We start from the raw sequence: 57,671 nt of genomic DNA on the forward strand, positions 1-57,671 counted from the left end.
TTTATAGTAAAGCGTTTGCATTCAAATAGAATGCCTGCGTTAGAACAATATAGTTAGCTCTCATGAAATCGGATGCTAGCAACTCTTCTTACTTTTATTCGTTACCCCGACTTATTGAGCCGATACAATCACTGTATTGTTCTTGAAAGCCAAACAGACGCTGAACTTCTTCTAAAGATAAATTACGAGCGTTGAGAATTGTCATATATTTTTGCTTGATTAAGGTGAAACTCAATCCAAGTTTCCTATATAAAACCTATCTTAATCTCTAGTTGACTGACCAACTTTAACGAAAAAAACTTGTCAGTTAATCAAATTTAACTTCTTGACTCTGTATTCTCTGTGCCTCTGTGGTTAAATAAAAAGCTTTTGAACCGCAGAGACGCGGAGGGCGCACAGAGAAAAAGAGATTTTAAAGTCACCTTGAAAGTATATTAGCCAAGTCTTCTTTTAACTTCGTCAGCCAAATCTACTAATAGCACCTCTACTTGCTCACCTGTTTTCAAATCTTTGAGCGAAGATTTTTGCGCTGCTGCTTCTTCAGAACCAATAATTACACAAAATTGAATTCCTTGTTTGTCAGCTAGCTGAAATTGTTTACCCAAGGGGCGCTTATCAAAGTTAGTGATGACATTAATTCCAGCCTGACGCAGACGTTGCGAAACTTTTAAATAAGTTGGCATTAAATCTTCTTGCATATTCACTACCATCACCTGGGCTGGTGTAGCAGCTAAAGTACTAAGAATCCCAGCTTTTAACAACCGACTAATTAAGCGAGTTAAGCCGATAGAAATGCCTACACCAGGCATTTTTTCACCCAAAAATACTCCGACTAATTCTTCATATCTACCGCCAGAACAGATACTACCTAAAGCTTCATGTCCTAATAAGGTTGTTTCGTAAACTGTACCAGTATAGTAATCAAGTCCACGGGCAATGGATAAATCAATACAGAAACGATTTTCGCCAACTCCGAGATTACGTACACCTGCAATTACCGTTTCTAATTCGCTAATTCCCAGGCTTAATTGTTCGGTTTCTGGCAGGTTTTGGGCAAGATGCTTAAGCTTATCTAATACTTCATCAATGGAACCATAAATTTTAATAAAATCAATAATTTTTTGAGTCTGTTCTCCTGAAACCCCCTCTTTTTCTAATTCTTGTTTTACTTTAGTTTCACCAATTTTTTCTAGATTATCAACAATACCAATACACGATTTAATTTTATCTTCAGTAATTCCTACTGACTTAAAAAAACCTGTAAGAACTTTACGATTATTGATGCGAATCAGGAAATCACCAATATTTATTGCTTCAAATATCTCAGTAATAATTGCAGGCATCTGAGCATCATAGAGCAAGCTGAGTTCACGACGAGCAACTACATCAATATCACATTGACGAAACTGCCGAAAACGCCCATCTTTTGCTCGTTCACCACGAAAAACTACATCCATTTGGTAGCGGGCAAAAGGAAAGGTTAATTCATTCAGGTGACGGGCAATATACGCTGCTAAAGGAACTGTTTGGTCAAATTTTAAAGCCCTGGCTTCTGAACCAGTTTCGCCTGATTTATCTCTCTCGGCTTGGCGATTTGGTGGCAAAATGGGATCAATACCATAGATGATATTGTCGCCTTGATTTCCTTTAGCTTGCAAGACTTCTAAACGTTCTACAGCAGGTGTTTCGATGGGCGTAAATCCATAGCTTTCAAAAACTCTACGGATGATATCTAACAAATATAATTCTAGACGCTTTTCACTAGGCAGAAATTCTGGGAAACCACTAGGAGTAGAAAAGTTTATTTTGTCACCTTTTGCCATGCGTGTACCTTACTAAGTTGAAATTTGAGATGAAAGCCTAACGACTGGAAGTCGTGGCTACATAAACAAAGTCCGCGCAGGCGGACTGGAGAATGATGATTGATGATCTTTGAGAACAGAAATTACTATCTTACCCGTTCTTCTTGAATTAGGGTGCGTTGAAAAATTTTGTTGTTCTTAAACCAATGCCAAGTGCGGGCACGATTGTTATTGTCAGGACTAATGTAAATCATTTCGTATAAACTCATTTCTGGGTTTGTTTTATAACTAAACCACAAAATCACAATTGAATCATCGGCTTCCCAAGCTTTACCTTGGATGCGATCAGTGTCAAACCAGAGTTTATTATCTTTATAGCTTCCTGGAAATTCATGCTCTTCTTGTTTACCATTAGACCATTTGTAGCGATTGATTTGATAGTAGGGATGAGGGCCATTTTCTGGAAATTGACAAGTTAAATGAGACTCATGAATATCGAGGATTTTTCCTGTTGTATCAATTAATGTATAAGTTCCTACCCAATCTCCTTCATGACGGACAAGGACGGGCATTTCTTCTCGAATATTTGACATTGCAATTCACCTTTTATTGTTCTAACATTTGAAAAAATCTAGTATAGTAATCGGGAAAGGTTTTCGCTGTACAATTAGAGTCTTTTATTACAATGCCTGGAACCTTTAAGTTAGTGACAGCAAATGCCAGTCTTCACTAAATAAGGCATTTTCTAAAATCGAGTCACTTGGGGGCTGAGGCGGCGACGAGTAATGCCCGATTGGTAATACTTTTAGAAACAGGAATCTCTACCGTGGCATCTACTGGGCGATTCAGAGCAGGGATTGCAATGGTATCCACTTTTAACCTCTGTGCAGGTAGTCAGCTACAACTTAATTATGTTCGCATATTATGAGTAGGGAGTGGGGAAGTTGTTAAAGATGGCTTTAATCATTGCTGGCATAACTTAACGCGATGCATAACGAATTCCGTTTTTCTTCCAGGCGATCGCATTTATCGTTGGCTTCTAATGTTCCTGCTGAACAGCTGCCAGAGCCTTTGCAACACCGCTTCACCACGGGATATACTGGACTTGACCTTCTAGCTGTCCCTCCTGGCTGCACTCCGTAAGCAGAAGAATATCTTCAATGACCCGACTGATTAGCACATCTAGGCTAACTTCAATAACTCCTGGCATTGTTTGCCCTTGCCTAACTCGATCGTACGCATAGCGAGTGATTGTATGAAACATCATGAGTAAGCAGAATACGCCCTTCTTGAGCTGCCCAGTCTAGGATAGTTGGATCATCTTTGTTTGATAGCCCAATATCTTGCACTCGAACGATGTCGATTTCCGGGCTACGGCGGAATAATCCTCTAACAACTGTATTATCGAAGTTTTCATCAGCAAGTAGTTTTAATATGCTTCCTGCGTTGTTTTACGGGCAAGCAGACGATCGCGTAAGCCTTGTGGGTCAAACCTCGCTTGATTCATTGCCCGAATCTCTTGTGATTGCAGCCGTCGCTGTTGCAAATAAGCTTCTACTTCCGGCTGATGCTTGAGGTAGAAGGCGATTGTGGCATAAACATCAGCCAGATTTAGCGATGGATAGCGATAAACAATTTCCTCTGCTGTAGCACCTTGCATAAAAACAGTAACCACTGTATCCAATGGGACGCGGGCTTTACCAACAAGAACCACGCCATCTTCATTCGTTTTTAGAGGAGCAGATTCAGCTACAATTACTAGTTTCATAAGCGCTTCCAGTTCATTGCCTTGATGGCAGCAAACCTTCGTTAGGCTCAGAATATATAGATCGCTGTATCTCCCTTAGCTACTTGTTTAACTCACAGCACTTTCTAAATTTTATCTGCCCCTCATCCTACAGCATTGAAACTTTATTTGGAGGGTTTGCGGGGGATCGATGATCGCACTTAAGGTTGAAAGCGAAGGTGTTGGAGCGGTCTTATTTGGGCAATGGTTTCAAAGTCGCGATCGTTGTGAATCAAAAGCAAATTAGGTTAAGGGTAATTTGCATAAAATGGGTATTAAGTTAAAGTAGACACGATTATTAATTATTGTCTTTACATTTTAACCCGATAGACGACCAACTCACCTTGAATGAAAGGCTGTTAAGTCATTTTCAAGCCCTTCCCAAAGTTGAGCCACCGAGATAGTTTGCCCAGTCATGGCTTCGTGCCAAGCTAGCCGGAAATCTGCTAACACTTCTGCTTGAGATTTAGCGTCCAGAACTTCCTCTTCTGGAATTAGAATGATAACTTCTATGCGGCTGTTTTTATCTGTTATGAGAGGATGATCTAAAGTTAGTTGTCCTTGCTTATTAATCGTTGCCACGACTTTAATGCTACTCCAAGATATTAAGTAGTAATGGTTAGGTTAATGTCCAAGGCTTTTCCTAAACTCGACTTTCACGCTTTCGGCTCCAAAAGCACCGGAAACCCAGATGACCCCGCGGCCGTATCGATCATATACTCATCTTCTTGCGGATTGAGCATTTTCACGCACATATCAATCGCATAGCGCGGCGTGAAATATTGCCCTTTATCTCCCTTACTGCTCTGGTTAATCAAATACTCAAAGGCTTCATTGATTACATCCAGATTGGAGTTAATCTTAATAGTTTGAAGGCAACTTCCTAATTCTAAAAACATGGGAAGTGCCAAATTGAAGCATTAATGCGATCGCATCTTCTCAAGAATGCGATCCTGCGGCGGGCTACGCCTACGCAAAGCAATGAGCAGAATTCACTGTAGTATAGCAACGAAACTCACTGGAGGCAGATAACTCTATCCACTGCATTTAATTTGTTATGCTGCGCTCATTCATGCACTGGCGCTACTTCGCGTGATGCTAAGAAACCAAGGACAATTGCTACCAAGATCAATGCTGGAACATCGCCGAACAGGTGTCCACGTTCCGCAGGGTTAATCACTGCGTGTACCGCCATGATCAGCCCGTGGACAAAACTCGACCAGACGGTGAACCAGATTAAACTGAGATGCACTTCTGGTTTTCGAGAAGCCCATAGTAAAAAGACACCGAGCGTCGCATAAACACCCACGATCATCTGTTCGTATTCATATTGACCTGGTTGCCATGCCCAGCCCGATGGCCAGAGCTTCATCAACGGATAGACCAGGAGAAAAGCAATTCCAACAACAACAAGGGCGATTCGCAAGTACCGATGCTGCTCATCCATTACTCCAACCTCATACTATTTTTCCAGAGTAGTTTTTACTAATGGAATGCCTATTTGTAATACCTATTTGTAATACTATTCTCACTAGTGACACTTCAACTTAGGAGTGTTAGAAATCTTGATGTTCCTCTTGGTTTTAAAGTTGATCCAACACTGAATCGTCTGCCAAGCAATGGGCATCATTTACAGTAAATGATAGCTACTTATTGCTCTTTACGCGTCTGTGTAGAAGCCACTTTTAAGTCTGCGGTCGATTTTAACCGGGTGATGGTGGCTTTACAAATACGTAGGCGTAGCCCAACCCAGGCATCGCTTTTGCGTACCCTGCCTGTCATCTCATATTCCCATCTGTCTTTGCCATACTTTAACACCACACCACTGACCAAGTGAACCAACAGACTTGTGTTCTGAACGAATGACCTTGTGTTCTGAACGAATGGACTTGTGTTCTGAACGAATGGACTTGTGTTCTGAACAAATGGACTTGTGTTCTGAACGAATGGACTTGTGTTCTGAACGAATGGACTTGTGTTCTGAACGAATGGACTTGTGTTCTGAACGAAAACTATGAAAGTTCTTCCAAGTGCTTTGGTTATGGTAGACGAAACTGTGGCAGAAGCGATCGCCCCTGGTAAAACAGATATTTTGAACAGATGAGAATGCGTAGGCGTAGCCCGCCGCAGGCATCGCTTTTTGATCGCCGCAATGTAGAGACGCGATGAATCGCGTCTTCTTTAATTAATAATAAATGCCACAATAATAGAAGCGACACAGAAGTATTATGACTACAGCCCAACGATTGACGTTTGAGCAATACCTACAGATAGATGATGGGACGGAAAACCGTTATGAACTTGTTGATGGGAGGCTCATAGAATTGCCGCCAGAGTCAGAACCAAATACGTCCCTTGCAAATTACCTGTTTCTGCTATTAGTTAGTGCTGGAATGCCTTTTCGACGGGTACAGCCTCATGCTTGCGAACTTCAAGTACCAGTCCTTGAGGCTGGCGATCCTGCGAATCGCTACCCTGATTTGGTGATCCTCCGGGAGGAACACTTAGAGCTGACCCGGACGCGGTTGACTATTACTTTTGACGTTCTTCCACCGCACTTGGTGGTTGAAGTGGTGTCTCCAGGTCAGAGCAATCGGGATAGAGACTATGTGCGGAAGCGGAAACAATACGCAGCACGCGGTGTTCTTGAATACTGGCTGATTGATCCAGAAGAACAGGCAATCACCATTCTACAATTGTCAGAAGGCAGTTATTGTCAAGCTGGCAGGTTTACCGGGAGTACGCAGATTAAATCTCTGGAACTGGAGCGCTTGGGTATTCAGCTACAACTAACATCTGAACAAATTTTTGATGTCGTTAAATAGTTTGGTGCGATTCATGCTTCTCGAAAATGCCACAATAATGGCAACCGATAGAAGTCCGACTCAGCCAACTCATCACTAATATCTCGTGCTTCCTGCTCTAAGCGTGACTGAGAATTCGATGCCTTAACGCTACGCGAACGGCGGCAAGCTACGCCATTGGTTAAGCTAATAAGTTGCATAGTGATGATGGCATTGGTCACTCCCCATTCCCAAACCACCAAGGGTCATTAGTATCGTTAGTTTTAATTAAAATAGCTTTTTTTCGCATGAACCGTTTCAGCGCTGCTGCACCCATGCGTGAGCCTCCCATACCGGAGAATTTAAAGGCGTTTTTCTCTCCCTCGTGCATGATAGCAGTAAGTGCAGCATCGTTGATACTAATACCACCCGCATCTATCTGCTGGGCAACTTCTAAGGCTTCGGGTTCTGAGGCAAAGACAGCAGCACTCAATCCATAAATTGAGTCATTCGCTAAAGATACTGCTTCCTCAACTTTGGAAAAAGGCATTATTGGCATTATGGGGCCAAAAGTCTCTTCCGTCATCACTTTCATGGAATGATTAACTTGGGTGAGAACTGTTGGACGACACCACCAACCCCCGCCTAAGTCTTCAATTACACCGCCGCAGTGAATTACTGCTCCCTTTTCAACTGCATCTACGAGATGGTCGCTAATAATTGCTGCTTGTCTTTGGGCAATGATGGGGCCAATTTCTCCACTTTCAACTGTGGGGTAGGCTAGTTGAAGGCGATGGGCTTTAGCTACTAGTTGATGGTAAAACTTGTCAAATATCGATTCAGCAACGTAAATCCGCTCAATTGATAAGCACGACTGTCCACTGTTGACGACGGAACCCCACAAGATTGCTGAGGTTGCTAATTCTAAATTGGCTGATTCTAAAACGATCGCAGGGTCTTTTCCTCCTAATTCCAAAAAAGCCGGAATAAACCGTTTAGCAGCCGCTTCTGCCACTTTTCGCCCCGTTGCTACACTGCCTGTAAAGCATACCAAATCTACATTTTCAATCAAAATAGAACCGGTTTCGCCTGCTCCTTCAACAAAAGTTAAGACATCGCGCAATTCGGGAACGGCGCTGAGTGCTGTTTTCAGTGGTGCTACGAAGCGGGGAGCAATTTCACTGGGTTTGACAATGACACCACAACCCGCCAATAATGCCGGAATGGTATCAATGGTTGACAGCAACAGTGGAAAATTCCACGGGCTAATTACCCCAACTAGAGGGTAAGGAACGGATGTTTGTTGCAATGCAATAAATGGAATTGCTGTATTTTTTGCAGAGTCTTGCAGCAAGTCCGGTGCTAACTTACACCAGCGATCAATGCTAGAGAGGAAGGAGTCTATTTCTAATACTGAGGTCGATAATCTACCTGTATCATTTACCAAAGCCTCCGTCAAGCGATCGCGTCCTGATAATATCGCTTTTTTCCACTGCTGTAAGGCTTCAATTCTCCCCTCTAAACCCAATTGCTGCCAGCGAACTTGCGCCCTGCGCGTGCGCTTACATTGCTGTGCCAGCAGCCTTGGGGGCGGCGGGATAATTACGTAGTCAAATTTGCCAGTTCGAGGATTGCGGACTTCTATTGGTTTTGTCATTTGTCATTGGTCATTGTCATTAGTCATTGATCATTAGTAATTGGGCATTGGGCATAGAGAAAGAGGAGGCAGAAGTTGTTTAATATTGAATTTTGAATTGATTTGCTCCCTATTCCCCAATTCAAATTATCCTCAATTGGATTAAGCGCTCAATGGTGGCTTGCTGCGTTTGGAGGAAGTGTTTGCGGTCTACTTCTTTTTCCAGCATAGTATTAGGGGGGTAAAAGTGTGATTGGCGATAACTTTCGGCGTATAGCTCAAATCGTTGGCGTGCAAGTAAATTATTTAACCCCGGTCGGCGGCGATCGCGGCGTAATGCTCCTAAATCAATCTCGGCAAATGCTGCCATGCTTTCACCTGCACCTGTTTCTGCTAATATGATTCCGCGATGGTCAATGATTTTAGAACCACCATCAGCCGAAGCAATAGGGATAGCAATATTAGCGATGCCTGCGGTATTAGCTGAAACCACGTATGCCATATTTTCGACAGCGCGAGTAATTTTTGCCGCGTCCTTGGGGGTAAGGTTTTTGTTATACACTTCTGAGGTGGAATGGACAAAAATTTCTGCTCCTCGCATCGCCAGACACCGCGCCACTTCTGGATACAAAATTTCTTCTGATGCTAAGGCTGCCAAATTACCGATCGCAGTTTTGGCTACGGGGAAAACTCCTTCTAAACCATAGCAGTCAAGATATTTATCCCAAACATCATGGGGAGTGGGGGCAAATAAGGAATTCAGCCGCCGATATCGCAAAACAATTGAACCAGAGGGGTCAAGAATAAAGCAGGTTTGAAAGTACAATCCGGGAAAGTTGGGGTCAACTTCGTAGGCGTTACCAGCTAAAAATATTTTATGGTTTTGGGCAATTTTACCAAGTGCCTCATACTCAGCACCAGCCATTTCTATACAAGCTTTTTCTGCCCATCCTGGTAAAGAATCTCCCATCGGGAAACCAGTAAGGAAATATTCTGGCAGTACAATTAAACGACAATCGAAGCCAATGAAAGCGATACTGGCAGCGATTTGTTGAGCTAGGCGGTTGATGGAGTTTTGCATGAGCGATCGCACTTGTTGGCGATCGCTTGCTTGGTTGATTGCATGACAGGTAACTTGCAGTGCCAAAGCGCGGAATGAGTCTAGATTATCAGTGTTATTGTCCAAAATTGCTTACCAAATTTTATAGAATGCTATGCCTAGGTTGGGCTACGCCTACACTACCCTAGAGCGATCGTACAAGTTTATACGTCAATTCAGATAGCAGAAAACGATGATAATTTACGAGTTCAAAGTTAAACAATATGTGCAATAGATGATGCTATTGTTTGCTTCTCCTGTCTTTGGATAAACTTAATTTAATATAGAGAACTCCAGGGAGAAGAGAGAATGTCAAATTTCCCCGATCGCACAGAATCAAACACCGATAAAGTCTTACTCATCGGAGTTACTGGCGGCACAGGTGGAAATGTCGTCAAGGGATTTCTTGAACAGAAAGTTACGAACCTGCGAGTCATCACTAGAGAAATTGACCTTAATCGTCCAACTCTTGCAAAACTCAACGATGCCGGAGTTGAACTGGTAAAAGCCAACCTTGACGATGAAACCTCTCTCATAGCAGCCTTTACAGGAATTTCGGCTGTTTACTGCCACGCTACTTCTGCGGACTCCGCTAAAATTGACCCGCTAGAGGTGGAGAGAGCAAGGCGAGTTGCACAAGTAGCTAAACAGGCTGATATTAAGCACTTTGTCTACAATTCCGCAGGTGGGGCAGACAGAAATTCAGAAATCCCCCGCATAGAGCAAAAGTATCAAGTAGAGAAAATTCTCAAAGCAGCTGGCTTACCGACTACCATGTTGCGAGCTTGCTTGTTTATGGAGGAGTTTTGGAAGAAGTACACGCGACCTTCCATCCTCAAAGGTAGTTTCCCATTTTCCATTCAACCAAACAAGCCCCTTCATCTAATTACAACCAAGGACATGGGCCGCGTTGCTGCCTACGTCATTAAACATCCCACCAAGTATATTGGCCAAGAAATTGAGCTAGCTGGAGATGTGCTGACTCCTCTTGGGATGGCAGAGGCATTCTCCCAAGCGCAGGGGATGAAAGTTGTCTACAAAGAGACACCCGCCTGGATTTTCTTACTCTTGCTGCAAAAGGAACTTTTCGATTTGATTCAGTGGTATCGCAAGCAAGGTTATCAAGCCGATGTTCAGCATTTACGAGAAGAGGAGTTTCCTGGACTTCTGACCACATTTAGAGAGTTTCTGGCAGAAACCAACTGGGTAAATCCGGAACTTACCTATGAGAGTCTGTGATCAGATTAGTACACTGTGGCAAAAGTAGGCGGTTATGGAGTTTTGCATGGCAGGTAACTTGCAGTGCTACCCGGTACGATTCTGGATTAATGGGCATGGGACTAAGGACAAATGACAAATGACCAATGACTAATGACTAATTCGATCGCCACCCCAGAGCGATCGTACAAGTTTATCTGCCAACTCAGAACCAAACATCTGTGTGACAAATTTATTACCTGGATCACGTTCAGCACTGGTACGGCGTAGCGCCAAATCACGAGATGCTAAAGTGGTGCGTACATCTTCTGGCACAAGTTCAGCTGCATCTACCCAAGTTAGCCAGCGATCAAGGGTTTCATGTGCAAGTGTACGAGTTAGTTCAAGAGTATCAAAAGTAGGTGCGCCCGTGTAACACAAGCTAACAGGCGATTGAAATAGGCGAAGATACAGACTTGTGCTGGTAAATACCTTGAGGCGCGAATCGTCTTGTAACTTTAAGAATGTTTGGTTAACTGGTTCATAGTAGCGATCGAGATATGCTAAATCGGTTAAAAGCTCAGTCCGGGGAATGTAATCTATATAAAAGAAAATATTCGGAAGTGTGCTAAACCCAAAAGCCAAATGAGGAACCTGAATATGCGATTTCAACCATGTAGTGAGACGCACGCTGCTAAAGTTTGATTTTTCAGGGTTTCCTAGCCACGAATGAACTAGCCAGTCAACTTCTTCTCCGGAAAAAGCGGTAAGCGAACCCTTTATATTACCATCGAGACTGCTGTATTGCTGCAAATTTTCTACAGAAGGGTCTGGATGTAATTGAAAACGAGCTTCTAGTTTTTGGTAGAGTTCCTTTGTAATTCCCCACAACTGATCAAATACAGCTTTATTGTTTAAATCTGTTGGTTGCTTAGTCATAGTTTGAGTTTGCGGCTTTCTATAAACTTTATATTTAGTTTGACATTTTCTGGTGTCTAGCTCGTTGCCTGTATCACGCAACGCATTCATCCAATTCAAAACTGTGGGAAACAGCCCATCAACTAAACCATGATAAAGCTATTGCAGCAACATCCTTAAGTAGATGGGCATATTGAACAAGAAGTCAGAAGTCATAATCAAGACGCTCTCTAAGATATGCTGCGCCCTTGGCGTACCCCTACAGTCTCGTAGAGAAAAGAAGGCTTTACGCTGCGCTATCAGTGGGGGATTCAGACCCGCCACTGTCTTCTTGCCTTTACTCTAATTTCAGTAATAATACTGGAACTTTATGCAAAATAGGTTGAATTATACTTAATTATAAAAATAAAAATAATTTTGTCGGTAAATATAGACAAATTAAAAGAAAAACAAATATTAATAAGTTAGTTATTTTATTAAAAATAAAATATAGATATGGCTTTTGATTTGAATGAAGCTTTTCAACTAGACATAGCTCAAATGAATTTAAAGGAAGTACATTCAGTAGTATTTAGTTTACATAAACCAAAAATTCCTTTTGTAATTTGGGTGCTAGAGAACCCTAATAGTCTATTAGCATTACCTGGAAAAATTAGTTTGCGCCATCATGATTATATTCATATACTTTTAGGTAGAGGTATTTCTTCTAAAGATGAAGCTTTTGTGATTGGATTTACAATGGGTAATGACTTAAAGACTAATAAACTACATTTATTCATTTACAAAGTTTTTGCTAAATTTTTATATCCACATCCTTATAAGTTTTCCGCAATAGATTTAATAAATTTCAATCTAGGTTTTATGTATGGTAGAAGAATTAAAGTAAAACAAATAAATGAGATCAACTTTGAAATCTACCAAAATGAAACTACAGGCTTTTTAAGAAATCTTTTCGGTATTAATACTGATGAAATAAAACTTATTTAATAGTATTAATTTTTGTTATTAGTTAATTACCGTATATCGAAAAAATACTATCAAAATGCACCTACCTAATAAACTAAGATTCGTTCCCTCTCAAATAGTAACTGTAACAGTACTTCTGACATTATTCCTATTTATTCCTCAAATTTGGCTCAATTGGGAAGCCTATTATAACTTTAATAGTATTACTAAACATGAATTTAAACTCCAAATGCTGAGTGATGAAATTACTTATCTTGATGAAGTATTAACAATGTCAGCACGTATGAATGCTGCTACAGGAAACTTTCTTTGGGAAGAACGATATCGACAATTTGAACCTAAACTCGATATTGCTATTAAAGAATCTATTAAACTTGCTCCTCAAGTATATGAAAATGAGGATACCAAAAAAGTTGATGCCGCTAACCAGCGCTTAGTTGCAATGGAATATAAATCTTTTGAATTAGTTAAAAACAATCAACAAGAGACAGCACAGCTACTACTTTTCAACCAAGAGTATGAAAACCAAAAACAAATTTATGCTGATGGTGTTGCTAAAAGAAAGCGTAATATATCACTTCAGTTACAGCAGAGAGTTGATGATTATTACAAAAGAATATTTTGGACATTTTTAGAATCTATTATAAGTTTAGCAATGCTGATTCCGGCATGGCTTTTCGTGTTGCGTTTATTACAGCAATACTTAAAAGCTAAAAAAATTGCTCAAGCCGCCTTAGAAGAAACAAATTGTAAGTTGGAAATGCAAGTTGCTGAGAGAACTGCAAAATTACAATACAAAAATTTCCAATTAAAACAGACACTGCAAGAACTGCAACACGCTCAAGTACAACTTATTCAAACTGAAAAAATGTCCTCATTAGGTCAGCTAGTTGCTGGTGTTGCTCATGAAATCAATAATCCAGTTAATTTTATTTATGGTAATGTGATGCATCTTAGAGAATATAGTCAGCAATTACTAAATTTAATTAACCTGTATCAGCAACATAATTTTAATTACAACCCAGAAATAATTAATCTGATTGATGAAATAGATTTAGAGTTTATTGTTGATGATATGCCAAAAGTATTATCCTCAATGGCACTTGGCACTGACCGCATTCGCGAAATTGTGCTAACTTTGCGTAATTTTTCGCGTCTTGATGAAGCAGAAATGAAACCTGTTGATATTCATGAAGGAATTAATAGCACACTATTAATTTTACAGTATCGTCTTAAAGAAAAGCATAATAAGCAGGAAATCGCAATAATCAAAGATTATGGTAATTTACCTCTCGTTGAATGTTATGCAGGAGGATTAAATCAGGTAGTTATGAATATTTTTAGTAATGCTATTGATGCTTTAAGTGAATGGGAAACAGAGTGTTTAGAAGGAGAAGATAAAAAACACCTTAGCTCTATTATTGTCCATACTCAGGTTAAGAATGAAGAGTGTGTGATTATTAGTATTAAAGATAATGGGCCAGGAATAACAGAAAAAGTTAAGGATAAATTGTTTGACCCTTTCTTTACTACTAAACCTATAGGTAAAGGTACTGGCTTAGGATTATCTATTAGTTACCAAATTATAGTAGAGAAGCACAAGGGACAGATAAACTGTATTTCTGCGCCTGGTAAGGGTACAGAGTTTGTGATTGAAATTCCTATTAAGCAGGCACGGTAAGCAAATATATTAATTAACAAAGCCAAATAGTATGTCTAAATAATATAATGCCGACAACTATGGGTTCTATGCTATCTCTTTAAAAATTACTAATAGAAAAACCTCGACGCGTGGGTTTAAGATTTGCTAACTCCACCTGAAAACTTACCTTGTCGCTCATTTCACCACTTCTCGCTTCCAAAGTCCATTTACCAGGACGCAAATTCCAAAATAAAGAATTAGCTGAGTTTGTATCTAGTTTTTCACCATTCAGCCACCACTCTACAGGCGCAGATTTATTTCCCGCTAATTTGAATTCAAGTTTTTGCTTCGCTTCTTCACCTGGATACAGTAAGAATAAGTCGCCATGATGCGGAGATAAAATTCTCAAATTAGTTGAAACAAAACTTGATTGCTGTTGTTTTGCCAACCATTCATCATATTCTGGTGGCAAATTGAATTGATTTTCACGTTCGTAGGCAATTTTATCTTCTGGATAGAAATATTCCTGCACTACTGAGGTACAATCTGGTGTTGGTCGTAAACCCGAAATTGCACATATAGGTAGTTGCACTAAACCTTCTGGAGGTGGAAAATCTCCTGGTTCTTGGTGTTCATGCAGGTGTAACATAATCCGATTCCACAAGGGTGCAGCCCCGGCAACGCCTGAAACTTGGCGCATCGGTTCGCCATTGAAATTGCCTACCCAAGTAGCGACAGTGTAATCTGTGGTGAAGCCAATCGTCCAAGTATCGCGAAAATTGGAAGAAGTGCCAGTTTTAACAGCAGCAGGAAAAGGTAAATTTAATACTGAGTCTACACCAAATGCTGTTGCACGAGCATGGTTGTCACTAAGTATGTTGGTTATTAATTGCCATATTGTGTGGTTGGGGAGTTGGGAGTGGGGAGTAGGGAGTAGGGAATTGGAAAATGTGCTTACTAAAGGGGTAGCATCTCCTTGTCGTGCTATGGTCAAGTAGGCACGGGCTAATTCCCATAAACTGACTTCGCCACTACCTAGAGTCAAACCCAAACCATAATGTTCTGGGGTTTGGTTAAGGTGTTCAAACCCCAATTGATGCAGACGTTCGAGGAAAGTCTGCACACCTACCTTTTCTAACACCCGTACTGCTGGTACATTTAGGGAATTTGCTAAAGCGATTCGCACGCGCACAGGGCCAAGGAAGCTTTCGGTGTAATCTGTGGGGCTATAAAGTTTTGCGCCAGGAATTGCATAATGGGCAGGTACATCTGCCAAAATGGTATTTGGGCGAATTAAACCTTTTTCTAAAGCTAATTCATACACAAAAGGCTTGAGGGTAGATCCTGGTTGACGTAGCGCTTGCACTCCATCATTGCGTCCTAGTTTTGCCTCATTAAAATAATCAGGCGAACCGACATAAGCCAATACTTCACCAGTGTGGTTGTCAATCACCAACGCGGATGCATCATGCACGTTGTTGGCAGCCAGAGAAGAAATTACCTGTTGCACCTGTGCTTCGACAAACTGCTGTAAAGGGCGATTTATAGTTGTGCGAATAACGGATTTATCCTCTGCCTTTAAAAGAGGGGCTTGATTCCTCTCTTTGTTAGGGGGGATTTGATTAGCTAACCAAAACAAAAAGTGTGGTGCGGCGATAATTCCTTGTGGGCGAGACTGAAACACAACTTTTTCGCTTTGTGTTCGGGCTGCGTAGCTTGCCGCCGTAGGCATCGCACGACTAATATACTTTTCCTGTACCATCCGATTAAGGACGTATTTTTGCCGTTGCTTCAGCCGTTCCCAATGCTGGTAAGGGTTAAAGTATGTGGGATTATTAGGGATAGCAGCTAACAAACTAGCTTGGGCAAGATTCAAGTCACTAGCTGGGATGGAAAAATAAGTCTGCGCGGCTGCTTCCACACCATATATATTCCCTCCCATTGGCAACCGATTGATATATGCAGAGAGAATTTCATCTTTGTTCATCCCTGCGACTAACCGCCAAGATAGCCAAATTTCTTGCATTTTACCCCACAGAGTGCGCGGGACAGGATCTAACATCCGTGCTAACTGCATAGTAATAGTGGAAGCGCCAGAAACAATTCGTTTCGCGTGGATGGCTTCTTTGCTGGCGCGGATAACAGCTTTCATATCCAACGCCCCATGATGGTAAAAGCTACCATCTTCGGCGGCCAAAATAGCATGGATAAACTGGGGCGAAACCTGATTTAGCGGTACTACTGACGTATGCTCTTGGTCACGGGTGAGTAATGTTCCTAATGGTAAACCATTGCGATCGCTAAATTGCATTGCCAGTTGATTTTGGGCAATGTCTGCGGCTCGAATGGGTGCAAAATAAGGTAGTAAGCGGATAACCAGACAGATTACCAGCACAGCCAGGATAACTTTGCCTGTATGCTTAATTTTGAGTAGCGATCGTAAAATTGCCTTCATCAGGGAATCCCCTGCCCAAAAAAACCTACTTTAATTTTGACGCGGCGATTACATCTACATCAGTAAATATGTCAAATCCTTAATAATTCATTTGTCTTAACTTAGCAGATGTAAATCAATTTTTACGAAATTTAAATATTTATAGTTAAGAATTGTAGTCATTTTTGGAACAATAACACTCGATTAGTTATCTATGTAAATAAACATCCGTTATATCCACAGCTTAAGTAAAATAACTAGTTATCTTGCGTCCTTTATCAGTCTGGGCATTGCTCAATCTATGAAGTAATGGAAATTTTTATTTGCTATAATTTTGTGATTTTTTTATTTTAAATTACTAAAAAGATGATGATCAGAGTTTTATTACGTTTTTACCATAAAATAACCTATCGCATTCTTAACATCTTTAGAGGTTCATTTAAAAAAAATGGGCATTATTCAAGCCGTAAGGGACCAATACAGTTTCTTCTTATCTTTACATTTATACTAGGAATGGCAGGGTGTAATTTTTTTAGTATTAACTCAAGCAAAGAACCACTCCCAGCCGTTTCCCCATTAACACCGCCAAAACTACCAGACTGGATTGAACAAATTAGTCCCATTGGAGATGCCAAACCTCTTAACCAAATCCGCATACGCTTTAAAGAAGCTTTAATACCAGTTGAAAGCCTCGACAGCCCAGAACAACAGAAAATATTAGAAAAATTTACAATTTGGCCACCTTTTCCTGGTCAATTTCGCTTTTTGACACCGCGTATGGTGGGTTTTCAAGCCGAGAAAGCATTGCCGATAGCGACAAGATTTAAAGTCACTCTTAAAGCAGGTTTAGCTGATTTAAAAAACCATCGCTTAGACAAAGATTTACCTTGGACTTTCAATACCGAGTCTATCAAACTCACTAATTTACCCGGTGTCAATCCCATTGAGAAAGCTGATATCGAACCAATTGATTTAAAACAAAAGCTACAGTTCACTTCTAATGTAGAATTAGATTTAGCTTCCGTACAAAAACATTCACAGTTAATTCCTGAAGGTAAAAATAAAGGTACAGATTTTAAAGTTGAATTAAATAAAGAAGAAAAACCATTAGAAAATGAAGATCCTTTAGAAAAAATTGACCCTTCAGCACGCAATTGGATTTATAATCTCATCCCACAGCAAAATCTTGAAAAAGCAACCCCTTATCGGCTAGTATTTTCTCCCGGAATACGTCCTGCTTATGGCAATCTCCCTACAGAAAAAGAATTTGCCAGTAAGTTAGTAACTTATTCGCCTTTGGCATTTCAGAAAATTAACTATTACGGACAGCCAGATGCAGGTGGAACTTTTGGAAGATTTATCAAAGGAAGTCCCCAGCTAGAATTTAATAATGTCTTAATGGCAGATTCAGCTAAAGAAAATATTAACATTAATCCGGCACCAAAAGATATTTCGAGAATTTTGCAAGTCAACGATGAAGATAAAATTGTCGGCATCAATCCTTACGCGCTAGAACCAGCCAAAACTTATACAATTACTATCAGCGAAAATCTCAAAGATAAGTTTGGACAGACTTTAGGTAAACCTGTCACACTTAAATATGATACTGGAGATTTAGCTGGGGATATCTGGGTACCATCAGATTTGAATATTTTCCCCACAGGTAAAGATTTACAGCTCAATATTAGTACAGTAAATCTGCCAGAATCAAAATACAAAGCAGCTTATCGAGTAGTTAAACCGACAGATTTAGTTTATTTTAATTATGGTAATGATTTATTACCAAAACCTTCTGATTGGCAAAATTTTAAGGTATCGGGTAATAAAAATCAATCAGTTGACGTTGCTGTTCCTCTCCGGGAAAAAATAAGTGCAGCTACGGGAATGTTAGCTTATGGAGTGCAAGCCCGCACTAATAAATATCAGGAGAATGGTAAAGAACTGTGGCGAGAACCTACCACTTATGGCTTGGTTGAATTGACGAATTTGGGCGTATTTACTCAGTGGTTCCCTGAGTCAGGTTTAATTCGCGTTAATCATCTTACAGATGGTTCACCAGTTCAAGCGGCTGCTGTTGAAATTTATCAATCAAAGTTACAGGCTAAATCTCGCCCCGAACCTATACCTTGTGCAACAGGTAAAACTGATGAAAATGGAACTTTTAGAATTAATCGGGAAGAATTACAGCAATGTTATTCTGGGAATGAAAGTTCTAGTAAATCACCACAATTATTAGTAATTGCCCGTGAGAATCAAGATTGGGCATTTGCTAGAACCGAAGAATATAGCGGCGTTTATGGCTACGGTATTGATGCAAGTTGGCAAGATGGTAAACCAGAATCACGCGGGGTAATTTTTTCAGATAGACAGTTATATCAACCAGGCGAAAAAGCTTGGTTAACTGGGTTTGCTGACTTCTTGCAAAATGGTACAATCCAGCAAGATAAAAATGCTGTTTACCAATTAACTTTGGTAAATCCTGATGGACAAAAGACCAATTTAGGTACACAAACTACAAATGAATTTGGTACATTTTCTCTAGAACTGCCAATCAAGACAACTCAGCGTTTAGGCTACCATACAATCCAGGCTAAGGGGAAGAATGGGCAACAAATATCTGGAGAATTTCGGGTAGCTGAATTTAAGCCACCTAATTTTAAAGTCGAACTCAACTTAGATAAAGAATTTGCTCTCATTGACGACAAAGTTAATATTAATGCTACAAGTAATTATTTATTTGGTGCGCCTGTAGAAGGTGGCGAAGCAAAATACTTTATTACTCGTCAACAGGCTAATTTTGTTCCTAAAGGTTGGGATGAATTTACTTTTGGTAGGCAATGGCTATGGCCGGAGGAAACGCCTACTATATCTAGTGATGTATTGCAAACTAATACCCAGCTAGATGCTAATGGTAAAAGTAGTCAAACTGTGAATGTGGCTAATGATTTACCATATCCGATGACTTACCGGGTGGATGTGCAAGTTGCAGATGTTTCTAATCTATCTGTAGCGAATTCTAAAACTTTTACAGCCTTACCGAGTAATCGCCTTATCGGGTTAAAAAGTAATTTCATCGCTGATGCTGGTAAGGCTTTTCCCATTGAAGTCATTGTTACTGACCCTACAGGAAAACCGATAACAGGTCAACGGGTGCGGCTGGAATTACAACAAATTAAATACAGCAGCGTCACGCAATTGGTAGAAGGTAGCCGAACTCCAAAAAATCAAGTTGAATATAAAACAGTCGGACAAGTAGAAATTACATCTGCTAGCAATCCACAATCAGTAAATTTGACAACACCGGAATCTGGTTCATACCGGATTAGAGTTAATTTTAGTGATGCCAAAGACGAATTAAGCGCCACAGATTTACAAATTTGGGCAACTGGGGAGAATCCAGTATTTTGGGGTTCTAAAGAAAAAGATGTCTTAGAAATTCAGCTAGATAAAAAAGAGTTTAAACCTGGTGAAACCGCTACTGTACTAATTCAATCTCCCTATCCAGACGCAGAATTGTACTTTGCTGTAATTAAAGACAAACCTCTTTATCAGCAAATTACCAAAACTCAGGGAAGCGCACCACAAATTCAGTTTAAAGTCACGCCAGAAATGCTGCCAAATGCGGCTATTGAAGCTGTCTTAGTCAGACAAGGTAAACCGATAAACCAAGCGGAAGCGGGAAGTTTAGATAATTTGGTGAAGATTGGTTTTACACCTTTTAAAGTTAACTTGGGGGATAAGTATTTAAAACTGCAAGTTAAACCCGTGCAAGCATCATTGGAACCTGGTGCAGAAGAAACGGTACAACTGGAACTAAAAGATAATCAAGGAAACCCCACCCAAGGACAGTTTACAGTTATGGTGGTAAATGAGGCGGTGTTACAACTTTCTGGTTATCGTCCGCCAGATTTGGTAGATACAGTTTATGCAGAACAGCCAATATCTACCCGCTTTAGCGATAACCGACCAGATGTCATATTACAAACACAAAATATAGCTAAACCCAAAGGTTGGGGTTACGGCGGTGGTTTCTCAACTAGTGCAGCAAATACTCGCACTCGCACAAACTTTCAAGCCTTAGCTTACTACAACGGTTCTGTTCTCACCAATGCTAATGGCAATGCACAGATAACTTTTAAACTCCCGGATGACTTAACTACATGGCGGGTGATGGCTGTGGCCACCGATGGAAATCTGCGTTTCGGGAATGGGGACGCGACGTTTATCGCCACAAAGCCACTGCTAACTAATGCCATGTTGCCACAGTTTGCCCGTCCAGGCGATCGCATCCTTGCTGGTTTATCCGTCACCAACAACACCGGAAATACAGGAAATCTCTCAATTAATGGCGAACTTAGCGGTAAGGTGAAGTTTGCTGACAAAAACCCCACAGTTACTGCATTACAAACCAAAGCTGAATCTACAACTCATGCTTATCGCTTTCCAATGGTGGCGGATAGTGTGGGAGTTGGTAAAGTCCGCTTTACCACTCAACTAAATAATACAGCCGCAGATGCTTTTGAAGTTCCTTTGGAAATTAAACCAATTGAAATTACAGAACAAGTCGTTGAAGGTGGTGTAACTGAAAAACAGGTGAAGATTCCTCTGAATGTTGATAAAAACACCTTCCCTGATGCAGGAGGTTTAAACATTCAGTTGGCGAGTACTTTGGTACCAGAGATTCAAGCACCAGCAAAGCAGGTTTTAGAAGATAATGATTTGCCTTTTACAGAACCGGCTGCAAGTCAGTTAATGATTGCTGCTAATCTGCAAAATCTTACACAAAAATATGGTCAGACATTTTCAGAATTTAATCCTAGCCAACAGGCAAAACAAGCCATTGAACAATTACAAAAACTCCAAATAGCTGATGGTGGTTTTGTTGCTTTCCCCGGACAAGAAAAATCTGACCCTTGGGTTTCTTCTTATGCAGGTGAATCTTTGGCTAAAGCCAGTCAGGTATTCCCTAATTTAGTCGATTTAGGAATCCTGTCTCGCGTGAAACCTTATCTACAAAAAGTTCTAGCGAATCCTGGAGAATATGATTTTTGCAAACAACTATTATGTAAAAGGCAACTGCAACTTAATGCTTTAATAGCCTTAGCAGAAATAGGAGATAAACGCAATACTTTTCTTACAGATATTTATGGGCAGCGCAATAACTTTGATTTAGTAACTCAAATTAAATTGGCGCGATACTTATCTCAATTCCCAGAATGGCAAAATGAATCTCAAGAGTTGGCGAACAAACTGCAACAGAATATCTATGAAACTGGTCGCACGGCGGTTGTAAGTTTACCACGTAGTTGGGAATGGATGAGTTCATCTACCACGACGCAAGCCCAAGCTTTACGCTTGTTTGTTGCCAAGCAGAGTAAACCCGAAGTTATAGATAAATTATTCCAAAGTCTTTTGGCACTGCGACGAGATGGCACTTGGCAGACTAACTATAATAATGCCCAAGCATTAACAGCTTTGGTAGAATATAGCCAACTGCAACCTACGCCACCTAATTTTGTTGCCACAGTGCAATTAGCTGGTAATAAGTTAGGAGAAAACCGCTTTGATGGCTACAAAAATCTTAGCTTACAAGTAAATGTGCCAATGAATCAATTACCTCATGGTCGTCATGATTTAACACTGCAAAAATCAGGTAATGGAACTTTGCACTATCTAGTTGCTTATAATTATCGCTTGCAGGGAAATCAACCAGGTAGGTTTAACGGTTTACGCATAACGCGAGAAATTAGTCAAGTAAATCAAGAGAAAGTTTTACAAAAAACAGGTCTTTACGCTTTCGATAAACCCTTGACTTTAGCCTCTGGACAGGTGTTTGATATTGGTTTAGAAATCATTGCCGATCATCCTGTGGATCATCTGGTGATTAAAGACCCTTTACCATCAGGTTTTGAGGCTGTGGATGCAAGTTTCCAAACTACCACAGCTGCATTACAAGCAAAAGCCGATAGCTGGGAACTTGGCTTTAGAAATATCTACCGCGATCGCATTATCGCCTACTCCGACCACCTGGAACCAGGAGTTTATAGTCTGCACTATTTAGTTCGTTCTGTTACTCCTGGTACATTTTCTTGGCCTGGTGCAGAAGTTCACCTGCAATATGCACCAGAAGAATTTGGGCGTACAGCTGAGTCTACATTAATACTGGAGGATAGGAAGTAATTATTTATGCCATCCTTAGCTGCACTAATTTGTCAGATAATACATGACGAACTAGAAAAAGTTATAGCCAGCTACGTAGAAAAGCAAGATATCAATTTACTGATTATGGTAATCTACGGACAATTGGCAGTACTACAGCCCAAATGCCACCCAGCAGCCACATCCCTGTCTTGCTATTCAAGTAGATTTTTGTCCAACATCCATAAAAAGGTGATTGTCAATACTTAATGTCATGAATGAGTAGTAAAATTTACAGTCTCATAAAGCACCAAAAATACAATAATGGTTGTTTTTATATCTGTGTTTACTCTGATTTATAGTAGTTATCTATTTAATTAATAGAGACTTATGGCTAGTATGATTAATCCCCTAAATCAGGAAAATACTGATTCTATAATTATGTCTATTTTGAAATCTTTATGTTTTTTGTTTAAACTTTACTGTTTCTTTATAAGAATTTTGTAACTCTCTTTTAGGATAGTGAAAGCACACTACTTGTGTCACTATAAAGGCCCTCTAGTGAATATGTAAATTCTCTGTGTACGTAATGATGACAACAGCAGCAGACTCTAAAAACTGGCTGCAAGTAAGCCGTTATAGTAATCGGGGAAGTGTTTATTTATTTGCTCCGATGGTTAACTTCAATGTGATGGCTGAAGTTGGAGATACTCCCCCCTAATTTAATGCGCTTGTACTTGTTTGGAAATTTTATGAGGAATTCAACAATTACATCTTGATACCAGCGAGTAAATTTGATTCCAATTTTGGAACAGCATAAACAGATGTAATTGAATTGAAATAACTACTTTGATATTTGATGACTGAATACCTGAATGATAGTAGCTTGTCAAATTGCTAACTAATACACATCGAGAGTTAGGTGTTTGATGTTGTGGTAAAGCATTAAGCTTCAGTATTCATCATGTCCGAATATAAAAAAGTATTTTCTCTAATTTTCAACTTGTACAACTACTAAATAGTACAGCAGAACTCAGATCGGTTAAAACTGCTGTAATTACAGAATTTGCTTGTAAACAGATACAGCATTTCTTATATAGCTATATCTAAAAATTAAATAACACCTGTATTTAGTAGCTTCTAATCTTAGAGCTTGTCTTGGTTTGTTAAATAAACCATCTGATTTTTGCATTAATCTGTAATTTAAAAATGCAGATATAGAAATATAGATGGTACATATTAAGACTCAAATACAGGATTCCCAAACCAAAAAATCTCCAAACTCACAACTTAGCTGAAAATAATAGTAGTATGAATAATTTGAAAGTTTTTTCAAAACTAAAGCGGCTCCAAGAAATTTTGTTAACTACTTTTTTAGGTGACATTCCAACAATATTTGGGGGCGTAAAGTTACGTACTTTACTATATCGGACTATTTTTGCCCAGCTAGGTAGCTCAGTTTATATTCAAGATGGCGTTGAATTCCTTAGTACTGATTCTATTGAAATTGAGAATGGAGTTTATATCTTTAAAGGTGTTCGTATGGATGGAAAAGGACACGAAAACAATAGAATTCATCTAAAAAATGGAGTTGTCATTGAGCGTAACGTAGTGATAGGGGCATTAAACAACACTTGTATAGAGATTGGTCAAGATACTTTTATTGGTCCTAACGTTTGTATTAGTGGCCCTGGTGACATAAAAATTGGCAAACACTGTTTAATTGCAGCCCACACTGGAATATATGCCAATAATCACAATTTTGCAGATCCAATAGAGCCAATCAAATACCAAGGTATTACTTGTAAGGGGATCGCTATTGAGGATGACTGTTGGCTAGGTCATGGGGTAAAAGTATTAGATGGTGTCACTATTGGTAGAGGTAGTGTAATTGGTGCTGGCGCTGTTGTTACTAAAGATATTCCACCATTTTCGGTAGCTGTGGGTATACCTGCACGAGTAATTAAAAGCCGTGACGGTAAAGAACTTGCCAAGTCTACAGAGTTACCTATGTCATCTTCAAACTAAGTTTTATCAAGTTTGCCTGGGTAGTTCTATTTGAACACAGGCAGCCATTTACTAATTTGATGCATAATCTTTTAGCAACAGAAGACAACTTTGAGCATTATTAAACACGTTAAGCAGAGGTAAATCTATCTATCAGCAAAACCATAGTATGAGATTAACTAAATGACTAAAATCATAGAGAAACCTACTGAAAAAAGACTCCATCTTCCTTATTTGGATGGCTTACGTGGATTAGCATCTCTGTATGTTGTACTTGTTCACGTTGAACCAGCAATTGGAGAACAATTGCCTATACACTGGTTCTTTTTTGCGAGAGCTATGAAATACGGTGCATTTAGTGTCATCAGCTTTATTGTGCTTTCTGGCTATGTTTTGATGCTGCCAGTAGCCCGTTCTGAAAATGGTCATTTGCCAGGAAGTTTGATTAATTATATCAAGAGGCGATCGCAGCGAATTTTACCCCCGTACTACATAGCTTTATTTATCTGTCTGCTAATAGGAGCAGTTGCCTGCATTTTAGAGAAAATTACTCCATTTCAATGGAATGAAGTAGCTGAACTCGGCTCATTTTCACCTAAGTTTTCTTTAATTGATGTTTTATCTCACCTGCTATTAGTCCACAATCTTGGTGAGCATACATACATAACTATCAACTCACCTATGTGGACTATTGCCACAGAATGGCAAATGTACTTTTTGTTTCCTTTATTATTGTTGCCTATATGGCGGCGTTTTGGATTATTGATGCTTATCATCATCGCTTTTGTAATTGGTCTAACACCTCTATACTTGTTGAATGGATTTATTGAACAAGCCAATCCTTGGCTCTTAAGCATATTCTGTTTAGGAATGGCAGCCGCAGATATTGGATTTTCCCAAAAGCCCAGGTTAGTAGCTATCAGAAATTTTTTACCTTGGGGGCAATTGGCTATTATCTTTACCTGTATTGCTTTTAGAACTGAATGGCGACAACTAGGATTGCATATATGGATTAATCAGAGTTTCGCTGGTCTTGCCTTTGCTTGTTTATTTCCCTAACCAAGTCGATAATTGAGGGCAAAGAGCCATCCTTAGTATTACGAATATTACAGCACCCTTGGGCGATCGCTTGACTGTACTCCAAGAAGGTTTAACTATGATTCGTGAAAAACAAAGCTATAGCTACGATCAAACGGACACAACTTACTCTCCTCTTTCTTAATCAAGTTGAGGGGTGTCCACTTTTTCAGTATTAACACCCCTTCATTTCTGATTGACACCATCTCTAACCGCTTATCTTCTTACTTGACTGAGCGATCGCTTTATTAGAGGTGTAATCTTGTCAGTTCCAAATGATTATTTGGCCATATTTGGCTACCGTACTAGAAATACCCACGGTTGCTGACGATATTGAGGAATTAATCCCGTCAAGCCACCTAATTCAACTGTTGTGATGCCAAAGGGAGTAATCCGAATATCAATAGCTCCTGTATAGCTATCAACAATGGCAATACACCCTTTTGACTGCAAATGCTGAGTAATTTTTTCAGTAATTATGGGATTGGTGATGCCGAACTTATAAACAACTTCGTGAATGCGCTTGGTTTCTTCTCTACCGTGTGCTTAGGCAAAGTCATATATATCTGCAAGGCAAAAGTCTGCCAGTTCAGCTAGCTTGAGTAAAAACCCTTCGTACTCGAATTGTAAGACTGTTGAGGTGATGGAAATTCCCCGTTGTTGCTCCATTGCCATCCAATCTGAAGTTGCATGACGTTGAGAACGACGAGCTTTTACAGAACCAGCTTGCTGAATTGCTCCCCCGTAGAGTAGCAGCTTTTCGGTAAGTGTAGTTTTACCTGCGTCTGGGTGAGAGATGATTGCAAAGTTACGCCGACGATCTATTTCTTGCGGGGCGATTGGGCTTTGCCCAGTGCCAGAGGCAAACGCATCCCGTAATTCTGTTTGCATAATTCTAAAATCTTGATAATTGCTCTATTGGTGACTATGTAGCGAGAGTCTGTCTAGCAAGGATGAAACTGCATTACCATGCCAGATAGCCATACTAATAGAGCAATGCTAAGGTGGGCACTGTTTGCCAATTATTGGGTCAGAGGAGTGAATTTTTCTGAGGCTACAGTTGCTCACGGCTCAAATATCAAAACTTGTTGCAAGGTATTTTTTTCATTATATAACTACTAGGCAATTATTGAATTACTAGGAAATTGTTCCAAAATTTTTCTGCTGATTACCCAATCCCTAATTCCCAGTCCCTTTTACAACTACCCATTGCGTCACACCCGCCATTCCTCGCCAGCCCAAAAATTTACCAATAGGTTCTGCCCGTTGGATGGCAATACGAGTTAAATCACCACCGACTCGCTCATGCCATTGAAATAAAGTTTGCTCACCCTCTACCGTCACCACATTTGCCACCAAACGCCCACCTGGCCGCAGTGCTTCCCAGCAAACATCAAAAAGTCCTGTTGCTGTCACTCCACCACCAATAAAAATCGCATTTGGTGTAGGTAAATCTTTTAGGGCATGGGGCGCTTTACCTTCAATGATTTGCAGATTTGGAGTACCAAGAGTGGCGGCATTATCAGCAATATATAGTAGTCTAGAAGCATTTTGTTCAATCGCGATCGCTCGACACCGAGCGTTACTCCGCATCCATTCGATAGAAATTGAGCCGCAACCCGCGCCCACATCCCACAATAGTTGTCCCGGTGTGGGAGCCAAAGCTGCTAGGGTGATCGCCCTAACTTCACGCTTCGTTAACTGTCCATCATGGTGGTAGGCGTTATCTGGTAATCCTGCTAATCTTGGTAAAGGAATAACCCCAGCATCGGCAATACAATCAACTGCGATCGCATTCAAAGCAGCAACTTCAGTTTCACTCCAAGATGCAGCCGTACCTTCCACAATTCTTTCATGAGCGCCACCCATACGCTCTAACACGGTGATTTTGCTACCACCATAGCCGCGATTTGTCAAAATTTGGGCAACAACGGCGGGTGTGTCCTTCCCTTCACTCAAAATCAATAGCCGCGCTTTTGGATAAATGTAAGACTGAAGCAGAGAAGATGGACGACCATTCAAACTCAAGGTTTCCACTTCAGTTAAAGACCATCCAACTCTAGCACAGGCGAGGCTGAAGGCTGAGGGTGCAGGGATAATTGTCATTTCAGAGATGGGAATCCGTCGCATTAGCGTGACACCAATGCCATAACACATCGGATCGCCGCTTGCAAGTATGCAGATTGACTGACCCCAACGTTGGATGATTTCCTCTACTGAAGTACTAATGGGGGATGTCCAGACTAGTTTCTCACGTTGGTCATCTGTAGGGAGCATTGCTAAATGGCGATCGCCTCCCACAATTACTTTAGCTTGATCGACTAGAGAACGAGCGATCGCGCTTAACCCCTGTAATCCATCTTCCCCAATACCGACGATAGAAAGCCATTTCTGTGTCATGCTAATTCATGATTAATACTTTATCGGCGATTACAAACAAGTAATCTCCGTGATTGTTTTCATATTTATTGATAATCTCTTTGATGCGTCCTGTGTTAATATCTGTTGCTAGTCTTTCACACCTGGCGACGATTTCATCTGCCGAAGCTAACAACGCAAAGGTAGAAATTCTAGAGCGGACATTTTCATCTAAATATATTTCAGGGCGATATTTCCCACTATATAAAAATAGGTCTTGCAAATTTTTTGAAATAGAATAAGGTTCAATATCGACTGAGTTAAAGCTTGCTTCATTTACCACTAGTACAATACCTAAGCTAGTTTTGAGGCTTAGTAGTAAGGACTTTAGCCGTTACTACTAACTTGCTTACTTGATAAGCGCTCGCTCTTAAACCAGCGCTGCTGTTGCTTTCATTGCAAAAATCTTTTCAATCACATCTTCTACTACCTTATCTGGTGTAGAAGCACCAGAAGTAATTCCCACGACAATTTCACCATCTGGCAACCAACTTTCTGTAGTTATTAACTGCCCATTTAATTGCCGATGTTCTATGGAATCTCGTGATTTAATCCGTTCAACAGTATCAATATGATAAGAAGGAATTCCCCGCTCAAAAGCAATTTGTTGCAATTGAGTAGTATTTGATGAATTAAACCCACCAATTACTACCATTAAATCTAAATTATGTTCCACTAACTCCAACATTGCATCTTGCCGTTCTTGGGTAGCGTCACAGATGGTATTGAAGCTTTGGAAATGCTGATTTAACTCGGTGGGGCCATACTTCTGCAACATAGTCCGCTCAAAAAGCTTGCCAATCTGCTCAGTTTCGCCTTTAAGCATCGTAGTTTGGTTGGCAATGCCAACTCTTTCTAAATCTTGATTAGGGTCAAATCCTGCTGAACAAGCTTTAGCAAATTTTGTCAGAAATTCTTCACGGTTCCCACCATTAATAATATAGTCAGCAACATATTCTGCCTCTGACAAATTTAACACAATCAAATATTTACCAGCAAAGGAACTAGTAGCAACTGTTTCTTCGTGCTTATATTTACCGTGAATTATTGATGTATAATCGATTTTTTTGTGCTTTTCTACTGTATTCCAAACTTTAGATACCCAAGGGCAAGTTGTATCAACAATTTTGCAGCCTTTATCGTGAAGTATCTGCATTTCTTGAACGCTAGCCCCAAAAGCGGGTAATATGACTACATCACCAATGCCAACAACAGAAAAGTCTTTATTCTTTCCTTCAATTGGGATGAATTCTACTTCCATCTCCTGCATCCGCCGATTTACAGAAGGGTTGTGGATAATCTCGTTAGTAATCCAGATGTTTTCTGTAGGGAAGTGCTGACGGGTTTCGTAGGCCATTGCCACAGCCCGTTCTACACCCCAGCAAAAGCCAAAGGCTTGTGCTAGTCGGATTGTCACATCGCCCCGTTGCAGGATGTAATTGCGATCGCGAATTTCTTGAATCAAGTTACTCTGATACTCAGATTGCAATTGGGTGGCAACTTCTGCTTGATGACCAAAGCCCTTGCGATTGTAATTTTCTGAATGTTGCAGGCTGCGCTTAAAAGCTTTTGTATCCATTAGATTTGTCTACTGAAACCACTATTTCTTATTTTCTCGCGCCAAGACGCAATTTATACGGTGTTGTATTCAAAGATATTACTTCTTTTTGTCCTTTAGCCTTTTTCTTGCTAAGGACTTAACGCTGGGGTTTTAATTCGATATCGCTATAAATCTGCAATGCAGAACGCCAAACTATATAGCCTTCGGGACTTAAATGTAAGCCATCAGTAGTAAATTCGCGGCGGAGATTTCCTTGCTTGTTGGTAAATAGGGGATATAAATTAAGATATTTAACACCTTTTTTGGTAGATATGCTTTGGAGTTGCTGATTTAACTCACGAATGCGACTATTGGCAACAGCCAGAAGTTTATCTCGTCCTTTCCAGGTTGCTTCTTCTCCTCCATGTGGCAAAATCGATTGGACAACAATTTGCGCCTTGGGATGCGCCTTTCGGAGGTAACTGATAATTTGCCGTTGATTATCTAAAATTACCCTGTTGCTCATCCCTCGAATTAGGTCATTAATGCCAATCATCACGAAAATTACCTCTGGCTGGGTGCGGTCAAATATCTCTAATCTTTTTAAGAGTCCATTGCTGGTTTCGCCAGAAATTCCTTGATTGAGCCAATTTTGATCTTCGGGTAACAATTCAGGGGGAAACCACAAACTTAGAGAATCTCCCGCCAGGATGGTTAAATTTGGGGGACGTTGGTCAGCCGCTACCTTGGCTTCTTGCTTGAGGATGTCTACCCACTCCTGGTAAGTGAGTTGGTGACGGCGACCCAAATCAGGTGTAGCAATTTGGGGTGAGTTGTTCAGGTTGATTATCTCTGGGGATGTGATTATCCCAAAAAAAGCGGACAATCTCTGCTGTTGCCAAATTAGCAGGATGACCGCCAAGATTAGAATGCCGTTGGTTAACAGCGAGAAAAATGCCCAGATAGGAAAGGTTTTTGCAGAAGTAGACACGACTAGCGAAATTTCCCAATTATTTGACTCAAATTTTAACGCTAGCGATCGCAAATCAGCCCAATTTTGGATTTTGGATTTTGTAACCTATACAGTAGGGGCTTAATGATTTGAACATTTTTTAACAGGTTGAACTCAGTGAAATTACGCTAACGCTTTTAACTAAACTATTGCCATTAATTAAAGTAAGTTTATTGAACTGGGCATTATGTATTAGGCATTGGGCATTTGGTTTTCCTTTCCCCTGGCCCTCTGCTTCCCCCAGAATCTAGATAAGGCTCAAGGATGAAAGCACCATTACCTGATAACGAAGCACAGAGAATCGAGACGCTTTTACAGTATAAAATTCTCGATACGCCACCTGAAGCCGCCTTTGACGACCTCACCCGTTTGGCCTCGTATATTTGTCAGACTCCTATTGCTTTAATTAGCTTAATTGATACAAACCGTCAGTGGTTCAAGTCAAAAGTCGGTTTGGATGCTCTAGAAACACATCGAGATTTCGCATTCTGTGCCCATGCTATTTTACAGCCTGATGTTTTGGTTGTGCCTGATGCAACAGATGACGAAAGGTTTGCCACCAACCCACTGGTCACTTCTGACCCAAATATTCGGTTTTATGCTGGTGTACCTCTGACTAATTCTGAGGGATATAGGCTAGGAACACTTTGCGTGCTTGACTACGTACCACGAAAACTGACTCCAGATCAGATAGAGGCATTACGAACCTTAGGCCGTCAAGTCATCAAGCAACTGGAATTACGCCGAAATTTAGCAAATTTGGTACTTGTGACCAACAAAGGTAAACAAGCGCAGAGGGTACGTAAGCAATTTTTCAAAAAGATTGCAGCAGGTTTTGGTTTAGCGTCGGTAATTTTAGTTTTGATTGGTGTAGTTTCTTATCAAAATACAAGCGTAACTAATAATAATCGCAGTATAGTAAAAAATACTTATAAAAAAGTCAACAGTCTAGAAAAACTACTCTCCCACGTTAAGGATGCTGAGAATAGACAAAGTAGTTACATTCTGACTGGAAAGCAAATTTATCTCAAACCTTATCGAACAGCACTTGCTAACGTCAATCAAGAAATTACCAAACTGAAAAGTTTAATAACAGATAAACCGAATCAACAACAACAGATCGCAACGCTAGAATCTCTGATAACGGCTAAACTTACTGAACTCAAACAGACTATCGACTTGCGCCAGGATAAGGGACTAGAGGCGGCATTGCAAGTACTAGTAAGAAATGATGAACAAAATCTCATGGATGATATCCACAAGGCGATCAATGAGATGGAAAACGATGAAAAGGGACGACTCCAGCAGCAGTTACAAGCAAGAAAAGCCAGGACTCGGAACACAATTCTGACACTTGCGATCGCTATCTGCCTAAGTTTTATTGTTCTTACTGTAGTCTACTACTTCATCTATCGTGAGGTCATTGAGCGTAAAAAGACAGAAGAAACCTTAAACCAAGAACGCAACTTTATTTCAGCAGTCCTTGATACAGCTGGTGCGTTGGTCATAGTTGTCGATTTTCAAGGGCAAATCGTTCGTTTCAATCAAGCTTGTGAGCAAACAACAGGTTACTCCTTTGATGAGGTAAGAGGTAGGTATTTCTGGAACTTGTTCCTACTCCCTGAAGAGGTGGAGTCAGTCAAAGCAGTTTTTAAGCAATTGCTAACTGGTAGAGGTTTCGTAGAACACGAAAACTATTGGGTAATGAAGGATGGCAGCCGCCGACTGATTGCTTGGTCGAATACCTTTTTAAAAGACTGTGAAGGCTGCGTTGAATACGTTGTTGGTATTGGCATTGACATTACTGCTCGTAAACAAGCGCAACAGCATCTAACTGCACAATATGCTACAACCCGCGTTTTAGCCGAGTCCGCCACGATTAGGGAAGCTACTCGCCAAACCCTGCAAGGAATCTGCGAGAGTTTGGCATGGGATTTGGGTGAAATTTGGATGGTGGATGAGCAAGCAAATGTGCTACGTTTTCTCGATATATGGCATAAAGCATCCCTTGAGATGCAAGAGTTTGAAGCACTGAAGCGGCGAACCACCTTTGCACCAGGAATTGGACTACCTGGAAGGGTTTGGGCTAGTTCTGAACCTGTTTGGATCGCTGATATCGTTAAAGATATTAATTTCCCTAACTTTAAAATTGCTGCCCAAGTAGGGCTACACGCAGCTGTTGGTTTTCCAATCCGCAGCGGCCACAAAATTCTTGGTGTCATTACCTGCTTCAATCATGAAATCCAACAGCCCGAACAAGATTTGATCAAAACAATGAACTCTATCGGTGAGCAAGTGGGGCAATTTATTCAGCGTAAACAAGCTGAAGAAGAAATACAACGCCAAAACTTGCGATCGCAATTATTTACCGAAATCACCCTCAAGATTCGCCAGTCTTTGCAAATCGAAGAAATTCTCCAAATCACTGTGGAAGAGGTACAAAAGATTCTCCAAACTGACCGAGTTTTAATATATCAGCTTTTACCAGATGAGTCTGCCACTACCGTTACTGAAGCAGTAGTTTCTGGTTTACCAGCAATCAAAGAGCAAAACATCAGCGCCCCCTACTTTCGAGCCGAATATCTACAGCAGTACTATCTACAGCAGTACCGTCAAGGACGAGTTTTTGGACTGGCTGACTTGGATTTGCTGGAAATCCAACAAAGCAATCTGGAATTATTACAGCAGTTTGGGGTCAAAGTCAACTTGGTTGTTCCGATTCTTGTGAAAGAAGAACTTCGCGGTTTGCTGATAGTTCATCAGGGTGATGATTCTCACCACTGGTCTAGCTTTGAAACTCATCTTTTGCGGCAAATAGCCGACCAAGTAGGTATTGCCCTAGCCCAAGCCCAACTATTAGCAGCAGAAACTCGTCAGCGACAGGAACTTGAAATTGCTCGTCGCCAAGCTGAATTAGCTTCTCAGACTAAAAGTGCATTTTTAGCAAATATAAGTCATGAAATTCGGACTCCGATGAACGCTGTATTGGGAATGACCAGTTTGGTGTTAGATACTCCCTTAGACCCAGAACAGCGAGAATTTCTGGAAATAATTCGTAGTAGTGGAGACGCGCTTTTAAGTTTAATCAACGAGATTTTGGATCTTTCCAAACTTGAAGCTGGAGAGATGGCTCTCGAAACTCTAGATTTTGACCTATCCACTTGTGTGGAAGAAGTGGTGGAATTATTGGCTCCCTCAGCCCATAACAAAGGATTAGAAATTGCCACGCTCATTGAGCGCAACGTCCCCACCCATATTAAAGGAGATGCTGGTAGACTGCGGCAAATTCTGATGAATTTAATCAGCAACGCTATCAAGTTCACCAATGCTGGCGAAGTATTAGTGCAAGCCGAATTACGTTCACTTTCCTCCACTACAGCCACCATTCATTTTGCCATCACAGATACAGGTCTTGGCATTAGCCCTGAAGACCAACGCAAACTCTTTATGCCATTTAGCCAAGTAGATGCTTCGACCACTCGCAAGTATGGTGGTACTGGTTTGGGATTAGCCATTTGTAAACAACTAGTGACTTTGATGGGAGGAGTGATTGGGGTAGAAAGTCAGATGGGGAAAGGATCTAAGTTTTGGTTTGAGGTGCTTTTTGTGAAGCAAGTTGAGCCTGTTTTGTCAAAATGCGAACGCGGACTTTTGAACAATCGCCGCTTGTTATTGGTGGATAACAACGCTACTAATTACAAAATTATCTACCATCAAGCTACTTATTGGGGGATGCAGGTAGATCAAGCTGACAGTATAGCAACTGCCCTCAAAGTTATTCAGAAAGCTGATAAGCAGGGAAAATCCTATGATGTTGCCTTGGTTGATATAAAAAATGGCATGGCAATAGAAGAAATTAAAACCAATTCTGCAATTGCTGAGATACCTTTGATTATGCTCACCTCTACTAATCAACAGGATGAAGCGCAGCAGGCGCTCAAAATCGGATTTGCTGCTTATTTGGTCAAACCCATTAAGCCATCACGGCTCCTCAATGCCATTATGACTATTTTAGAAACTCAGTCTGAATCAGAACAAGGGGCTGGAGGCTCGAAGCTAGAGGCTACTGAAGAAATCCAGAGTGCAACAACTTCAGGCATTCTGACCTCCTCTCCCCCTAACCCTTCTACTAAATCTAAGTTAAGAATTCTCTTAGCTGAAGATAATTTGGTGAATCAGAAAGTAGCTCTGAAGCAACTCGATAGTTTGGGCTACAAAGCCGATGTTGTTGCCAATGGCAAGGAAGTTTTGCAGCTATTAGACAAAATTCCTTACGATTTGATTTTAATGGATTGTCAAATGCCAATTCTCGACGGTTTAGAAACCACAAAAGAAATTCATCGTTGGCAAGAGGACACTTTTGCTCTGCGTCGTCGGCCTGTGGTGATTGCAATGACGGCTAATGCGATGAAAGAAGACGAAGAAATGTGTCTCAATGCAGGAATGGATGACTATCTGAGTAAGCCAGTGTTTAAAGAAAACTTGGCTGCGACCCTAGAGCATTGGACAGGCGTGATCCTCTCACAACAAGAAGCAGTTGTGTATGAACAGACAGTTTCTACTGGTCTAGCAATTGATTGGGAACACTTGCATCGAGTATCGGGAAATGATACAGAATTTGAATTAAATTTATTGCAAGTATGCGTTGAAGATGTTAAGCCCCGTTTAGAAATCATTAAAGCAGCGATCACAGTTGATGACTTTAGGCAAATTGTGCGAGAAACTCATCACCTTAAAGGCGCTAGTGCCAATATTGGAGCCACAGCTATGTACTTAGCTGCTGACAAACTAGAACAATTAGCTTACCATCAAGAGCTTAGAGGTTCTACTAAGTTAATTTTAGAGTTGAAAGGATTTGTTGACTGCATTCAAGACTTTTTAATTAGAAACGAAGTAACAAATCACACTTTGTTATCAATTAAAAATGATGAGGCATAAACCTGCAATTAATTTGAAAACTCTTGGTCTATAGCAGCCCTAAATCATTTGTGAAAATTCTTGTTAATTCTTCTCTCTGTGTTCTCTGCGCCTCCGTGGTTCGATTAAAAAGTAATTTTCACAACTCAGATAGGATTGCTATAATACCATTTAACGAAAATCTGATACAGATGTAACCTCTGAAAGCTTTGCGGCATCTAAGTTTTTTAATTGCGAATTGTGAATTGGTATAAGGTTGAGGATGGTGTCAAAACTAAATCTTCAAAAACCTATAATGTAATCGAAGATGCTGCAACCCAGGTGAAGGATGCGCTGAAAGCAAAAGATAAAGCCAAAGCTCTTAAAGGGTTACAAACACTTGACACAAATATCGCCGTTTCTAAAAAGTGAGATCAAACTAACTGGGATTGTTGGTTACTGGATTAAGTATGACTAGTCTGTTTGGTAGAAAAATGCCAAAATCTGAGAAGGATTAGAATCTAGAATGGCTGGTACTGTATGTATTTATTTGCAAGTCCCTAACCACTCATAAAGCTACTGATTTTGATTTAGTTGACCCGTCCAAAGGTAAGCTCCAATCTTAGAATACTCCTGAAATCCGATGCGGCGATATATATTTACTCCCATTTGCGAGGCTTGTAATGTTGCTACATGGTATCCAAGGGCATAAGCTTTGTGGAGTGCAGTTAATACTAGTGCTTTTGCGAATCCCTTTCCTCTTGCTTCTGGCATTGTTGCAACAACGTAGATACCTGCTACTTGTGAATCTAGATACAATGCTGATGTTACAACGGGCAAACCGTTCCACCAGCCAATAAAACGGATATATTCTTTGGAATCTATTCCCAAGCTTAACTCTAAGTCATAATAGGCATTATATTCGGGATCAGGAATTTTAAAGCCCACCATTGCAACTCGCACCCAATGCTTCAGGGTTTCGGGATCTTTAACCTGTGCGATCGCCAAATCTTCTACCACAAACAACTCCTCAGGTAAAGTCGATAAATCAATCGCCATCACAGGTAATTCACCTGAATTGCTTAATCCGTGGGCTTCTAAATACTTTCCTAAATCCGGTGGCTGAGTTGCTGTTCCTATCCACCACAACATTGGCAGCTGCTGGGCAATAAAGTAGTTGAGAGTTTCGGTAATGGTAGCATCGGTTTGATCAGGCTGGAGTTGGGCACAGCAAACACCGTTAAAAAAGGGGAAAGAAATGCCGGTAGAAAAACGAATCAGGTTAGATCCACAGTTGAGTTGGCAATGTGGTGCATGGCCATAATTCGTCAAGAATGCATACATATTGTTTTCGAGTACTCTCACTAAGTCAGGTGTCGATAAATCCTTTAAAATCTGGTTCACCTTCAAACTCCTAGTACAGAATTACACGAGTGAGCCTAACATTTTTAGCTAGACTATGTACTAGGTTTGCTTGGTTTCTAGGCTAGCCTTTAGTCTGAAAAATTGGCGTGAGAAGCAAATATCTATAAAAATTAAGGCACTAACGCCAACACCCCCACAGGAGAACCGGAACCACCACGCAACCTAAGAACCCCGATCGCTAGAGTAGTACCTTTAGGTGGAAGCTGATCCAAATTGGTGAGATTTTCCAAGACAATGCGCGATTGTTCTAAAACTAGGCGGTTAATAGCAAAACTTTTATCCTGTCCAGGATCTACGCCATGAGTATCAATTCCTACCCCAACAATTTGGCGTTCATTTAGTAAGAATTGAGTCGCATCGCTGCCAAACCCCGGAAAATGGGTAATTCCTTGAGCATCATGATTTAAAAATGCACTTTTATCCAACCATTTATTTTGCCAACCAGTATTCAATATAACTACGCAACCAGGAGAAATCTCACCGTATTGTTCTTCCCAAGCTACAACATCAGCAATAGTCAGGGCATAATCAGCATTAACTGCTGTGGATTGGCGAATATCTATGACCACCGCAGGTACAACCAAGGACTGGGCTGGGTATTGGTCAATTCCTACAGCAGAACTATGAAAACTGTTAGGGGCGTTGATATGGGTAGCGCTATGTTCCCCCAAACAGAAACGCCGCAGGTAATAGCCATCATTATTTAGTTCAGCCACAGTTTCAAATTCTACTGTGGGATCTCCAGACCATTGGGGAATATCTATGTCAATTACATGACTTAGGTGGATAACGCGTGTGTAGGTGATACTATTTTGATTTTGGGGTTGTATCATCCCAGCCTTCTATTTTATTATTTGTACTCAGGGATTTTTTTCAAAGGTACGTAGGCGCAGACTGTTGTAGACATCGCCTCGGCTGGGCTACGCCTACGCGAAGATAGTACTACTATTACTCCTACTTGCCTGTATTAGAAGAAATAATCCCCCAATTCCTGTAAACTTCAGGTTATTGGGGGGTTCAAATGTTGCAGCAAAAAGTGAATTAATCTTAGTTAACAACAAATAGGTTAAATTTTGGTTAAATTTTGGTTAAATTTGTGTAATATTTACGAATCGGGTTGCTGCGTTAGTGGAATCACGATCGCAAACTCGGCACCTTCTCCTGGTGCTGAAATACACTGAATTTGCCCCCCATGTTTTTTTACAACAATTTGGTAGCTGATTGATAACCCCATGCCCGTGCCTTTACCGACGGGTTTTGTAGTAAAGAAGGGGTCAAATAGACGTTTGCGTACTTCCTCAGTCATGCCTGGGCCATTGTCGGTAACGCTAATAATTACACGGTTTTCTTGGATGAGGGTGCGAATGCGAATCTGGGGAGTAGGGAGTGCTTCTTCCCCTACTCCCCATTCTCCATTCCCCACTCTCTCTTCTAAAGCATCGATCGCATTTGTCAACAGATTCATAAACACCTGATTCATGTGTCCAGCGTGGCATAGTACTGGTGGGAGGTCGCCGTAGTCTCGGATTACTTGAATTTCGGAATGTCCTGGTTTGGCTTTTAGACGATTTTGTAACAGCAGCAAGGTGCTATCAATGCCTTGATGAATATCCACTGGCTTTGTGCCATCTTCATCAAGGCGAGAGAAATTGCGTAAAGATAAAACAATTTGCCGAATGCGTTCGGCTCCCATGTTCATAGAATCCAGGATTTTGGGCAAATCTTGCTTGAGAAAGTCCAAATCAATGGCGTAGATTTGTTGGTGAATCTCTGGTGTTGGTGGGCAGTAGTTTTGTTGATAAAGTTCTACCAAGTGGAGCAAGTCTTTGATATATTCACGGGCGTGGCTAATATTGCCGTAAATAAAATTAACAGGATTATTGATTTCATGGGCAATACCTGCAACCAATTGTCCCAAACTCGACATTTTTTCAGTTTGAATCAGTTGCGCTTGAGTTTGTTGAAGTTCTAGCAGTGCTGCTTCTAGTTGCTGGGCTTTGTATTGAGCAGTTTGGGCAGCGATACGGCTTTGGGTGTAAAGTTTGGCTTGATCAATAGCGATCGCTAGTTGAACTGTAACTGCTTGTAGTAATTCTACTTCGCTATCCAGCCAAGGACGAAAGCCACTACAAGAGCCACAACTAAATGTGCCTATTTCACCAGATTGGGTGTGTACGGGGAGCGACATAAAGGCAGTGAAACCAAAATCTTGCAAAAACTGCTGTGCAGTGCAATCGCCCACAGTCTTTACATCATTAATGCGAATGATTTCTCTGTTCAAGGTTTTGGCTGCGATTAGTTCTATTTCTGCATTATTTGCTTGTTCGTTAAGCAAACAGGGGAAAAAGGAACTTTTTGCCTCATATACACTTTCCCAGTAGGGAACCTCAGCGTCTTGGCGATACCAAAAGAAGGCGCAGCGATCAATTTGGAATAAGTTGCGAATCTCCTGCACTGCGGTTTCCACAATGTAATTGAGATCCAGAGAAGCTCGAATCTGGTTAGACAGACGATTGAGTAAGGCTTCCCGTTGGGCGCTTTCTCTGAGCGCAACTTCTGCTTGTTTTCGATCAGTGGTGTCATGGCAAATGCCAACGAAGTTTAAAACATTACCATTAGCATCTCTAATAACAGATGAGTTGCTGGTATGCCATCGCCAAGTGCCATTTTTGTGTTTTACTCGATATTCAATTGCGTCTTGCTTTTCGGTTGTTGTCGCAATTTTTTGGAAATAATTTGCACAGATAGGCACATCGTCAGGATGTACAAAGAGAGCAAAGGATTTGCCTTCAACCTCTGCAATCTCATGCCCAAAAATTTCAGTCCAGTTAGGAGAAACGTAGGAAAATATTCCTTCAAGTGTCAGCGCAAAAATAATGTTATTGGCATTTTCAATAATGGTACGAAACTTAGTATCGGTTTCTATTAATGCTGCTTGGACTTTGTCGCTGGTGTCGCGGACAAGAACTATGATTTGCTGGTCTGGTAATGGTAATAACCTAGCTTCAAAATTATTCTTCCCTTGTGGCAGGGGTAAGGTATATTCAAAACTGACTAAAGATTGAGTTTCAAGTACTTGAGTTATTGCTTGTTGGAAGCGATGGCCCATAACAGTCGGTAGGCATTCTCGCAAACTCTTGCCCTGACAATCTCCTGTTGGGATACACGGGTTTTCCGCCTTTCCTGGCTTGTAATCCAGAATACTTCCGTCAATATCAAGACGAAAGTATAAATCAGGAAGCACTTGCAAAATCGCTGCAAATTCTGATGTTTTTTGGCGTAACTGTGCTTCAACTGCTTGGCGTTTTGCAGTTTCAGCTTGCAGTTGCTCTAGTGCTTTTGCTAATTCTGTTGCCTGTTTCTGTTCTGTAATTTCATGCAGACAACAACATTGAAGGAGGCAGGAGGCAGAAGGCAGGTGGTCATTGAGCGCAGTCTCTCCTAGAGAAGTGAGGCAGGAGGAGCAAATCATCTCTTTATTCGGCCCCGGATGATTTGGCAGCCCTGAACTCTCGTAAAGAGCGGGATGCAGATCGCCTTTAGCGTCTCCTTGTATTTCTTCCTCTGTAACTATGATTTGGTTAATGTAGCTCTGCACCTTTTTAGAAAACACTTTTGCCTGCCTGCTCTGCCTAAGTTATTAAAGTAATAGCCTGAAAATAGGATTTGTTATATAGATGTATATAATTTTCACCTCAACCTGCTATTTATTTTAATACCTTATTTATTTTTATATGGATAATAATTCTTCTTTTACTGTAAATAAATTGAAGAGAATGCTGAAGTTATCATTAAGATTAACGTCAGCACTTTTGCAATATTTAAGTTATCTCTGTGACCGGGAAGCTATTCGACTTTGTTTATTTTTAAAATTAGCTATAAATTCATCTTAACTATGTAATCGTATTGTTTAAAAACCTAATTCAGCTTTACGAAAACTATATTATTAACGGTGAGGCGAGGAGCATCTTACTTTTGTAAAAACACACCTGCCCTGGCGAATGGACTTCGTCTGTGTAGCCGCGATTTCTAATCATCTGGTATATTTGCAAAGGTGAGATGCTCCCGTGAGGCGCTTACTTTATCAGAAATTCACAATAATCAGAAATTTCATATCAAATAAATATTGATTTTTTATCAAGAAGAATTCAGCATTAATTTAGAGTACTGGCGACTCAGAGTCGCGGCTATACAGACAGAATCCAAGGAGGTGGGTTTGAATTTTTTGATTTTTCGTGATTTTTGCGTAGACAGACTTTGCTTGTATGGTAGCAAATTATATTCACCTAATAATTTTCGGACATCTTCTTAAAATAAGGGGTATAAAAGGGTTTAATACCCATATCTTTACTAAGCATTATCTAGCCAGCTTATGGTATAAAACCCCACTTTGTTTATTCTGACTCCTGTTAGCGGATAGCTATGGTTTAGCCCATTCTGACTTCTGAATTCCTCTTCAATTTTCTCAACGAAACTCGATTTTTCAAAATTGTCTTGACCGTTCAAAACGCCTCACGCCAAAATCCCAAATTAAATGAGAGAAATGCTAAATGTGATATCAAGACGTTGCAACAATAGCTGGAAATTGCATTTTATATGTTATAAAGCTCACAGAAATTAATGTTAGGCGGGAACTACTTTATGGAACCAGATAAACTGGGCCGTTTTAAGGAGTACGGCGAATTCATCCTCCGAAAGATAGATTCTGTGCCCCAGCACCCTTCAAAACAAGAAGATTGGGTTCCAGCTAGTCTTGACGAATGTCTGCTTCGTCTGCGGTCAGCTGCCCAGAAAACTGTAGACCTTGCAACTTCACCTGTCAAAATTGGGGTGATGGGAGAATTCAGTAGTGGTAAAACTTTACTTTTAGGCAGTCTAATTGGATATGCAGATGGTTTGCCAGTCAGCGAAAACCCCACTACAGGTAATGTTACCGCAATACATATCATTCCGCAAGATGAATTTGCAACTACTCAATTAAGTAATTTTACTGTAGATTATCTTTCTCATGAAGGAGTGCATGAGTGTCTACGCTTCATGCTAGGGGAAGCCCATAAACGGACGACAGCAGCAGGGCTTCCTCCTATACCAGTATCGAAACTCAACTCTGGCACAGATATTATTAGCTGGTGTGAAGAAGCATGGAATAGTAGTAACAATTTAGAGCTACGTTATTTACTCCGGGAGTTGGTATTATTCCTGCGGGCTTATCAAGCCTATGGGGAAGTTATGTGTGGTGGGCGCTACCAGATTGATGCTATCACCGCCCGCGAGGGGCTACAGCTAGTCGAACAGCCAATGGCAATCCAAACTCTGAAATTTGAGGATTTACCCCCAGCGCATATCCGATTACCGAGTCCGCCCCAGAGGCTACCAACAAAGTTATTGCAAAACAGTTTCCCACTTATTCGCCGTGTAGATATCGATGTGAAAATCTCACGGGAAATTTGGGATTTTACAAATGCAGCTAAATTTATTCTTATCGACTTTCCGGGATTGGGGGCTGCTAATTCGGGGGCTAGGGATACCTTTTTGTCACTGCGAGAATTGGCAGAAGTACAAACAATTTTGGTATTGCTAAATGGTAAATCTCCTGGGAGCGATCGCGCTAATAAAATCTTTACGATGATGCAGCAGCAGCGACCGGGACAAGACCTGAAAGATTTAATTCTCGTAGGTGTAGGTCGCTTCGATCAACTACCCCTAGACAGCGAAGGCGGTGAAAGAGAACTTGATCAGCTCATTGAAGATAAGCATTTACAAGAAGAAACCGTTTTCCAAAAACTCAAAGTTCTGCAAACTACCATTGACGGTGCAGAAGCGTTTACAACCCAAAAAGACCGCATCGTTTTACTGTCGCCACTGTTGGGACTAGCTGAATTGGCAAAACGTTCTACTACAGTCAAAGCAGGTTCAACAGAGTTTTTGGCTAACTTGGACTATCCTGATTACCTAGATCGATCTAAACGGCTACAAGACAAATGGGAGCTATTAAGTGAACGGCTATTAAACTCTGATCCCCGCAGTTATTTGGGCAAACAGCTAGGTTACTTTAGCCAAGATGGAGGACTTAGTAAACTGCGGGAATTGATTCAAACCCATGTAGCGACTCATGGTCTAAAGCAACTGTATGAAGATACTCGTAGAGCGGCTGATGTGGTGAGTCAGCAACAAGATCACTTGAAGGACATCATAGATGAAATTCACGAGCAAGGTATCCCTACAGGAGACAGTCCCGCCTTTATCGAGTTGCGCTTTGTGGTCGAAAGCTTGGATAAAATCTATAGGAATTTTCAAAAAGATTTAGGGAAAGAACCACTCAGAGATCGTCGCGGTGTTGTCGTCAGCGATGTAGTAAAAGACGAACTCACTTTTAGAATACTGAATTGGAACCAGTGGACTTTACTCTTCAACAAAGCCAACAATGGAGCCATCGCTCTGGCAGAATCTAAAGGTGCAGCCGGTAAATTATTTGATCGGGGAAATCGTGTCAATAGTTCCCTTCCAACTAAGAGCGATGATTTTTATCCAGTCTTTGAGAAAACTGTTAAAGAAGTAGAAGATTTTGCCCGCGATCGCATCCATCAAGCAGTAGTAGATTTGTTGAATCAATTATCAAATTATGTAGCTCCAGAACGCGAACAATTGCAGGCATTTTTCCATCCAGAAATGGAGCAAGAAATCGAAGAAAAATTTGGTTTTGAAGATGCCGATCTCTTTTACAAATTATTACTAGGATGCGATCCTAATGAATGGAAGGAAGCAATCATTTCCGAAATCACTAGTAAAGACAAAACCGTTGCACCCGAAATCATCTTTCCCTTAGCACGTAAAGACGATAAACACAATGTTGGTCAAATCTTTGACTGGGCACCAGAAAAAAGCCAAGGTTTACCTAGATCGAGCAACCACCAACTTTTAGTACTACGACTGCGAGATGAAATCACCGCTAGCGCCAGTCTTCACCTTGTGCAGTATGTTAGCGAAGTTAATCAGCAAATTAATTCTGAGCTAGAAGGGATTTTGGATCAAATTATTCCTAGTTTGCAAAACCTTTCAAAAAAAGAAACTTTGCTAAGATATCTAGCGGCTGGAGAATTGCCATCTGAGATCGCAATTCCTACATGGTTGCAGATTATTTCAGAACTTGCTGCTGTTTCTTACTTAGATGATTTGAGATAAGCTAACTCAGAAAGTGACTGATTGCGATCGCTACGGTTATGAGGATGTATTTGTGAGACGTGATGCGATTTTTTATGCAATTTTCAAGCGTGTACCAGGATTGTTTTTCGAGTTAGTAGAACAGCCACCAGCCGAAGCTAGTAGCTATCGCTTTGAATCTGTTGAAGTTAAAGAACCAACATTTCGGATTGATGGGGTATTTTTACCTCCACCTCATGCAACATCTCAGATGATCTTTTTTGCTGAGGTACAATTCCAAAAGGATGAGTTACTGTACCATCGGTTTTTCTCCGAATCCATGCTGTATATGTATCGTAACCCTCGCTTTACGATGACTGGTACGGAGTAATTATTTTACAGTCTCGCAGCTTGGAACCGAAAAACACTACTATTCACAGATCGTTACTGAACAGTTCCCAAGTACAACGGATTTATTTAGATGAGTTAGGTAGTCCTGATGAGCAAAAAGTAGGTATCAGCTTGATGCAGTTGACTATTGCCTCAGAGACTCAAATGGTGCAGGATGCGAAACGTTTAATAGAGCGGGTGCAACAAGAACAGATAACTGTTTTAGCTAAGGAGGAGATAATAGATGTAATCACAACGATTGCAGTTTATAAATTTGCCAACTTAAGTCGTGAAGAGGTAGAGGCAATGTTAGGAGTTAAGTTAGAAGAAACTAGAGTTTATCAAGAAGCTAAACAAGAGGGACTAGAACAAGGATTAGAACTAGGACGAGAACAAGGATTAGAACAAGGACTGCAACGAGGACGAGAACAAGCAAAACTTGAACTTGTACCTCAGTTCTTAGCTCTTGGTATGTCGATGGAAGACGTTGCCAAATTACTTAATTTAACTATCGAACAAGTAAGACTTGCATCTGAGTAATCACAACAATTACTGGTTATAAATTTGCAAACTTAAGTAGTAAAGAGGTAGAGGCGATGTTTGAAATTAAGTTACAAGAAACTAGGGTTTATCGAGAAGCTAAAGAAGAAGGACGACAAGAAGGACTAAAACAAGCACTAGAAGAAATACGAGAAAAAGGACTAAAAGAAGGAATACAACAAGGACGAGAACTAGCAAAACTTGAACTTATACCTCGGTGTTTAGCTTACGGTATTTCGATAGAAGAGGTTGCAAGGTTACTTAATTTAACTATCGAACAAGTCGAACAAGTAAGACTTGCAACTAAGCAAGAATCTTCAACATCAACTTAATAACTGCTGCAATTTTCATAGCGATGCCTAAGTTTGGGCTACGCCTACGCCCTTTCATATAAAAGCCTAGCCCAACGTAGATATCGCGCCAAATAAAAAAGCCAGCGCTAAAGAGAATCAATGGTAAAAGACCAAAGATTCTCTAAATTTGTAATTTTATGATACAACATTACAGTTTTTAGCCAGCTATAAAACAAACAACAGAAAGTAATACTATAATGAACCCTTTTCAACTCAACAAATATAGCGATCAAGAACCAAGCGAGAAACAACAAAAAAGATTTCCTGGATGGTTTGCTTTAGATTTTGGTACATCGAATTCCACAGTTACACTTTTCGATCCAATTGAAGTACCGATCGCAGAAATTCTACCCAAAGAACAAGAAATGCGACTGCGCGATCGCTTATCACAATGGCTGAGTTCTCCCGCCTCAGTGGCTTTACCAGATGTCAGCGCTGATGATTGGGAAAAGTTTATTGTAGAAATTAGCAAAAACCTGGAGATAGAACCCAGCCGATTGAGCGAAGTTTTTGAAAGTGATAATAAAGAGCGATTTTTAGAAGCAATTCGCCAAATTGAACTTTCTTTAGGAAATAGCGAGAGATTCCGCCGTGCTGTCAGCAAAAAACTTTACCAAATCTATCATGAGGTGTTCCGCGTCCCTACCCTAGAGTCGCAAAATCTGATTCCAGTTGTGCTGGATATCGATCGCCGCGATACGGAAATTCCCAGCGAGTCGGAAATTTCGCAGTTAAGCGACTTAAAACTACGGATGGGAAGAGAAGCTAGAGATAACCGAAAAAAAGCGATCGCTCAAGGTACAAGCGGTTCTTTAAAGGAAATTATCAGCAGATTTCACCATTCACCCAAACGCTATTTTGGTCAAGATCGGTTGTTTCCAGTTATTTTGGATGGTGAAGAAGAATTAATTACCGCTAACGAACTGATCCAATCTGCTTGGGCGCATTTAATCGACTTAACTGAAGACTACCGCCAACGTGCCCAACGCAGGTTTTCAGAAGGAGATTTTTTGACAGCAGTTGTCACCTACCCCACTGTCGCCCCACCAGTTGTTCGCAAGGAAGTTAAGGAACTAGTTGAGCAGTTGGGGATCGACGATGTGCAAACTGCTTATGATGAAGCTGTTTCTGTAGCGATATTCTTTTTATGGCGAGAATTTGGTGGTAATCTCAACATTGGCATCGAGTCATTCAAAACTCGTTGTCGCCAAGCAGGAAACAAATGGTCACAAAATGTTCTCGTCTTGGATATTGGCGGGGGAACCACAGACTTAGCTTTAATTGAACTGACTTTAGAAGATAAAACTCCTAGTTTTGCCGATTATGAAGACCGAGGTTTAGGAGGACGTTACTATAAACTTACCCCCAAACTATTAGGTTCATCTGGTCATTTACAGTTAGGCGGCGAGTTAATTACACTGCGAATTTTTAGATTATTAAAAGTTGCGATCGCAGACTTTTTATTGACATCAGTAACAACAGGTGATATTGAAAGCGAAAAACTAGAAGATTTAATTAGCTCTGAGTTAAACGAGCGCTTTTTAGAACAAGGCAAATTCAAAACTGGTAGTCTTTTAAAATATTTAGATAAAGAGAATCCAGAAGGCGATATTGCTTATAAAGATGCCCTAGATACTGCCGAGAAAGTATTACCCACCCGTTGGCAACAAGCACCCCAACGCCTGCAATCCTTTTATATCCTCTGGGATCATGCAGAAGCAGCTAAACTTAAACTTGGGCAAAAGCCACCAGCAGATAATTCTCTACTAACCTTCACACTTTCTGAGCAAGAAATTTCCGAACTGCTCACCCAAAGCGGTATTAAATTGCAAGTCAAAGATCCAAATAACATCTGCATCACCTTAGATAACCAGCAATTTGAACGAGCCGCCGTTTCAGGAATTAAAGAAGCGATCGGTATTGCCAAAGGATTGATGGAAAGCCGATTGCATCCCGATGATATCACAAAAGATTCTTGGAATTCCCAAAAAGTTGATTGGTTAATTCTGTCTGGAAAAACTTGTAATTTAGATATAGTACAGCGCCAAATCTATCAAGAATTTAGTAAATCTCCATATTTTGTGTGGAATCCAGAACGAATTACCTTTGTGTTGGAATTTACCAAATTAGCCACCTCTGCTGGTGCTTGCTATGCCGAGAAACTGCGAAGATTAAGGTTCGATCCAGAAGAGTCCAAAAGCTTGCTGCGTAAGGGAGCCAACCAGCTAGAAATTGATGTCAAAAACCTGTTTTATTATTTGCCATGCAACTTCAAACGCAAAACTCAAAGTAACGATTTACTAACCATATTCAAGGCTGGACAAGAACTCTATCAACTAGCACCTTCGGAAACTGTTGCCAAAGTTCGGACTGCATGGCAAGGAATCCAATTAACTAATATTATTTACCGTCAAGACTACGAAGACGGAGATTTACGATTATGGGGTAGTTTCGACGGTAAAAACCTCATGAATAAACTGGGAATGCAAGAAGCAGAGTTTTTGAAAAAAATTAAAGTCCAGTTTGAGATTGACCAAACCCTTGAATTTAGTGTATTGCTTTGTCAAGGAAATCCGCATTATTTAATTGACATTCCTGGCATTGATTTAGAATCGGTAGTTTCAGAAACATCGACGCTATTTGCTGATGGTAAATTGAACTGGAATATTGCTGTAGAACGCTTCAATAAAGATTTAAATGATGGTGATATTGCCGTCAATGTTATTGAGTCTGCAACTGTTGATCAACCAGATGCCTATCATCTTGTGTTTGAAGTAGGAAATGATGGTAGTAAATTGTTCAAAAAATTTCATTATCTGCGTGATGGGGTCACAGAACCAGGAATTGGATTAATTAGTAATCCCTTACCTCCCTTCCCGCAAACTGGTCAACACACTTTTTATATTTACCAAACAGATGCCGAAAGCAATAGCAAAAAATGGATAAGAATTGGCGCACTCAGCAAACCAGATGTGACAACAGATTATCCTTGCCAATATCGTGTAACTCTTGATGATCAAGGCATTTTGCGGATGCACGCTGGTGAAATCCCTTACTGGACATCAAATAATCAGGAATGCCTAAAAGAAGAGGGATGCGTTTATCTTGCTGAATTAGAATTGCAGCCCAACGAAGTTGATAAAGAACGCGATCCATTTTGCGGCATACATTAATTGCATTAAACCTCTGCGTTCCTCTGCGCTAACCTCTGCGTTGAAAAAATTAAGATTTTTAAACGCAGAGGGGCGCAAAGTAAACGCTAAGGGGCGCAGAGGTTTGCCAAGTTTAATTCGCCATAAAAATATTTGGAGGTGAGATTTATGCAGCACTTGCGTCAATTATTAGAGATAGAAAACTCAGAGTTAGCCCAGTTACTGCGGTTTAGTTTGTATGGACTAGAGGCAACTTTAAATCAGGCTCGCACAGAATTACCACTAGATCCAGGATCTAAAATATGCGATGAGGTGCTGCAAGAACTTCATAACCTGTTGGAACCTGCACCTCCACAGCAAAATACTGGTTGGGAAGATCCGCCAGCTGAGTTAAAACTAAATCACCTCCGGGAAGTTTTTGATTCTGACTCAGAACTTAATTATTATCTGGGTAATTCCCAACTACAAAGCACAACAGACTCTGATTTGTGGAATGAGATCCAACGCAAATTGCTGCGAGTACCAGAAGATTTAGCTGCAACTTGGCGATCACGCACCTTAGATTTAGCTCAAGAAGTTGGTGCGATCGCAGATAATTCTAACCTTTATCAACTTCCCTTTATCCGTGATGAAATTATCTACCCCGGACTTAGTGGTACTGTTCAAACTCAGGGATTGAGCTTGTATCCTCAAGCACTTTCAAATTCTCAAATTGCCCAAGGTAATACATCCGATTTACCAGCAGCATTCCTATTTCTATATATGAATTTTATCGAAATAGACCCAGATTTACATCATGCTTTGAAGAGGGTTTTCAGCTTCGATGTCATTTCTTTACACTCCAAACCAGAACAGCGCGATCAATATATTGATGCTTTAAGCGATCGCTTCCAACGCACCCAAAAAGCTGAGAAAAACACTGATCCCTTGTCAATTCTCCGTGCTTGGATTGATATGGACGAAGCGATACATTCCCTAGTATTTGTACCACCGGCTGAACGCTATTCTTGGTGGGGAAAGCTACAACATGAATCACGGCGCATCCTGAAGAAAGTCGGTGATGAAGCCATTAATGCAGGTAATGAAGTGCGAATTCGCCAATTATCGGGACTTTATGCAGATATTTGTGCTTCATCCAAGGATGACTTACAACTAGACTGTGGTGGTATTCCTGGTGAAGTATTAACTTGTCTTCGAGTGTATGCGCGAATTAATCAGGAAGAATCTCCAGGTCGTGTAATATTTCGCTCATCACGATAAGAGAATTTTCTGTCAAAGGAAAGGCAGACGATCTTGCTAATCGCTGCCTTGCCTAATTATTTAAATGAAGGTAAAACGTTTAAATCTATAAAATGCCCCAGAAGTGTAAAATCCCTTGACCAGAAAACACTTCAAGTGCAACGGCAGATAAAAAACCAATCATTGCAAAACGACCGTTCCAATTTTCGCTCTGAGGAGTGAAGCCCCAACGCAAAGCATTAGGATCTTCTGGAACCGAAGCCGTAGTCTTCTTAACGTCCGCCATAAATAATACTCCGAGCTTTTATGTTGTAACAGTTATAACTGCCTGTAAAGTAATGTAACAGGTTTTTACGGAAATGCAACATCAAATCAAGGCAAAATTCAATAATATATATTACGTATACGTAATATTATTTTTTTCTGTTTAGACATGGAAAAATACTTTTAACAATCTGCGTTTTATTGGTGTTGGCAAAAACAGAGCTTCAAAACAATCAGCACAATATTAAGCGAGACTTGCCGAATATAGAGAATAGTTGCAATTTTGAATTTTAAATTATTTAATTTTGCCCATTCAAATAGGATAAATAGGTATTTGCCCAAATTGCAGCTTGAGTGCGATCGCGCAAATTTAACCGATTTAAAATATTTGTAACATGATTTTTTACCGTCCCCTCAGAAATGTAGAGTTCCTGAGCAATTTCTCGATTACTAGCGCCTGTAGCTATTAACCGCAAAACCTCTTTTTCTCTAGGAGTGAGTTCACCTAAACTAGACGGTACAGGTGCTGAATGGTTTGGTGTACCATTAGAAAACTGAGTTAATAGTTTTTTAACTATACCTGGGCCTAATTGAGTATATCCTTTATAAACGGCACGAATAGCAACAGCTAATTCTTCTGAAGGTGTATCTTTCAATAAATAACCCATTGCCCCATTTTGCAGTGCTGCGGATACATATTCATCATCATCAAAAGTCGTCAGTACTAAAATTTTAGTTTTGGCAAAACGCTTTTGAATTTCTCGCGTAGCTGCAACTCCATCCATGATGGGCATTCTAATATCTAGCAATACGACATCTGGCTGAAATTCAATAACTAAATTAATTGCCTGTTCACCGTTTTCTGCTTCTCCCACTATTTCTAAATCTGGTTCTAATTCTAATAACGCTCTTAATCCTTGACGAATTAAACCTTGATCATCTACCAGTAGCACTTTAATCATCATGTCAACCTCGTTAAGGGAATATTAACTGTAATTTTGCAACCTGAACCAGGAGCGCTATTAATATTAAACTCACCTCCAAGTGCTAAAGTTCGATCACGCATACTATGAAGTCCAAAACCAGTAGTATTCTGCCCTAAATCAAAACCTCTACCATTATCTTGAATTATCAATCGCAAATTGCCTCTAGCCGTAGCCAGTTCTAACTTAACCTCTGTTGCGTATGCATATTTAGATATATTTGTCAAAGATTCTTGAGTAATTCGGTAAATAGCTGTGTTTATTTCAGGTGGTAGAGGATATTCCAGGTTGATTTGATAAATTGGTAAAATGCCATTTGAGCGATGAAAACTTTCTGCAAGACTAGCGATCGCACGTTCTAAAGATTGCTCTTGTAAAGGATTAGAACGCATAGTAGAAACAGACTGACGGACATCATTTAGCGCTTTAGAACCTAATTCCTTTGCTGTTGCTAGAAATGTTTCAGCTTTACCTGGGTTAGATTGCCACAATTTTAAAGCAGTTTCTAATTGTAGATTTAAAGCAGTTAGAGAATGTCCTAATGAATCATGAATTTCACGAGCAATGCGGTTGCGTTCTTCTAAGGTAGCTTGATTTTCAATTTGCATGGCATATTCACGGAGTTTTTCATTAGCGATCGCTAGCTTTTCTCGACTGTGCCGTTCAGATAATACTGCATTCATCATTAACAACACAAAAACTAAACTTAAGCCAAATACCAACGACCAATTCAAGCTAAGAAATCGAAAACGCTCTTGTGCCTGTGGAGACGCTTGAAAATTGAACATCTGGTATTTGAGTTGTGTAGTAAAGAGAAATAATGCAAATGATAGACTAGTAACGAATAAACGCCCAGGTAATTTAAATATTAGGCAACTTCGAGTAACTAAAATTATGTAAAGGAAAGGAAATAAACGGGCGAATCTTTCACCAAAAAGTCCAGTAATTAAAATTAATAATATTTCAAAACTTGTATATATTATTTTATTTTTATTACTGCTAGTGGGTAATTTTAAGCCCATTAGTGCAAAAACAATCAAACTATAAATTGACAGTTCTGGCAATAAATTACAAATTGATAAGTCTGGAAATAACCCACAAATTGTTAGTTCTGGCAATTTTGGGCGAAATCGACGGACTGGAGGTGGTATAACTGCTATCAAAGCAGTGATCGACAGTAGTATCCACTCCAGATAAAGTAGAGACGGAAAAGGATGTTTCTTAATTTGAATTGGACGACTCATCAGCCGCTTTGCTCCAGTTGTAAATGAGTTAAGAGTTAAGGTTTAGGAGTTCTAAAAATTGAAATTACAGCTTTCGCTATCTCAAATTTTTGCTAAGTAAGGAATCGAGAGTAAATGCAGGATATAAAAACATTATGTAATAGGTTCAACAAGTATTTATAAATTAACTATAGTTAAAAAACTTCTTATTCCTAACTCCTACCTCCTAACTTTTAACTCCTAAATATTTATTGTCAATCATCTTTATCAAAATTCAATCATGACTAAAGTCATGGGTAGAATCATGACTTTCTCCTCATGTAACTACTCAAGATAAGTTCTTATGATAGTGGCATCCAACCAGGAAGAACCCACCAGACAAATAATGAAATTCAAAGCATTATCGCTAGTCGCTGGAGCGATCGCCTTTACCTTAACTGCAACCTCCTTTGCTGTTAACGCCCAAACAGCCTCTCCTTCACCCGTGTTACTTGCACAAACTCCACAAAAAGGAAGGGGTATGTGGAAAGACTTGGGTCTAACAGATACTCAAAAAAACCAAATTCGGGCAATTCGCCGCGATAGCCGCACCAAAATGGAGGCAGTTTTCACCCCAGAACAAAAGGCCAAGTTAGAGGCGGCGAAACAAGCACGTCAGGCTCAACGGCAAGCAGGTCAAGGTCAACGGCAACCAGGTCAACGTTCCCGCAAGGATAGTTTTGCTGACTTAAATTTGACTGAAGCACAAAAAACCCAAATCCGACAAATCCGGGAGTCTGAGAAACAACAGATTCAAGCAGTCTTCACCCCTGAACAGCGGCAAAAATTAGAGCAATATCGCCAAAATGCTCCTTCGCGCCGTCAACAAGGCAATCCCCAATAATAATTTTTCAAAAGTTTACCATAGTTAAAAATTTATAGACTTCTTGCAGAAGATGCGGAAAGGGGATAAAATTTTTCCCCTTTCCCTTTCCCTATTTATTCCCATGATTTAGTAGACTTTCAAGATAGTTATGAGTTATGAGTTAATCAAAACTCCTAGCTTGATTAAAATGTCTAAAGAATTCGCAATTGGTAGTAAAGTCCGGCTTGTGGCACTACCACCCTACGTCAAAACTGCTGAACCCATGCCCATGCTGCGCCCATCCGATGTAATTCACATTGGCGAAGAGGGTATAGTTATTGACCGCAGACCCGGTGGGTATTGGGGTATTCGCTTTACTAGGGGGGCCTTTCTCTTAGATAGCCAATACATCGAAAGCACAGATAGTCCACCAGAATCTCATTTAGAATGAGATTCACAGCAACGAAGAATTGTAAACTTGTGTAAAGTTGTAATTCTGGTTTGTACCATGATTTCCCGCCGCACTTTTTTAAGCATATTATTTGCCAGCTGTATTTCTCTCATCAGCTGGCTGAATTTTACCCCTGCTGCTGATGCTCTTGGTGGTAAACTTCCTGCAATTAATCAACCCGCACCAGAGTTTACTTTGCCAACCAATACAGGTGATGGCAAAATTTCCCTCTCTGACTTGCGCGGTAAGTGGCTAGTCCTCTACTTTTATCCAAAAGACTTTACCTCTGGTTGTACTATAGAGGCTCGCCGCTTTCAGCAAGACTTACCGCAATACCTCGAAAAAAATGCCCAAATTATTGGCGTAAGTGCTGATGATATTGATTCTCACGCCGAATTTTGTGATTCAGAGGGACTAAAATTCCCACTCTTGGCTGATACCGATGGTTCAGTGAGTAAAGCTTACGGTTCGTGGCTCGGCTCTTTATCTATGCGTCACAGTTTTATCATCGATCCTCAGGGTGTCTTACGCGAGAATTTTGTGAAAGTAAACCCAAACATTCATAGTTCAGAAGTGCTGGCACGACTAGAAAAGTTACAGTCCCCAGCTTCTTAAACCTCAATTAAGCAGATAAGGGGCAGGCCCTGCCCTCTTGCCCTATCTGCATTCATCTTCAAGGCACAATAAATCCATATTTTCTGAGTACAGTCTTAGCTTGACTGCTAGATAAAAACTGGACAAATTCTTTGGCTGCGGGAATATTTTTACTGCCTTTAATTACTGCCACTGGATAGATAATCGGTGAGTGAAACTTCTTATCAGCAGTGATTACAACTTTTACCTTGTTGGAGATTTTGGCATCAGTCGCATAAACTATACCCGCTTGGGCATTACCACTTTCTACTGCTGCCAAAACTTGACGCACATTGTTAGCAAAAACCAATTTGGACTTAACTTGATCATAAAGTTTTAAATTCTTTAAGACTTGTTCTCCATATTGGCCTGCGGGTACACTCCTAGGTTCACCGATCGCAATTTTCTTAATCTTGCTATCTGTTAAATTGTAGAAGCTACTGATACCAACCACATCCTGAGCCACAATCAAGACTAAACTGTTATTTGCCAGGTTAGTACGGCTACCTGGTAGCAGCAATCCTTTTTCTTCTAAGGCATCCACTTGCTTTTTGGCAGCAGAAATAAAGATATCGGCTGGCGCACCTTGCTCAATCTGTTGCTGCAAGGCTCCAGAAGCGCCAAAGTTATAATTAATTTTGGTACCTGACTTCCTTTGTTGGTACAAAGGCTTAATTTCTTCTAGTGCATCTTTTAAGCTGGCGGCTGCGGACACGAGTAGGGTGGTGTTTGGCTGTCCTATTACAGCAGAAGGAGTAACCAATGGTAAACCAATTGTTAGGAGCAAGCCTGCAACTGCTACACCCAGGAAGCCAAGAATTTGTCTTCTTTTCATAGAAAAAGTGCAATATAGGTTTTTTCCGAAAATTGATGCTAGGTAGAATCGTATCAGCAATACCAACATTTAACCAACTTTATAGGTAAAGTTCTGCCAAGGGTTATTGCATCAGTTTTTTGGAAGTCCCTTAATTTAGCGATCGCTTCCCTATTCGCTCAAAAAAAATATCAAAATATCATAACCTGGCTTGGATTTAGATGGGGTTGATAGCGCCCCCTTCAAGTCTTGTCGTACTCTATTTGTCCATAGTCAAGTTTGATAATTCGGTTTGCTAAATGAAAATAGCGATCATCGTGGCTAATCACCAGAACTGTTTTGCCCCGCGATCGCAGTTCTGGTAGTAATTGAGTATAAAATATCTCTTTGAATACTGGATCTTGATCGGCTGCCCACTCATCAAATAGATAAATTGGTCGATCTTCTAAATACGCTGTGAGCAAAGCCAGCCGTTTCCGTTGTCCCTGAGAAAGTGCTGTGGTGGAAAGTTGCCCATTTTCAACTTTAACTTTATGGTCTAGTTGCAGTTGTTTTAAATATTTTGTAGCTTGACTATCCAAGTCAGAATTTTTTAATCCTAAAAGTTCTTCAAATAAATAAAAATCGGAAAATACTACGGAAAAATGCTGGCGATACCATTCTCGATTTTGTTCGTTAATTAACTCGTTATCAAACCAAATTTCGCCGTGTTCTGGGATGTAAAGTCCAGTAATTAGTTTAGCTAATGTAGACTTGCCACTACCATTCCCACCGACAATAAAGACTAATTCTTGAGGATATAATGTCAGGTTGATGGGGCCAAAGATAAAGCTATTGTCTTCTTGATCTGTATAATAAGTGTGGGCAATACTGTTAAACCTTAAGCTGCGCCAGTTAGATTTGAGTGCAGGTGGAACAGTCGATATTTCAGTTCGACTAGCTAGAGATAAACCCAACGACTCGATTTTTTGCAAGGCAATGCTGGCTTTACTTAATAGAGGAAGTTTACTGATGATGTTATCCATTGGTAACACCAAGTAAGTAAAAGTCAAAATGTAGCCAGAGAGAGTTTCAGCATTAATGGTAAGTAGATTCGGTAGCGCAAATATTACAAAACCAATGGCAAAAAAGAATACGAGTTGACCCCAGCTTGAAGTTGTAGCAAAAAGGGTTAGACCATTAACATTGTGATGACGGAATTCGTTAGCAGTTAATTGCAGTTTTGATTCTAAAAAATCTTGCCGTCGCTGGTAATTTAGTTTGAGTTCCTTAACTCCTTCGGTAATGGTGCGAAAATGTTTAAATAGCTGATCTTCATCTTCACGAGCTAGGGCCAGCAATTTTCCACCTCTATTTAATAACCACTGGCAACTACTGATCGCTACTACTGAAATTACACAAACCATCAGCAGCACTAACCAAGAAAGCCAAGTTATGTAAGCTATACAACCCAGGACGATCGCTAGATTAATAAAAATGAAAGGCATTTGATAAACAGCATTAGCAACCGCCTGAATATCTTCTGTTAAAGTTGCCAATAATCGAGGATTCCCTAGGCGTTCCAGATGGCTTAACTCCGAAGCAAGAATTTGGCGGCTTAAACGCATCCGTAATTGCAAAACTGCATTCTGAGAAAGGCGGATCAGCATCACTTGGGAAATGATGCTGGTAATCAGTGCAACTATAGCCAGCCCCGCAAAACCCCAAGTTATGGACGTAAGCCGTGAAACACTACTACTACTTGCAGCACGACTAATTAAGGCAATCAAGCCAGCACTACTACCGCCACTCAGGAATCCAGTAGCGATCGCGATCGCTACCATCCCCCACGAAGAACGCAAAAGAAAATAGATCAGGTTCATAATTGCGAGCAAACAAATTTAATGGGTTCTAAAGAGTGTGGGAGTAGTTTAAATAATAATATTTTCACAGATAACATACATTTGGTGAGTATTTTCTACTAAAAAAAGTTTCCTTTGTGGCTTTGTAGTGAAACAAAATTTATTCTTGAACCACTAAGATACAAAGGAAAAACAGTAAATTTAGAGAAGCCTGGAAAATGGAAATTTGGGACTTTGATTCTTTAAAGACTTATATTTATTTGCTGCTGTTACTTTTGTCTATATCAGCAATTTGGTTTTATGCTTACGGGATTTATGCAGCGATCGCCTTTTTGAACCATCAAAATCCTATTGCTCCCGATTTTCATCCAGCTATTACTATTTTGAAGCCGATTTGCGGGCTTGATGAGCAAGCCTACGAAAATTTTGCTTCTTTTTGCCGCCAAGACTATCCACAGTACCAAATTATCTTTAGCGTTCGCGATGCCAATGATCCTGGCATCGCAGTGGTGCGGCAGATTATCCAAGATTTTCCAGAGTTGGATTTGCAATTGGTAATTAGCGAACACACAATTGGTAATAACTTCAAAGTTTGCAATCTTGCTAATGCCGAATCCAAAGCTAAATATTCCATCTTGCTTTTAGCAGATAGCGATGTTCGAGTTGGCCCAGACTACTTACGACGAGTAATTGGGCCAATGCACGATCCTGATGTCGGAGTCGTTACCTGCCTTTACCGTCCGTTGACACAAGGATGGGTGGCAAATCTGGAAGGGATTGGGATTTCAACTGAGTATCTTGCTGGCGTTTTAGTTGCTAATAAGTTGCACAAAATTGAGTTTGCTTTGGGGCCAACTATTGCCATTCGCAGAACTGTACTCGAAGCAATTGGTGGATTTTCAGCTATTGCTGATTATCTGGCAGATGATTATCAACTCGGTTATCTGCCTGCCCAAGCTGGGTATAAAGTAGTACTTTCTGATTATGTGATTGACCATGCGATCGCCACAAACAGTTTCGTTGATTTA

47 protein-coding genes and 3 pseudogenes (1 of these 50 running past the window's edge) are annotated in these 57,671 nt (G+C 40.4%); 22 read left to right on the top strand and 28 right to left on the bottom strand.

Annotated elements, in window-relative coordinates; translation table 11 throughout:
* Positions 1-127: 127 nt before the first annotated feature.
* From H6G96_RS42840 to H6G96_RS18180, 3 genes and pseudogenes are all read right to left on the bottom strand, one after another.
* Positions 128-205, bottom strand: a pseudogene (locus tag H6G96_RS42840) (restriction endonuclease subunit R); the annotation flags it as partial.
* A 229-nt stretch (positions 206-434) separates the two neighbouring features.
* The gene (gene hisS / locus H6G96_RS18175) at positions 435-1,823 is read right to left on the bottom strand and encodes a histidine--tRNA ligase (RefSeq protein WP_190912756.1); all 1,389 of its coding nucleotides are present in this window, start codon (positions 1,821-1,823) and stop codon (positions 435-437) included.
* A 125-nt stretch (positions 1,824-1,948) separates the two neighbouring features.
* Entirely contained in the window at positions 1,949-2,395 is a 447-nt protein-coding gene (locus H6G96_RS18180) for a DUF3598 family protein (RefSeq protein ID WP_190912757.1), read from the bottom strand.
* Between the two features lie 394 nt (positions 2,396-2,789).
* Here H6G96_RS18180 and H6G96_RS18190 point away from each other — a divergent pair, with 394 nt between their 5' ends.
* Complete coding sequence (locus H6G96_RS18190) at positions 2,790-2,945, top strand: hypothetical protein (RefSeq protein WP_190912902.1); 156 nt, start codon at positions 2,790-2,792, stop codon at positions 2,943-2,945.
* A gap of 80 nt (positions 2,946-3,025) precedes the next feature.
* On the opposite strand, the gene H6G96_RS41420 is transcribed toward H6G96_RS18190, so the two are convergent.
* The 6 genes from H6G96_RS41420 to H6G96_RS18220 form a co-directional block, all read right to left on the bottom strand.
* A complete protein-coding gene (locus tag H6G96_RS41420; protein WP_347242249.1) occupies positions 3,026-3,238 on the bottom strand; it encodes a DUF5615 family PIN-like protein in 213 nt (70 codons plus the stop codon).
* A complete protein-coding gene (locus H6G96_RS18200) occupies positions 3,232-3,570 on the bottom strand; it encodes a DUF433 domain-containing protein (protein WP_190912758.1) in 339 nt (112 codons plus the stop codon). Before H6G96_RS18200 ends, H6G96_RS41420 begins: the two co-directional genes overlap by 7 nt.
* Before the next feature lie 357 nt (positions 3,571-3,927).
* Positions 3,928-4,170 (bottom strand): hypothetical protein, encoded by a 243-nt coding sequence (locus H6G96_RS18205; protein ID WP_242063314.1) that lies wholly within the window; start codon positions 4,168-4,170, stop codon positions 3,928-3,930.
* Between the two features lie 74 nt (positions 4,171-4,244).
* Positions 4,245-4,487: an N-6 DNA methylase gene (locus H6G96_RS18210; protein WP_242063315.1), complete on the bottom strand. Its 243-nt coding sequence runs from the start codon at positions 4,485-4,487 to the stop codon at positions 4,245-4,247.
* A 167-nt stretch (positions 4,488-4,654) separates the two neighbouring features.
* Positions 4,655-5,035, bottom strand: coding sequence for a DUF6632 domain-containing protein (locus H6G96_RS18215; protein WP_190912759.1), 381 nt, complete (start codon positions 5,033-5,035; stop codon positions 4,655-4,657).
* Positions 5,036-5,238: 203 nt separating this feature from the next.
* Positions 5,239-5,430 carry a hypothetical protein gene (locus H6G96_RS18220; RefSeq protein ID WP_242063316.1) on the bottom strand — a complete coding sequence of 64 codons (192 nt, stop codon included), beginning with the start codon at positions 5,428-5,430 and terminating at the stop codon, positions 5,239-5,241.
* A 386-nt stretch (positions 5,431-5,816) separates the two neighbouring features.
* Between H6G96_RS18220 and H6G96_RS18225 the strand changes: the two genes are divergently transcribed.
* Positions 5,817-6,413: a Uma2 family endonuclease gene (locus H6G96_RS18225; protein WP_190912760.1), complete on the top strand. Its 597-nt coding sequence runs from the start codon at positions 5,817-5,819 to the stop codon at positions 6,411-6,413.
* A gap of 11 nt (positions 6,414-6,424) precedes the next feature.
* Here H6G96_RS18225 and H6G96_RS18230 read toward each other — a convergent pair whose 3' ends face one another.
* From H6G96_RS18230 to H6G96_RS18240, 3 genes are all read right to left on the bottom strand, one after another.
* A complete protein-coding gene (locus H6G96_RS18230) occupies positions 6,425-6,592 on the bottom strand; it encodes a hypothetical protein (RefSeq protein ID WP_190912761.1) in 168 nt (55 codons plus the stop codon).
* 17 nt (positions 6,593-6,609) lie between these two features.
* Positions 6,610-8,028, bottom strand: coding sequence for an aldehyde dehydrogenase family protein (locus H6G96_RS18235; protein WP_190912762.1), 1,419 nt, complete (start codon positions 8,026-8,028; stop codon positions 6,610-6,612).
* Between the two features lie 121 nt (positions 8,029-8,149).
* Positions 8,150-9,193, bottom strand: coding sequence for a nitrilase-related carbon-nitrogen hydrolase (locus tag H6G96_RS18240; protein WP_190912763.1), 1,044 nt, complete (start codon positions 9,191-9,193; stop codon positions 8,150-8,152).
* Positions 9,194-9,415: 222 nt separating this feature from the next.
* On the opposite strand from H6G96_RS18240, the gene H6G96_RS18245 reads away from it, so the two are divergent.
* Entirely contained in the window at positions 9,416-10,345 is a 930-nt protein-coding gene (locus H6G96_RS18245; protein WP_190912764.1) for an NmrA family NAD(P)-binding protein, read from the top strand.
* A 129-nt stretch (positions 10,346-10,474) separates the two neighbouring features.
* Here H6G96_RS18245 and H6G96_RS18250 read toward each other — a convergent pair whose 3' ends face one another.
* Positions 10,475-11,242 (bottom strand): red chlorophyll catabolite reductase, encoded by a 768-nt coding sequence (locus H6G96_RS18250; RefSeq protein WP_190912765.1) that lies wholly within the window; start codon positions 11,240-11,242, stop codon positions 10,475-10,477.
* 474 nt (positions 11,243-11,716) lie between these two features.
* On the opposite strand from H6G96_RS18250, the gene H6G96_RS18255 reads away from it, so the two are divergent.
* Complete coding sequence (locus H6G96_RS18255; protein ID WP_190912766.1) at positions 11,717-12,208, top strand: hypothetical protein; 492 nt, start codon at positions 11,717-11,719, stop codon at positions 12,206-12,208.
* 55 nt (positions 12,209-12,263) lie between these two features.
* Positions 12,264-13,868, top strand: a complete 1,605-nt coding sequence (locus H6G96_RS18260) for an ATP-binding protein (protein ID WP_190912767.1) — start codon at positions 12,264-12,266, stop codon at positions 13,866-13,868.
* Positions 13,869-13,947: 79 nt separating this feature from the next.
* Here H6G96_RS18260 and pbpC read toward each other — a convergent pair whose 3' ends face one another.
* Entirely contained in the window at positions 13,948-16,284 is a 2,337-nt protein-coding gene (gene pbpC, locus H6G96_RS18265; protein WP_190912768.1) for a penicillin-binding protein 1C, read from the bottom strand.
* 492 nt (positions 16,285-16,776) lie between these two features.
* Between pbpC and H6G96_RS18270 the strand changes: the two genes are divergently transcribed.
* The 5 genes from H6G96_RS18270 (at position 16,777) to H6G96_RS18285 (ending at position 25,467) form a co-directional block, all read left to right on the top strand.
* Positions 16,777-22,443 (top strand): alpha-2-macroglobulin, encoded by a 5,667-nt coding sequence (locus H6G96_RS18270; protein WP_190912769.1) that lies wholly within the window; start codon positions 16,777-16,779, stop codon positions 22,441-22,443.
* 6 nt (positions 22,444-22,449) lie between these two features.
* The gene (locus tag H6G96_RS40775) at positions 22,450-22,671 is read left to right on the top strand and encodes a hypothetical protein (protein ID WP_199339603.1); all 222 of its coding nucleotides are present in this window, start codon (positions 22,450-22,452) and stop codon (positions 22,669-22,671) included.
* 319 nt (positions 22,672-22,990) lie between these two features.
* Positions 22,991-23,122, top strand: a complete 132-nt coding sequence (locus H6G96_RS42400; protein ID WP_277932932.1) for a hypothetical protein — start codon at positions 22,991-22,993, stop codon at positions 23,120-23,122.
* 590 nt (positions 23,123-23,712) lie between these two features.
* The gene (locus H6G96_RS18280; RefSeq protein ID WP_190912770.1) at positions 23,713-24,429 is read left to right on the top strand and encodes an acyltransferase; all 717 of its coding nucleotides are present in this window, start codon (positions 23,713-23,715) and stop codon (positions 24,427-24,429) included.
* Positions 24,430-24,591: 162 nt separating this feature from the next.
* The gene (locus H6G96_RS18285) at positions 24,592-25,467 is read left to right on the top strand and encodes an acyltransferase (RefSeq protein WP_242063317.1); all 876 of its coding nucleotides are present in this window, start codon (positions 24,592-24,594) and stop codon (positions 25,465-25,467) included.
* A 315-nt stretch (positions 25,468-25,782) separates the two neighbouring features.
* Here H6G96_RS18285 and H6G96_RS18290 read toward each other — a convergent pair whose 3' ends face one another.
* From H6G96_RS18290 to H6G96_RS18315, 6 genes and pseudogenes are all read right to left on the bottom strand, one after another.
* Positions 25,783-25,938, bottom strand: coding sequence for a hypothetical protein (locus H6G96_RS18290; RefSeq protein WP_190912771.1), 156 nt, complete (start codon positions 25,936-25,938; stop codon positions 25,783-25,785).
* A 96-nt stretch (positions 25,939-26,034) separates the two neighbouring features.
* Positions 26,035-26,376 (bottom strand): annotated as a pseudogene (locus H6G96_RS18295) (GTP-binding protein); the annotation flags it as partial.
* A gap of 288 nt (positions 26,377-26,664) precedes the next feature.
* Positions 26,665-27,885, bottom strand: coding sequence for a precorrin-6y C5,15-methyltransferase (decarboxylating) subunit CbiE (cbiE, locus tag H6G96_RS18300; RefSeq protein WP_190912773.1), 1,221 nt, complete (start codon positions 27,883-27,885; stop codon positions 26,665-26,667).
* A gap of 1 nt (position 27,886) precedes the next feature.
* The gene (locus tag H6G96_RS18305) at positions 27,887-28,186 is read right to left on the bottom strand and encodes a hypothetical protein (RefSeq protein WP_199339604.1); all 300 of its coding nucleotides are present in this window, start codon (positions 28,184-28,186) and stop codon (positions 27,887-27,889) included.
* An 87-nt stretch (positions 28,187-28,273) separates the two neighbouring features.
* Positions 28,274-29,482 carry a 4-hydroxy-3-methylbut-2-enyl diphosphate reductase gene (locus H6G96_RS18310; RefSeq protein WP_190912774.1) on the bottom strand — a complete coding sequence of 403 codons (1,209 nt, stop codon included), beginning with the start codon at positions 29,480-29,482 and terminating at the stop codon, positions 28,274-28,276.
* Positions 29,483-29,600: 118 nt separating this feature from the next.
* The gene (locus tag H6G96_RS18315; protein ID WP_190912775.1) at positions 29,601-30,434 is read right to left on the bottom strand and encodes a GDSL-type esterase/lipase family protein; all 834 of its coding nucleotides are present in this window, start codon (positions 30,432-30,434) and stop codon (positions 29,601-29,603) included.
* Between H6G96_RS18315 and H6G96_RS41425 the strand changes: the two genes are divergently transcribed.
* The 3 genes from H6G96_RS41425 to H6G96_RS18330 all read left to right on the top strand — a co-directional run bounded on the left by H6G96_RS41425 (position 30,355) and on the right by H6G96_RS18330 (position 35,783).
* Entirely contained in the window at positions 30,355-30,540 is a 186-nt protein-coding gene (locus tag H6G96_RS41425) for a hypothetical protein (RefSeq protein ID WP_190912903.1), read from the top strand. The genes H6G96_RS18315 and H6G96_RS41425 overlap by 80 nt on opposite strands.
* 179 nt (positions 30,541-30,719) lie before the next feature.
* A complete protein-coding gene (locus tag H6G96_RS18325) occupies positions 30,720-35,393 on the top strand; it encodes a GAF domain-containing protein (RefSeq protein WP_190912776.1) in 4,674 nt (1,557 codons plus the stop codon).
* A gap of 219 nt (positions 35,394-35,612) precedes the next feature.
* Positions 35,613-35,783, top strand: a complete 171-nt coding sequence (locus tag H6G96_RS18330) for a hypothetical protein (RefSeq protein ID WP_242063318.1) — start codon at positions 35,613-35,615, stop codon at positions 35,781-35,783.
* A gap of 144 nt (positions 35,784-35,927) precedes the next feature.
* On the opposite strand, the gene H6G96_RS42845 is transcribed toward H6G96_RS18330, so the two are convergent.
* From H6G96_RS42845 to H6G96_RS18345, 3 genes are all read right to left on the bottom strand, one after another.
* Entirely contained in the window at positions 35,928-36,755 is an 828-nt protein-coding gene (locus tag H6G96_RS42845) for a GNAT family N-acetyltransferase (protein WP_190912777.1), read from the bottom strand.
* A 131-nt stretch (positions 36,756-36,886) separates the two neighbouring features.
* Complete coding sequence (locus H6G96_RS18340; protein WP_190912778.1) at positions 36,887-37,609, bottom strand: cyclase family protein; 723 nt, start codon at positions 37,607-37,609, stop codon at positions 36,887-36,889.
* Positions 37,610-37,881: 272 nt separating this feature from the next.
* The gene (locus H6G96_RS18345; RefSeq protein ID WP_347242248.1) at positions 37,882-40,389 is read right to left on the bottom strand and encodes a PAS domain S-box protein; all 2,508 of its coding nucleotides are present in this window, start codon (positions 40,387-40,389) and stop codon (positions 37,882-37,884) included.
* A 1,028-nt stretch (positions 40,390-41,417) separates the two neighbouring features.
* Here H6G96_RS18345 and H6G96_RS18350 point away from each other — a divergent pair.
* The 5 genes and pseudogenes from H6G96_RS18350 (at position 41,418) to H6G96_RS18370 (ending at position 49,611) form a co-directional block, all read left to right on the top strand.
* Positions 41,418-43,958, top strand: coding sequence for a proteasome protein (locus tag H6G96_RS18350; protein WP_190912779.1), 2,541 nt, complete (start codon positions 41,418-41,420; stop codon positions 43,956-43,958).
* A gap of 52 nt (positions 43,959-44,010) precedes the next feature.
* Positions 44,011-44,846: pseudogene (locus H6G96_RS18355) on the top strand (Rpn family recombination-promoting nuclease/putative transposase).
* Between the two features lie 56 nt (positions 44,847-44,902).
* A complete protein-coding gene (locus tag H6G96_RS18360) occupies positions 44,903-45,178 on the top strand; it encodes a hypothetical protein (RefSeq protein ID WP_190912780.1) in 276 nt (91 codons plus the stop codon).
* Positions 45,179-45,396: 218 nt separating this feature from the next.
* Positions 45,397-48,372, top strand: coding sequence for a molecular chaperone (locus H6G96_RS18365; RefSeq protein ID WP_242063319.1), 2,976 nt, complete (start codon positions 45,397-45,399; stop codon positions 48,370-48,372).
* A gap of 147 nt (positions 48,373-48,519) precedes the next feature.
* Entirely contained in the window at positions 48,520-49,611 is a 1,092-nt protein-coding gene (locus H6G96_RS18370) for a hypothetical protein (RefSeq protein ID WP_190912781.1), read from the top strand.
* An 85-nt stretch (positions 49,612-49,696) separates the two neighbouring features.
* Here the strand turns inward: H6G96_RS18370 and H6G96_RS18375 are convergent, their stop codons facing one another.
* From H6G96_RS18375 to H6G96_RS18385, 3 genes are all read right to left on the bottom strand, one after another.
* Positions 49,697-49,876, bottom strand: coding sequence for a high light inducible protein (locus H6G96_RS18375; RefSeq protein WP_109008463.1), 180 nt, complete (start codon positions 49,874-49,876; stop codon positions 49,697-49,699).
* Positions 49,877-50,153: 277 nt separating this feature from the next.
* Positions 50,154-50,816, bottom strand: a complete 663-nt coding sequence (locus H6G96_RS18380) for a response regulator transcription factor (protein ID WP_190912894.1) — start codon at positions 50,814-50,816, stop codon at positions 50,154-50,156.
* Positions 50,816-52,081: a sensor histidine kinase gene (locus H6G96_RS18385; protein WP_190912782.1), complete on the bottom strand. Its 1,266-nt coding sequence runs from the start codon at positions 52,079-52,081 to the stop codon at positions 50,816-50,818. The genes H6G96_RS18380 and H6G96_RS18385 overlap by 1 nt, the downstream gene beginning before the upstream one ends.
* Before the next feature lie 364 nt (positions 52,082-52,445).
* Between H6G96_RS18385 and H6G96_RS18390 the strand changes: the two genes are divergently transcribed.
* From H6G96_RS18390 to H6G96_RS18400, 3 genes are all read left to right on the top strand, one after another.
* Positions 52,446-52,943, top strand: a complete 498-nt coding sequence (locus tag H6G96_RS18390) for a P pilus assembly/Cpx signaling pathway, periplasmic inhibitor/zinc-resistance associated protein (protein ID WP_190912783.1) — start codon at positions 52,446-52,448, stop codon at positions 52,941-52,943.
* Positions 52,944-53,112: 169 nt separating this feature from the next.
* Entirely contained in the window at positions 53,113-53,355 is a 243-nt protein-coding gene (gene sipA, locus H6G96_RS18395) for a regulatory protein SipA (protein ID WP_190912895.1), read from the top strand.
* A gap of 57 nt (positions 53,356-53,412) precedes the next feature.
* On the top strand, positions 53,413-53,970 hold the full coding sequence (locus tag H6G96_RS18400; protein ID WP_190912784.1) for a peroxiredoxin: 558 nt from the start codon (positions 53,413-53,415) through the stop codon (positions 53,968-53,970).
* A 58-nt stretch (positions 53,971-54,028) separates the two neighbouring features.
* Here H6G96_RS18400 and modA read toward each other — a convergent pair whose 3' ends face one another.
* Together modA and H6G96_RS18410 are read right to left on the bottom strand one after the other, a co-directional pair.
* Positions 54,029-54,823: a molybdate ABC transporter substrate-binding protein gene (gene modA, locus H6G96_RS18405; RefSeq protein ID WP_190912785.1), complete on the bottom strand. Its 795-nt coding sequence runs from the start codon at positions 54,821-54,823 to the stop codon at positions 54,029-54,031.
* Positions 54,824-55,044: 221 nt separating this feature from the next.
* Positions 55,045-56,664 carry a cyclic peptide export ABC transporter gene (locus H6G96_RS18410; RefSeq protein WP_190912786.1) on the bottom strand — a complete coding sequence of 540 codons (1,620 nt, stop codon included), beginning with the start codon at positions 56,662-56,664 and terminating at the stop codon, positions 55,045-55,047.
* A 197-nt stretch (positions 56,665-56,861) separates the two neighbouring features.
* Here H6G96_RS18410 and hpnI point away from each other — a divergent pair, with 197 nt between their 5' ends.
* Positions 56,862-57,671 carry the 5' portion of a bacteriohopanetetrol glucosamine biosynthesis glycosyltransferase HpnI gene (gene hpnI / locus H6G96_RS18415; protein ID WP_190912787.1) on the top strand. Its footprint extends 384 nt past the window's final position, so the window shows 810 of its 1,194 coding nt (coding positions 1-810); its start codon is at positions 56,862-56,864; its stop codon lies beyond the right edge, outside the window.

This window comes from Nostoc sp. FACHB-892, from assembly GCF_014698795.1.
Lineage (GTDB): Bacteria > Cyanobacteriota > Cyanobacteriia > Cyanobacteriales > Nostocaceae > Nostoc.

Excerpts from the sequence above, each read along its gene's own strand:
- H6G96_RS18365 (WP_242063319.1), top strand. The coding sequence starts at position 45,397 with ATGAACCCTTTTCAACTCAACAAATATAGCGATCAAGAACCAAGCGAG.
- H6G96_RS18280 (WP_190912770.1), top strand. The coding sequence starts at position 23,713 with ATGAATAATTTGAAAGTTTTTTCAAAACTAAAGCGGCTCCAAGAAATT.
- H6G96_RS18310 (WP_190912774.1), bottom strand. The coding sequence starts at position 29,482 with ATGGATACAAAAGCTTTTAAGCGCAGCCTGCAACATTCAGAAAATTAC.
- H6G96_RS18180 (WP_190912757.1), bottom strand. The coding sequence starts at position 2,395 with ATGTCAAATATTCGAGAAGAAATGCCCGTCCTTGTCCGTCATGAAGGA.
- H6G96_RS18360 (WP_190912780.1), top strand. The coding sequence starts at position 44,903 with ATGTTTGAAATTAAGTTACAAGAAACTAGGGTTTATCGAGAAGCTAAA.
- H6G96_RS18375 (WP_109008463.1), bottom strand. The coding sequence starts at position 49,876 with ATGGCGGACGTTAAGAAGACTACGGCTTCGGTTCCAGAAGATCCTAAT.
- H6G96_RS18200 (WP_190912758.1), bottom strand. The coding sequence starts at position 3,570 with ATGAAACTAGTAATTGTAGCTGAATCTGCTCCTCTAAAAACGAATGAA.
- sipA (WP_190912895.1), top strand. The coding sequence starts at position 53,113 with ATGTCTAAAGAATTCGCAATTGGTAGTAAAGTCCGGCTTGTGGCACTA.
- H6G96_RS18325 (WP_190912776.1), top strand. The coding sequence starts at position 30,720 with ATGAAAGCACCATTACCTGATAACGAAGCACAGAGAATCGAGACGCTT.
- pbpC (WP_190912768.1), bottom strand. The coding sequence starts at position 16,284 with ATGAAGGCAATTTTACGATCGCTACTCAAAATTAAGCATACAGGCAAA.
- H6G96_RS18410 (WP_190912786.1), bottom strand. The coding sequence starts at position 56,664 with ATGAACCTGATCTATTTTCTTTTGCGTTCTTCGTGGGGGATGGTAGCG.
- H6G96_RS18210 (WP_242063315.1), bottom strand. The coding sequence starts at position 4,487 with ATGTTTTTAGAATTAGGAAGTTGCCTTCAAACTATTAAGATTAACTCC.
- H6G96_RS18350 (WP_190912779.1), top strand. The coding sequence starts at position 41,418 with ATGGAACCAGATAAACTGGGCCGTTTTAAGGAGTACGGCGAATTCATC.
- hisS (WP_190912756.1), bottom strand. The coding sequence starts at position 1,823 with ATGGCAAAAGGTGACAAAATAAACTTTTCTACTCCTAGTGGTTTCCCA.
- H6G96_RS18250 (WP_190912765.1), bottom strand. The coding sequence starts at position 11,242 with ATGACTAAGCAACCAACAGATTTAAACAATAAAGCTGTATTTGATCAG.
- H6G96_RS18245 (WP_190912764.1), top strand. The coding sequence starts at position 9,416 with ATGTCAAATTTCCCCGATCGCACAGAATCAAACACCGATAAAGTCTTA.
- H6G96_RS18390 (WP_190912783.1), top strand. The coding sequence starts at position 52,446 with ATGAAATTCAAAGCATTATCGCTAGTCGCTGGAGCGATCGCCTTTACC.
- H6G96_RS18215 (WP_190912759.1), bottom strand. The coding sequence starts at position 5,035 with ATGGATGAGCAGCATCGGTACTTGCGAATCGCCCTTGTTGTTGTTGGA.
- modA (WP_190912785.1), bottom strand. The coding sequence starts at position 54,823 with ATGAAAAGAAGACAAATTCTTGGCTTCCTGGGTGTAGCAGTTGCAGGC.
- H6G96_RS18225 (WP_190912760.1), top strand. The coding sequence starts at position 5,817 with ATGACTACAGCCCAACGATTGACGTTTGAGCAATACCTACAGATAGAT.
- H6G96_RS40775 (WP_199339603.1), top strand. The coding sequence starts at position 22,450 with ATGCCATCCTTAGCTGCACTAATTTGTCAGATAATACATGACGAACTA.
- H6G96_RS42400 (WP_277932932.1), top strand. The coding sequence starts at position 22,991 with ATGATGACAACAGCAGCAGACTCTAAAAACTGGCTGCAAGTAAGCCGT.
- H6G96_RS18340 (WP_190912778.1), bottom strand. The coding sequence starts at position 37,609 with ATGATACAACCCCAAAATCAAAATAGTATCACCTACACACGCGTTATC.
- H6G96_RS18285 (WP_242063317.1), top strand. The coding sequence starts at position 24,592 with ATGACTAAAATCATAGAGAAACCTACTGAAAAAAGACTCCATCTTCCT.
- H6G96_RS18190 (WP_190912902.1), top strand. The coding sequence starts at position 2,790 with ATGCATAACGAATTCCGTTTTTCTTCCAGGCGATCGCATTTATCGTTG.
- H6G96_RS41425 (WP_190912903.1), top strand. The coding sequence starts at position 30,355 with ATGACCGCCAAGATTAGAATGCCGTTGGTTAACAGCGAGAAAAATGCC.
- H6G96_RS18400 (WP_190912784.1), top strand. The coding sequence starts at position 53,413 with ATGATTTCCCGCCGCACTTTTTTAAGCATATTATTTGCCAGCTGTATT.
- H6G96_RS18260 (WP_190912767.1), top strand. The coding sequence starts at position 12,264 with ATGCACCTACCTAATAAACTAAGATTCGTTCCCTCTCAAATAGTAACT.
- H6G96_RS18380 (WP_190912894.1), bottom strand. The coding sequence starts at position 50,816 with ATGATTAAAGTGCTACTGGTAGATGATCAAGGTTTAATTCGTCAAGGA.
- H6G96_RS18385 (WP_190912782.1), bottom strand. The coding sequence starts at position 52,081 with ATGAGTCGTCCAATTCAAATTAAGAAACATCCTTTTCCGTCTCTACTT.
- H6G96_RS18235 (WP_190912762.1), bottom strand. The coding sequence starts at position 8,028 with ATGACAAAACCAATAGAAGTCCGCAATCCTCGAACTGGCAAATTTGAC.
- H6G96_RS18255 (WP_190912766.1), top strand. The coding sequence starts at position 11,717 with ATGGCTTTTGATTTGAATGAAGCTTTTCAACTAGACATAGCTCAAATG.
- H6G96_RS18230 (WP_190912761.1), bottom strand. The coding sequence starts at position 6,592 with ATGCAACTTATTAGCTTAACCAATGGCGTAGCTTGCCGCCGTTCGCGT.
- H6G96_RS18270 (WP_190912769.1), top strand. The coding sequence starts at position 16,777 with ATGGCAGGGTGTAATTTTTTTAGTATTAACTCAAGCAAAGAACCACTC.
- cbiE (WP_190912773.1), bottom strand. The coding sequence starts at position 27,885 with ATGACACAGAAATGGCTTTCTATCGTCGGTATTGGGGAAGATGGATTA.
- H6G96_RS18370 (WP_190912781.1), top strand. The coding sequence starts at position 48,520 with ATGCAGCACTTGCGTCAATTATTAGAGATAGAAAACTCAGAGTTAGCC.